Below are 48156 nucleotides of genomic sequence, written 5' to 3'. Positions count from 1 at the left end.
GTGGCGGATGTCATCCGCCACACCACACGCCTCGAAACCTCCTGACGGGTTGCCGCTCCGCTCCGGAGGAGCGGCAACCCAACGCCCGGTACCGGCTGCCGCTGTCAGGGGGCCTTGCCCACGCCGGGCGCGCCGCCCGCGTCGACCTCGGCCACGTCGGCCTCGACCACGGCTCCGGTGCCCTTCTTCGACTGCCGCAGTCGCCTCTCCATCTGGGAGGCCAGGGTGGTCAGGGCGAAGTTCACCGCGATGTAGATCACCGCGATGACGATCATGGTCGCGATGGTGTTGCTGTAGTTGGCGGAGATCTGGCGGTTCATCGACATCAGGTCGGCGAAGCCGAGGACGGCACCGCCGAGCGCCGTGTCCTTGAGGATCACCACGAGCTGGCTGACCAGGGCCGGCAGCATCGCCGTGACGGCCTGCGGGATCAGCACGTGGACCATGGTCTGGCCCTTGCGCATGCCGATGGCCTTGGCCGCGTCCGTCTGACCGCGCGGGAGGGACAGGATTCCGGCCCGGACGATCTCGGCGATGACCGAGGCGTTGTACAGGACGAGACCGGTGACCACCGCGTACAGCGGGCGCAGGTCCGAGCTGACGGTGCCGAGCAGCACGTACAGGGCGGAACTGAAGATCATCAGCATCAGTACCGGGATGGCGCGGAAGAACTCCACGACCGTGCCGACCGGGATGCGCACCCACGCGTGGTCCGAGAGCCTGGCGATGCCGAAGAGCGCACCGAGCGGCAGCGCGATCACCATGGCGATCAGGCCGGCCTTGAGGGTCTCACCGAGACCCGGCAGCAGGAACGTCGTCCAGATCTGACTGTCGTTGACGAACGGAGTCCACTTGTCGGCCTCGAGCTGGTTCTTCTCGGCCATGCGGTCGAGGATCCACCACAGGGCCAGCCCGACGAGCACCGCGAAGACGCCGGTGTAGATCCAGTTGCGGACCTTGGCCTTGGGGCCGGGGGTGTCGTACAGAACGGAGCTCATCGCTTGACCGCCACTCGCTTGGCCACCCAGCCCAGCAGCAGGCCGGTGGGCAGGGTCAGCAGGACGAAGCCGAGAGCGAAGACCGCGAAGACCGCGAAGAGCGCCTGCGCCTCGTTCTCCAGCATTTCCTTCATCAGCAGGGCCGCCTCGGCCACGCCGATGGTCGCCGCCACCGTGGTGTTCTTGGTGAGGGCGATCAGTACGTTCGTGAGCGGTGCGACGACCGCCCGGAAGGCCTGGGGGAGCACGATCAGGGTGAGCACCTGGAAGAAGCTCAGCCCCAGCGCGCGGGCCGCCTCGGCCTGGCCGACGGGCACGGTGTTGATGCCCGAGCGCAGCGCCTCGCAGACGAAGGTGCCGGTGTAGGCGATGAGGCCCAGGACCGCCAGACGGAAGCCGACCTCCTTGGAGGTCCCGCCGGCGAGGGTGATGCCCAAGGTCTGGTCCAGGCCCAGCGAACAGCCGAGGATCAGCAAGGTCAGCGGCGTGTTGCGCACGGTGTTGACGTACGCCGTCCCGAAGCTCCGCATCAGCGGGACGGGACTGACCCGCATCCCGGCCAGCATCAGGCCCCAGATCAGGGAGCCTATAGCCGAGTAGAGGGTGAGCTGCACCGTCACCCAGAAGGCTCCGAGCACGTCGTACTGCCCGGAATTAAGAAAGTCGAACACGTTGCCCTGCGCTCTCCCCAGGATGGTCGGTGAGGCGAGCCGCCGCCCGCGACAGGCGGGCGGCGGCTCCCCTCACCGATGGATCAGCTGCCTTCGGTGATCTGCGGGGCCGGATCGGCCTTGTAGCCGGCCGGGCCGAGGTTCGCGTCCACCGCCTTCTGCCAGGAGCCGTCCTCGACCATCTTCTTGAGCGCGGCGTTCACCTTGGACTGGAGGTCCTTGTCGCCCTTCTTGAGGCCGATGCCGTAGGGCTCGTCGCTGAGCTTCAGGCCGGCCAGCTTGAACTTGCCCTTGTTCTTCTCCTGCGCGGCGTAGCCGGCCAGGATCGAGCCGTCCGTGGTGAGCGCGTCCACGGCCTTGTTCTCCAGGCCGGTCAGGCACTCGGAGTAGCCCGGGTATTCCTTCAGGTCGGCCTCGGGGGCCAGCTTGGTCTTGATGTTCTGCGCGGAAGTCGATCCGGCGACCGAGCACAGCTTCTTGCTGTTCAGGTCCTCGGCCTTGGTGATCGAGGTGTCGTCGGCGCGGACCAGCAGGTCCTGGTGGGCGACGAAGTACGGGCCCGCGAAGTCGACCTTCACCTTGCGCTTGTCGTTGATCGTGTAGGTGGCGACCACGAGCTTGACGTCACCGTTCGAGATCAGGTTCTCGCGCTCGGAGCTGACGGCCTGCTTGAACTGGATCTGGTCCGGCTGGTAGCCGAGCTCCTTGGCCACGTACGTGGCGACGTCGACGTCGAAGCCCTCGAACTTGCCGTCCGGGGTCTTCAGGCCGAGGCCCGGCTGGTCGAACTTGATGCCGATGACGATCTTGTCCGACTTGGTGCCGCCGGAGGCGCCCGCGTCGCTCGCGGTGTCCTTGCCGCCGCCACAGGCGGTCGCCGTCAGGGCGAGAACGGCGGCCGTGGCCACGGCCGCGCCGGCCTTCAGAACCTTCATGGTGAACTTCCCTCGGGTGAGACGTTGTTGAACGACGAGCTGGACACGTCGTGCGCGACGGCGAGTGCCGTCGGTCGGATCACTACCAGACACGGGCGTCAGTGGTGCAGGATCTTCGACAGGAAGTCCTTGGCACGGTCGCTCCGCGGGTTGCTGAAGAACTGCTCCGGAGTGGCCTCTTCGACGATCTTCCCGTCCGCCATGAAGACGACCCGGTCGGCCGCCGAGCGGGCGAAGCCCATCTCGTGCGTGACGACCACCATCGTCATGCCCTCGCGGGCGAGCTGCTGCATGACCTCCAGCACCTCGTTGATCATCTCCGGGTCCAGCGCCGAGGTGGGCTCGTCGAAGAGCATCACCTTCGGGTCCATCGCCAGCGCCCGGGCGATCGCCACGCGCTGCTGCTGACCACCGGACAGCTGCGCCGGGTACTTGTCGGCCTGTGCGCCGACACCCACCCGGTCCAGCAGCGCCTTCGCCTTCTCCAGGGCCGTCGCCTGGTCCGCCTTCCGGACCTTGAGCTGACCCAGCATCACGTTCTGCAGCACCGTCTTGTGCGCGAACAGGTTGAAGGACTGGAAGACCATGCCCACGTCGGCGCGCAGCCGGGCCAGTTCCCTGCCCTCCGCCGGAAGCGGCTTCCCGTCCAGCGTGATGCTGCCCGAGTCGATCGTCTCCAGCCGGTTGATGGTCCGGCACAGCGTCGACTTGCCCGAGCCCGAGGGCCCGATCACCACGACGACCTCACCGCGGGCAATGCTCAGATCGATGTCCTGAAGCACGTGCAGCGCGCCGAAGTGCTTGTTGACGTTGCTCAGTACGACCAGGCCGTCCGCGGCACCGGCCGCATCCTGCACGTCCTTGGTCACTGATACTCCGCTCATCGGCTTCTTGCTCCGTCCTCCGTCGGTTGGGAGGACAGTAGTGACGAGGCGTGCACACCGTCACCACATCTGAGGGAGAATTGAGCATAACGAAACGGCCTCGCACCGATACGCTCCGTACGCTGTACCCGCGAAGGGCGCGATGTACTCGTACCGGGTGCATAACGGAAGACTCGCCGGACCGGAACCCTCTTGACGTGGGACTCTCCCATGGGCGTGGATGCATGGTGACCATGTGTACGGAAGCTGAAGCGGAAGAAGCGGGAAGGGGGACTCCATGAGGCTGCTGCTCGTCGAGGACGACGACCACGTCGCCGCCGCGCTCTCCGCGATCCTCGCCCGGCACGGCTTCCAGGTGACCCACGCCCGCAACGGCGAGGAGGCCCTCCAGGCGCTCCTGCCGGCCGGGGCCAAGCCCTTCGGCGTGGTCCTCCTCGACCTGGGTCTGCCCGACCAGGACGGCTACGAGGTCTGCGGCAAGATCCGCAAGCGCACCTCCATCCCGGTCATCATGGTGACCGCCCGCGGTGACGTGCGCTCGCGCATCCACGGCCTGAACATGGGCGCCGACGACTACGTGGTCAAGCCGTACGACACCGGGGAGCTCCTCGCCCGCATCCACGCCGTGGCCCGGCGCACCGGCGCCCCCGAGGAGGCCGCCGCCACCCCCGAGGGCGCCCCCGGAACGGTCCGCCTCGGCCCGGTCGCCGTCGAGCTGCCCACCCGCCGCGTCACCGTGAACGGGACCGACGTACCGCTGACCCGCAAGGAGTTCGACCTGCTGGCCCTGCTCGCGCAGCGGCCCGGCGTGGTCTTCCGCCGCGAGCAGATCATCAGCGAGGTGTGGCGCACCAGCTGGGAGGGCACCGGCCGCACCCTCGAGGTGCACGTCGCCTCGCTGCGCTCCAAGCTGGGCATGCCCGCGCTCATCGAGACCGTCCGCGGGGTGGGCTACCGGCTCGTCACCCCGGCCGCGCCCTAGCGGTCCGCCGTGCGCACCCGGCTCCTCCCGCTCCTGGTCGTCCTGATGGCGGGCGTGCTGATCGCGCTCGGCCTGCCGCTCGCCGTCAGCCTGGCCGCCGCCCAGCAGCAGCGGGTGGTCGTCGACCGCATCGACGACAGCGCCCGCTTCGCCGCCCTCGCCCAGTTCGTCATCGACGCCGAGGGGTCCGGGGCCACCGGCGCCCAGGAGCGCCGCGAGACGCTCCAGCTCGAACTCGCCCGCTACCAGGAGCTGTACCGCATCCGCGTCGGCATCTTCTACCGCGACGACAACGCCATGGCCCGCGCCCCCGGCTGGTGGCAGCTGCCCCAGTCCGGGGAGGGCCGACTGGCCTTCAAGGAGGCCCTGGCCGGGCGGCGCAGCCATGACCCCGGCCAGGTCTGGCCCTGGCAGACCAGCGGCAAACTCCTCGTCGTCTCCCCGGTCGTCCTCGACGGTGACGTGGTCGCCGTCGTCGCCACCGAGTCCCCCACCGACCAGATGCGCGCCCGGATCCTGCGCGGCTGGCTGATCATCGCCGCCGGGCTCGCCGCCGCCATGCTCGTCGCCTTCGGCGCCGCCCTCCGCCTGACCAGCTGGGTGCTCAAGCCCGTACGGATCCTGGACGCGGCCGCCCACGGCATCGCCACCGGGCGGATGAACTCCCGCGTCGCCGCCGCGAGCGGCCCGCCGGAACTCAGACGCCTGGCGCGTTCGTTCAACGAGATGGCCGACAACGTCGAAGAGGTACTGGAGCAGCAGCGGGCGTTCGTCGCGGACGCCTCCCACCAACTGCGCAATCCGCTCGCCGCACTGCTCCTGCGCATCGAGCTGCTCGCCCTCGAACTCCCCGAGGGCAACGAGGAGATCGCCTCCGTGCGCACCGAGGGCAAACGCCTCGCCCAGGTCCTCGACGACCTGCTGGACCTGGCCCTCGCCGAGCACGCCTCCGCCGAGATCAGCCTCACCGACATCGGCGGGCTCGCCGCCGAACGGGTCGCGGCCTGGCGGCCCTACGCCGAGGAGAAGGGCGTACGGCTCACCGAGGCGGGACGCTCCGCCGTCACCGGCTGGGCCGACCCCATCGCCCTGTCCAGCGCGCTCGACGCCGTCATCGACAACGCCCTGAAGTTCACCCCCACCGGGGAGGAGGTCGAGGTGTCCGTCTCCGCCGAGGGGCGCAGCGCGCTCGTCGTCGTCGCCGACCGGGGGCCCGGCCTGACCGAGGAGGAACTGCAGCGCGTCGGCGACCGCTTCTGGCGCAGCGGCCGCCACCAGAACGTGAAGGGCTCCGGGCTGGGCCTGTCCATCTCCCGGGCCCTGCTCGCCTCGGGCGGCGGATCCATCTCCTACGAGACGAACCCGCCGCACGGGCTGCGCGTGACGGTCGCCGTCCCGCGCACCGACCCCCACGGCGCCTAGAACGCCTACAGCGCCTGGAGCCCCTACGGCCAGGGGAGACCGGTGCGGGCCGGTGCGGAGACGGCGTACGCCTCGTCCACCGCCCGCAGCTCGAAGACGGCCGCAGGCTCCCCGCCCGCCCGGCCGACGGAGGGCAGGTGCAGGGCGGCCGCGCAGGTACCGGCCAGGAAACGGCGGGTGCCGTCGGGGAGGAGGCGGTGGAGCTCGTAGTGCCGGACGGGCCCGGCCGCCCGGTCCCAGCGCAGGCGGAGCTCGGCACGGTCGTCGCCCTGCCGGGCCACGGCCTCCACCCTCAGGTGGGCGGGCGGGGCCGGCCGCCGCCGCGCGGTGGTGTCGCGTACCGTCAGGGCCCCGAGCCGCCAGGACACCGGGGCCTTCCCGGGCGCGGTGATCCGTACGGCAAGGGCGTACGCGGTCCTCCCGGCCAGGCGCGCGAGGGGCACGCGGGAGGTCCGCCAGCCCTGGCCGGCAGCCGCCGTCCCGGCCGCCAGCCAGGTGTACGGCACGGGCGCCCCCGGCCCGGACGGCTCGCGGACGGCGACCCCGAGCTCGACCGCCACCGGCCCCGCCCCGCTCGCGTGGACCAGCTCCGCGACGGCCGAGCCGGTCAGCGGCAGCCGCGTCGCGTGCAGGCCGACGGCGGCCGGCGCGGTCAGCGGGCCCGCCACCAGCAGGCTGGAGCCCCCGCGCCAGGCGTCCGCGAAGTCCAGGGTCACCGAGGGCCGCGCCCCGGCGGTGTCCACCACCCAGCGCCGTCCCGGAAGCCGGTCCTGGAGCGCGAGGTGGCTCCAGGGCTCCTCCGAGGTGACCGCGCCCTCCTCGTACCAGCGCAGCCCGTGGCCGGTGTTGAAGGAGCAGCCGAAGGGGAGCCCGGCGACGGTGGAGCGGTCCGCGACGAAGGTGGCCGGGGCCCGCCAGCCGGACTCCGGGCCGGGCCGGGCCGGGTCCAGGGACTCGCCCGTCCAGAACCGGTCGTCGGCACGGTGGAAGGCGCCCGGGGAACGGTCCGTGAGGTGGTTGCGGGTCCACTCCGGCCGGTACAGGCCGAGGCTGACCACATGGCCGCGGTCGCGGGGGACGATCGCGTCCCAACGGACGTCGGAGTCCCAGCCCTTGGACTCGACGTCCACCGCCGCCCACAGTTCGTACCGGCTGCGGCCGAGCCGGCCGGCGCGAACGCCGGACTCGGCGAGGGAGCGCGCCGTCCAGCGGAAGTCCACGAACACGGTGTCCGCGACCCGGCCCGACCGGTGCTCGAAGAACTCCTCGTTCAGGGCGTTGAGCGCGCCCTGCCAGCCGACCCTGCCGGTGCTGTTCATGGCGTCGTACCAGGTGATGCGCAGCCCGTGCGGTGCGCCCGCCGTCCGCAGCGCCCGCAGGAACTCCCGCATCCGGGTGGCGAGGGCGCTGTCCCCGCCGTCCGTCTCGGCGTTGACGAACCAGCCGTCGAAGCCGTACGCCCGCGCCACCCGCACCAGCTGCTCCGCCATCGGGAACCGGCCGTCCGCCTCCCGCCGCACCAGGTCCCGCGTCCACTGGAGGTCGCCGCCGTAGGGGACGGGCGGCAGGAAGACGTTGCCCAGCACCCGGACGCCGTTGCGGTGGGCGGCGTCGACGACGGGCGCGTTCGGGGCCAGCACGATGCCCTCGCCGGCGGAGCCGCCCCAGAACACCAGCTCGTCGAGGTAGGCCCAGTGCGTCAGCGCGTAGGAGTCGGCGGTCGCCGACCCCTGGGAGGGGTTGCCGGAGGTCGGGCCGAAGGAGACCAGCGCCGAGATCCGCGCCTGGCCGGCCCGGGCGCCGCGGTGTGCCGGCACCGGGGTGAAGCGCGGGGCGAGCGGCACGGTCGCGGTGTTGTGGGCCAGGTCCGGGTCCGACTCCGGGGTCCAGCCGCTGAGCGAGCGCCACACGACGCCCGGCTCGGGGTCGCCGGGGGGCAGGGAGTCGGGGAACCAGTAGGAGGCGTACGGAGCCAGGCCCGGCGCGGCGCCGTCCCGCGCGGCCGGGGCGGCCGACGCCGGGACGGGCGCCCCGAGGAGCACCGCTCCGGCGCCGGCGGCGCTCACGGCCAGGACGGCGCGTCTGGTCGGCGGTAAGGGGGCGGTGGCACCGGACTCGGACATGGGAGCTCCTCACGGGACGGCTCGGGCGGGGGCGGGGCGGGGCGGGGAGGGGAGGGGAGGGGAGGGGAGGGGAGGGGAGGGGATCTGGTGACGGGGCCGGGGCGGAGACCGCGGTCGGGTGTCCTCAGGCGTCCGCGACGCGCACGGTTTCGGTGATGCCCCGGGCCTCGAGGTGGGCCGGGTCCGCCGCGCGGTCCGCGAGGACCACCGCCGGGCGCAGGCCCCGGGCCGTCAGCGCCGCCCAGGCCTCGAAGAACCTGCCGCCCGGCGCGCAGGCCGACCGGCCCGGCACCTCGTCCAGGACGAGCGCGGTGGAGCGTACAGCCGGCCGGTGTCCGCGGCCCCGCCACGCTCCGGCGATCTCGGCCACGGCGGCGCCGGCGGGCTTGGTGCGGCGGTCGTTGGTGAGCAGGCCGAGGCCGTACTCCAGCTCCGGGAAGTCCGCGAGTTCCCGGGACACGTCGTGCGAGCACCACCACGTCACCCCCCACAGCCCGGGGCAGTCCAGGGCCGCCGCCAGCGTGGCCCGGGTGAACCGCGCGGCGTGCTCCGGCGGGACCAGCGGCGCGGGCGCCCCGACCTCCTGGAGCCACACCGGGCGCAGCGGGTCCCGGGCCCAGGCCTTCGACAGCTCGATCAGGTACGCGGCGTGGTGCTCGGTCGCCGTCCCGGTGCGGCCGTGCAGCTGCGCGGTGCCGTTGAACACCCACGAGTGCACGACGGTGGCCGCGCCGAGCCGGGCCGCCTGGGCCGGGGTGAAGGGGTGCCCGTCCTGGTACCAGGCCGCGTCGTACGCGGCGTGCACGTGCGGCCGCCCCGGCGCTCCCCGCTCGCAGGCGGCGAGCATCCGCTCCAGCCAGCGGCCGGCCTGCTCGGGGGTGATGCGGTCGGGATCGGGGTGCGGGGGGCCGGAGAACTGGTTGATCTCGTTGCCCACCGTCATGCCGAGGAAGTTCGGCCGGTCCGCGAGGGCGGCGGCCAGCGTGCGCAGGTACTCCTCCTGCGCCGCGACCACCTCCGGATCGGTGAAGATGTTCCGCCGGTGCCAGGTCCGGGTCCACGCGGGCAGGAAGTCGAAGCTCGACAGGTGCCCCTGCAAGCCGTCCACGGCGACGTCGAGCCCGCGGCCGGCGGCCGCGTCGGCGAGGGCGACGAGCTGCTCGACCGCGCGCGGCCGGATCAGCGTGCGGTTGGGCTGGAAGAGCGGCCACAGCGGGAACACGCGTACGTGGTCCAGGCCGAGGGCGGCGATCGAGTCGAGATCGGCCCCGACCTCGCCGGGGTCGAAGTCCAGCCAGTGGTGGAACCAGCCGCGTGCCGGGGTGTAGTTGGCGCCGAAGCGCGGGGTGCGCAGGGAGGCACGGTGCATGGAGGGTCCCGGAGTTTTGGGGGATGCGCCGGACGCCCCCAACCTGCCGGGGCGCGCGGGACGCGGTCAACAGCGCCTCCGCGGCCGGGCGGCCGGATTCCGACGGGGTGTCACTGATGCGCTCACGCGGGGCGGCGGAAGAGCCGTGGAAGGCGCCGGGCCCTTGCGGCCATGTGGTTCCAGGGATCCCCTCCTGCGCGCCGCCGGTGAGCACCTGACGGCAAGCCGGCCCCGAACCGGCCCGTGAGCCGGCATCAACGCGCCGCTCCTTCGCGGTAGTTGCCGCGAGCGGCGCGACCCGACAAGGGGCGGACCTTCCGGGGCGGGTCGCGTACGGTCCGCCCATCGACGTCCACGTCACCGAGGGATGAGGCAGGCATGGCCCGCAGACCCACCATCAAGGACATCGCCCACCGGGCCGGAGTGTCCGAAACCGCTGTGTCCTTCGCCCTCAACGGCAGGCCGGGCGTCTCCGAGGACACCCGTGCCCGGGTCCGCCGGGTCGCCGAGGAACTGGGCTGGCAGCCCCACCACGCCGCCCGCGCCCTGTCCGGCGAGCACTGCGGCGCCGTCGGGCTGGTCCTGGCCCGGCCCGCGCACACCCTCGGCGTCGAGTCGTTCTTCCTCCAGCTCGTCTCCGGCATGCAGGAGGTGCTCTCGGCCGGCCGGACGGCCCTGCTCTTCCAGGTGGTGGAGGACCTCGACGCCGAATGCGCGGTCCACCGCCGCTGGTGGGCCGAGCGGCGCGTGGACGGCGTCCTCGTCGTCGACCCCCGTACGCGCGACCCGCGCCCGGAACTCCTGGCCCGGCTGGGGCTGCCGGCCGTGTTCGTCGGCGGAACGGGCGAACCGGTGGCGGCCCGGCCGGCGCGGGCCGGGTCCGCGCAGTCCCCGGCGCCGGCGCTGTCTCCGGCGCCACCGCCGCTGTCGTCCGTATGGGCCGACGACACCCGCGCCATGGCCGCGGTACTCGAGCACCTCCACGGCCTCGGGCACCGCCGGATCGCGCACATCGCCGGCCTGCCCGGCCTCGCCCACACGGCCCGCCGCATCGCCTCGCTGCGCGACGGGGCCCGCCGGCTCGGGCTGCCCGACGGCCGGGTGCGTTCGGTGCCCACCGACTACTCCGACTCCGAGGGCGCAGCCGCCACCCGCCGGGTCCTCGCCGAGCCGGAGCCGCCCACGGCCCTGGTCTACGACAACGACGTGATGGCGGTGGCCGGCAGGGCGGTCGCCGCCGAGCTGGGCATCCCCGTACCGGACCGCCTCTCGATCGTCGCCTGGGACGACTCGGCGCTGTGCCGGGTGACGCACCCCCGGCTGACCGCGCTGGTCCGCGACACCGTCGGATTCGGCCGGCTCGCGGCCGAAGAGCTCCTCGCCCTCCTCGCCGGAGGCCCGCCCCGGGCCCGGGAGAGCGAGCTGCCCCGGCTGGAACCCCGCGGGAGTACGGCTCCGCCGCCGGCCGCATACTGAAATCCGACCCCTTCGCAGGAGCGCCCCGTGACCACCCCCACCTCAGCCCTCCCCACGCCGCGCGCGGCGTCGGCGGCCGCCGACGCCGGCCCGACCGTCGCGATCGACATCGGCGGTACGAAGATCGCCGGGGCGCTGGTCGACCCCGACGGCGGGATGACCGCGGTCACCCGGCGGCCGACCCCGCGCGGGACGGACGCCGAGGGGGTGATGGCGGCGGTCGCGGAGGTCGTCGCCGAACTGGCGCGGGCCCCCCTGTGGGCGCGGGCCGTCCGCTGCGGCATCGGCAGCGCGGGCCCGGTGGACACCTCGCGGGGCACCGTGAGCCCGGTCAACATCGGGGCCTGGCGCGATTTCCCCGTCCAGGAGCGGGTCGCCGCCGAGCTGAGCGCGCGGGGCGCCCGGATCCCGGCCGTCCTGGCCGGCGACGGCGTGGCCATGACGGCCGCCGAACACTGGCTGGGCGCCGCCCGGGGACACGCCAACGCCCTGTGCATGGTGGTCTCCACCGGGGTCGGGGGCGGCCTGATCCTGAACAACCAGCTCCACCCCGGACCCACGGGCAACGCCGGTCACATCGGCCACATCAGCGTCGCGTTCGACGGCGAGCGGTGCGCCTGCGGAGGCCACGGCTGCGTCGAATCCCTCGCCTCGGGGACCGCCATCGCCCGCTGGGCCCTCGCCCAGGGCTGGACCGGCCCCGACCCCACGGCGGCGGGCGTCGCCGCCTCCGCGGCGGCGGGTGACCCGGTGGCGGTGGCCGCCTTCGACCGGGCCGGGCGGGCCCTGGCCGCGGCCATCGCCGCCACCGCCACCCTCGTCGAGACCGACATCGCGGTCATCGGCGGCGGGGTCGCCGCCAGCGGGGACACCCTCTTCGCGCCGATCCGGCGGCACCTGGCCTCGTACGCGGCCCTGTCCTTCGTCAGGGACCTCCAGGTCGTCCCCGCCGCCCTCGGCACCCACGCCGGACTGATCGGCGCGGCCGCCGCCGCGATGATGCTGCTGCCTACGGCTTGACCGAGCGGTAGTACCGCCCGGCGCCCTCGTGCAGGTCGAGCGGGTCCGTGTAGATCGCCGTACGCAGGTCCACCAGCTGCGCGGCGTGCACCTGGTGCCCGATCCGGTCGCGGCTCAGGATCACCGTCCGGGTGAACCGCTCCGTCAGCTCCGCACCGGTGTCCTCCCGGGTGACCAGCAGGTTCGGCACCGCCAGCGTGGCCACCGCCGAGGTGTTGCGGGCCCGTGCGTACGCGTCCTGCGGCATCACCGCCGCGCGGTAGTACCGGGCCGGGCTGCCGGTGTCCTGGAGCTGCTCGACCAGGTCGCCCAGCTGTACGAGCCGGATGTCGAAGCGCTCCGACAGCTCCCGCACGGCGTTCGTCGGGAGTCCGCCCGACCAGAAGAAGGCGTCGATCCGCCCCGCCTCGAGCTCGGCGGGCATGGTGTCGATGCCGATCCCGACGGCGGTGACGTCCTTCTTCGGGTTGAGCTTGGCCGCCGTCAGCAGCCGTTCCGACACCAGCCGGACCCCGGAGCCGTCCTGACCGACCGCGACCCGCTTGCCCCGCAGGTCACGGGCCGACTGCACCGGCGACCCCGCCGGCACCACCAGCTGGACGTAGTCGTCGTAGAGCCGCGCGCAGCCGCGCAGCCGGTCGGCGCCCGGCTTCCCGTCCGCCCGGTACTTGGCGACCGCGTCCGCCGTGGCCACCGTGAAGTCCGCCTGCCCGGCGGCCACCCGCTGGAGGTTCTGCTGCGATCCCTCGCTGGTCTCGAGCCGGACCTTCACCTCGGGCATGTCCTGGGCGAGGGCCTCCTCCAGCAGCTGCCCGTAACGGTGGTAGACGCCGTTGCGCACCCCCGTGCTGAAGGTCAGCTCGCCCTTGAGCTCCGGTTCCCAGAAGGGCCTGGGCCACCACAGCAGCCCGCCGAGCACGACCAGCACGACGACGAGGCCCAGCAGGAGGCGGCGCCGGCTGATGCGGGGAGGTACCAGGGACATGCCGGGATCCTCCCACCCACTCCGCCGTCCTGTCACGGCCGGTCCGGGGGCGGCGGCCCGGGGCGGCGCCGCGCGCCCGGGCCCGCCCGCCCGGCAGGTCGGCGCCGGCGCCGGCGTGGGCAGTGGCGGCCCCGGCCGGCCCGCACCGCCACGGGCCCGGCTCCGGGGCCCCGCCCTACCCCCGGCCAGCGCGGGCCGGCAGGGCCGAGCGCAGGCGGGCCAGGAGGCGGCGGGCCGCCGGACCGGACGGGCCGTCCGTGCGCCAGGCCAGCGCGACCCGGCCGCTCATCTCCGGGTCGCTGAGCCGCAGCGCCCGCACCCCGGGCCCGGCCGCCGATTCCGCCCCCCGGGGGACCACCGCCACCCCCAGCCCCCTCGCCGCCAGCCGGGCCAGTACGGCCGGCGCGGCCGCCTCGAAGTCAACCCGGGGGGTGAAACCGGCTTCCGCGCAAGCCCGCTCCAGCACCCCGCGCAGCCCCGTTCCGGGCGGCAGGGCGATCAGTGCCCGCCCCCGCAGCTCCGCCAGGGGGACGCGGCCGTCGACGGCGGACCGTACGAGGGGGTCGTCGGCCCGGACCACCGCGACCAGGGGCTCGTCCAGCACCACCCGCGCCGTGACCCCCTGCGGCGGCTCCCCGGCCAGCCCGACCACCGCCAGGTCCAGCTCCCCGCGCCGCAGCGCGCCCAGCATCCGCTCCGAGGTGTCCTCGGTCAGCGAGATCTCCACCTGGGGGTGCGCTTCGTGGAAGTCGCCCAGTCCCACCACGTCGAAGGCGTCCACCGCCGCCGAGGCCGCCCCCGGGATGAGACCCAGCGCCACGCGCCCCCGCAGGAGCCCCGAGAACTCGTCCGCCGTCCGCCGGATCCCCTCCACCGCCGCCAGCGCGGCCCGGGCGTACGCCAGGACCGCCACGCCGGCCTCCGTCGGAGTGACCCGCCTCCCCGAGCGGTCCAGCAGCCGCTGCCCCAGCTCCCGCTCCAGCTGCCCGACCTGCGCGCTCACCCCGGGCTGGGACACGTGCAGCCGCTCCGCGGCGCGGGTGAAGCCGCCCTCGTCCGCCACCGCCACGAAGTACCGCAACTGAGCCAGTTCCATAACCTCGCATTCTAGATCGCGGCGAAACCGGGCCGAGGGCTTATGGGCCGTGCGTCCGGTGGGGGCCGGTTCGGCCGACTCGCACCCCAGCGCCGCCGGAGGGCGTCGACCACGGGGGCCGGAGGGCTCTCCGGTACCGCCTACCCTTGTTGCATGACCAGCAGCGGCGACCGGAGCACGGCAGTGGTGGACCCCAAGGGAACTTACGAGGTGCGCACCTACGGGTGCCAGATGAACGTGCACGACTCCGAGCGGCTCTCCGGTCTGCTGGAGGACGCGGGCTACGTCCGCGCGCCCGAGGGTTCCGACGGTGACGCCGACGTCGTCGTCTTCAACACCTGCGCCGTCCGCGAGAACGCCGACAACAAGCTGTACGGCAACCTCGGCCGGCTCGCCCCGATGAAGACGAAGCGCCCCGGCATGCAGATCGCCGTCGGCGGCTGCCTCGCCCAGAAGGACCGCGACACCATCGTCAAGAAGGCCCCCTGGGTCGACGTCGTCTTCGGTACGCACAACATCGGCAAGCTGCCCGTCCTCCTGGAGCGCGCCCGCGTCCAGGAGGAGGCCCAGATCGAGATCGCCGAGTCGCTGGAGGCCTTCCCCTCCACCCTCCCGACCCGACGCGAGTCCGCGTACGCCGCCTGGGTCTCGATCTCGGTCGGCTGCAACAACACCTGCACCTTCTGCATCGTCCCGGCGCTGCGCGGCAAGGAGGAGGACCGCCGTCCCGGCGACATCCTCGCCGAGGTGGAGGCCCTGGTCGCCGAGGGCGTCTCCGAGATCACCCTGCTCGGCCAGAACGTCAACGCCTACGGCTCCGACCTGGGCGACCGTGAGGCCTTCTCCAAGCTGCTGCGCGCCTGCGGCCAGGTCGAGGGCCTGGAGCGGGTCCGCTTCACCTCCCCGCACCCGCGCGACTTCACCGACGACGTGATCGCCGCCATGGCCGAGACCCCGAACGTGATGCCGCAGCTCCACATGCCGCTGCAGTCCGGTTCGGACCCGATCCTCAAGGCGATGCGCCGGTCGTACCGGCAGGAGCGTTTCCTCGGCATCATCGAGAAGGTCCGCGCCGCGATCCCGCACGCCGCGATCTCCACCGACATCATCGTGGGCTTCCCCGGTGAGACGGAGGAGGACTTCCAGCAGACGATGCACGTCGTGCGCGAAGCCCGCTTCGCCAACGCCTTCACCTTCCAGTACTCCAAGCGTCCCGGGACCCCCGCCGCCGACATGGAGGGACAGATCCCCAAGGAGGTCGTCCAGGACCGCTACATGCGCCTGGTCGCCCTCCAGGAGGAGATCTCCTGGGAGGAGAACAAGAAGCAGGTCGGCCGCACGCTCGAGGTGATGGTCGCCGAGGGGGAGGGCCGCAAGGACGGCGCCACCGCCCGCCTGTCCGGCCGCGCCCCCGACAACCGCCTGGTGCACTTCACCAAGCCCGACGAGGACGTGCGCCCCGGCGACGTGGTGACCGTGGAGATCACCTACGCCGCCCCGCACCACCTGCTCGCCGAGGGCCCGACGCGGGCGGTGCGCCGCACCCGCGCCGGCGACGCCTGGGAGAAGCGCAACGCCGCCCCGGCCCAGCCGGCGGGCGTCATGCTGGGCATCCCGGCCATCGGCGTCCCGGCCCCGCTGCCGGTGGCCACCTCGGGCTGCGCGATCGACTGACCACGCGCCACCGGGGACGGCTAGGCTGCGGATCATGCTCGTAGCCGCCGCCGTCTGCCCCGCCCCGCCGCTCCTCGTGCCGGAGGTCGCCGCGGGCGCCGCCGCCGAACTCGACGACGCCCGCACCGCCTGCTCCGACGCGCTGGCCGTGCTCGCCGCCGCACGGCCCGACCTGCTCGTCGTGGTCGGCGCCGCCGAAGCCGACCGCCTGGAGGTCTACCCCCAGGGCTCCCGGGGCGGCTTCCGCGGCTTCGGGGTCGACACCGAGGTCCGGCTCGGGAACCGTCCCGAGGGCGCTCCCGGGGACGACGGGGCCGGGCGCCCGCTTCCCGCCTCACTGGCCGTCGGCGCCTGGCTGCTGGGCCGCGCCCGCTGGGGCGCCGCCCCCGTCGAGGGGCTCGCGGTGGGCGAGGCGCTGGCGACCGGGGACTGCCTGCCCGCCGGCCGGGAGGCCGCCGCGCGGGCCGGACGCGTCGCGCTGCTCGTCATGGGCGACGGCAGCGCCTGCCGGACCCTGAAGGCGCCCGGCTACCTGGACGAACGGGCCGCCGCCTTCGACGCCGCGGCCGGGCGCGCCCTGGGCGCCGCCGACACCGCCGCGCTCGCCGCGCTGGACCCCGCGCTCGCCGCCGAGCTGCTGGCCGCCGGCCGCGCGCCCTGGCAGGTGCTCGCGGGGGCCGCGGAGGGCGCGGGCCTGGACGGCCGGCTGCTGTACGAGGACGCCCCCTACGGGGTCGGCTACTTCGTGGCCGCCTGGTCCTAGCCGGCGCCCGGGGCTTCCGTACGCGCGTACGACGAAGGGGCGCGGGATCAGTCGATCCCGCGCCCCTCGCGGTACCGCGTCAGGAGGCGGCCGGCGGCGTCGGCCCGCCGGGGGTGTCCTTGTGCGCGATCTTGCCCAGGGCGTCCTTCGCCTTGTCCGCGCCGGTCGTGATCCTGGCGCTGTACTTGCCATGGGTCTTGGAGTCCACGACCTTGGCGACCTTGTCCAGGCCCTCGCCGATCCTGCCCTCGTGCTGCTGCGCGAGGTCACCGACCTTCTCCTTCGCGGGAGCGAGTTTGGCCTTCAGATTGTCCATGAACCCCATGGGGCACCTTCCAGTGGCGTGACTAGGTACGGGCGCCCTCGCCGGACTCGCTGTCCGCGGCAGCTTCCGCCGACTGCTGCTTGGGGATCTCCACGGCCTCCGCCGCGGGGGCCCCGGCCACCGCAGTCCCGGTGTCCTCGGCCTTCCCGGCCTCCTCGGCCGGCTCGGTCTCCGCCTCCAGCGCCTCCGCCGCCCCGGCCTCGGTGGCGGCCTGGTCGGCCACTACCTCTTCCTTGCGGCGAAAAATCCGGTCAAAAACGCCCATGTCTACTCCCATAACGTTACTCGTGCGGGTGGAGTTCCGCCCTGGCCGGACCGGCCTCCACCAGATGCGCGCCAGGCGCACGCCGGGCCGGAACCTCTTCAGGGCAACGACCCCGCCCGCACCCCGTCACCTCACCCGATCGGGTACATGCCGCCGGGTTTGCGAGACTGTTCCGGTGAGCAACGCAGCCCCCGCCCCGCGGGTCATCGCCGTCGTCGGACCCACCGCGGCCGGAAAGTCCGACCTGGGCGTCGCCCTGGCCCGCCACTTCGACGGCGAGGTCGTCAACGCCGACTCCATGCAGCTGTACCGGGGGATGGACATCGGCACCGCCAAGCTGACGCTCGAGGAACGCGGCGGGGTCCCGCACCACCTCCTCGACGTCTGGGACGTCACCGAGACCGCCAGCGTCGCCGAGTACCAGCGCCTGGCCCGCGCGGAGATCGACGCGCTGCTCGCCCAGGGCCGCACCCCCGTGCTCGTCGGCGGATCCGGCCTCTACGTGCGCGGCGCGCTCGACGCCATGGAGTTCCCCGGCACCGACCCCGAGGTCCGGGCCCGTCTGGAGGAGGAGGCCACCCTGCGCGGCCCCGGTGCCCTGCACGCCCGCCTCGCCGCCGCCGACCCGGCGGCCGCCGCCGCGATCCTGCCCAGCAACGCCCGCCGCATCGTGCGGGCCCTCGAGGTCATCGAGATCACCGGCAAGCCCTTCACCGCCAACCTGCCCGGCCACGAATCCGTCTACGACACCGTCCAGATCGGCGTCGACGTGGCCCGGCCGGAGCTCGACGAGCGGATCGCGCTGCGCGTCGACCGCATGTGGGAGGCCGGGCTGGTCGACGAGGTCCGCACCCTGGAGGCCCAGGGACTGCGCGAGGGCGTCACCGCTTCTCGCGCGCTGGGCTACCAGCAGGTGCTGGCCGCCCTCGCCGGGGAGTGCACCGAGGACGAGGCCAGGGCCGAGACCGTACGCGCCACCAAGCGCTTCGCCCGCCGCCAGGACTCCTGGTTCCGCCGGGATCCCCGCGTGCACTGGCTCAGCGGAGCCGCCGCCGACCGGGCGGAACTCCCCGGGCTCGCGCAGTCGTTGGTCGAACGAGCGGTCACAGCCTGATCACGTGATTGCATCGGGAAGCCCCGTGTGCCCGTTGCGGGCCCGGGTCCGTGCCATCATCAAACTTCTGAACAGTGGCGTACGAAGTCCGAGTGGGGAGGGCGCGTGGCTATGGAGGCCGGCCCTCGTAACACGGGGCGGGACGACACCGGGCGGGAAGCGGACCCGATGCTTCGCGGCGGGTCCGGCGAGCCGGGCGCGTCCGCCGACGCCGGCGCGCCGGACGTCCCGGCGGGCTCCGGCGGGCCCGGCACCCCCGCCGGTGCCGACTCCGGCACCGACTCCGCCCCCGACGGCCTCGGGCTGCCCGCCGAACCGGCCCTCCTGAGCCCCGACGGCCCTGACGCCCCGGAGCCGGGCACGGAGGCCGACGGCCCCGCCTTCGAGGTCGAGCTGCGACCGCAGCGCCGCCTGCGCATCTGGCAGATCGCCCCCATCGTGATGCTGGCCGCCGCCGGCTCCCTGATGTTCGCCTTCCCCCTCGCCTTCGAGTTCGGGGACGGCGGAGCCGTCGTCGCCATGCTCGGCTTCCTCATCAGCTGCTGCGCGGGCGGCTGGGGCATGATGGCCGCGCGCCGCGTCGGCTACACCTGGCCCGGGCTGCCGCCGCGCGGCAGCGGCCGCCGCCCCGACTGGCGCATGGCCGCGCTGTACGCGCTGGTCGCACTGGCCGTCGTAGCACTCGCCGTGTACCGGGTGGCCAGGCTGCGCTGACCGGCGCGGACCGGCGGCGGCAGCCCACCGGCGACGGCCCGGCCGCATGCTGATCCCGCAGGCCGGGGCGGTGACCCGCTCGGTACCATGGGCGGGTGACGCACACCAGCCTCTCCTTCCTCAAGGGCCACGGGACCGAGAACGACTTCGTGATCGTCCCGGACCCGGACAACGCCATCGAGCTGCCCGCCACCGCCGTCGCCGCCCTGTGCGACCGCCGGGCCGGCATCGGGGCCGACGGTGTGCTGCACGTGGTGCGCTCCGCCGCCCACCCCGAGGCCGCGCACATGGCCGGCGAGGCCGAATGGTTCATGGACTACCGCAACAGCGACGGCTCCGTCGCCGAGATGTGCGGCAACGGCGTCCGCGTCTTCGCCCGCTACCTCCAGCACGCCGGGCACGTCGAGCCGGGCGACCTCGCCATCGCCACCCGAGGCGGCGTCAAGCAGGTCCACCTCGACAAGACCGGCGACGTCACCGTCTCCATGGGCCGCGCACTGCTCCCCGAGGGCGATGTCACCGTCTCCGTCGGCGAACGCTCCTGGCCCGCGCGCAACGTGAACATGGGGAACCCGCACGCCGTCGCGTTCGTCGAAAGCCTCGACCACGCCGGCAACCTGTACAGCCCCCCGCCGTTCAGCCCCGCCTCCGCCTACCCCACCGGGGTCAACGTCGAGTTCGTCGTCGACCGCGGCCCCCGGCACGTCGCCATGCGCGTCCACGAGCGCGGCTCCGGCGAGACCCGCTCCTGCGGCACCGGTGCCTGCGCCGTCGCCGTGGCCGCCATCCGGCGGGACGGAGCCGACCCCGCCGAGACCGGCCGGCCCGTCTCGTACACCGTCGACCTTCCCGGCGGCACCCTCGTCATCACCGAACACCCCGACGGCCGCGTGGACATGACCGGACCGGCCGTCATCGTGGCCTCCGGCGAGTTCGAGGCCGACTGGCTGACGGAAACGGCCTTCGCCTGAAGATTCCCTCTCATGGGTGATCCGTTTCACGCTGAGCAAGAGGTGGACTGCGCCACGTGGTGGGGTCGGTAACATCAGGCACCGGCCCTGAGGGCTCACCCCATGCCCGCCACCGCCGGTCGAAGCCGCCGGAGGTGCCCATGAGTGCAGAGGCCACGAACCCAGAAGCACACGCCGAGATCCGCCCTGAGCTGCGCAGACGAGGCCGGAGCCGACTCGATCTGCGCCGCCTGGGCCGCGCGGCCCTGCTCGGACCCACGTCCCGCGACCGCCTGCCGGACGCCATCGGACACGTAGCGGAAGCCCACCGCGCCCACCATCCGGACGCCGATCTGTCCATTCTGCGGAAGGCCTATGTGCTCGCCGAGCACTCCCACCGCGGCCAGATGCGCAAGAGCGGCGAGCCCTACATCACACACCCCCTGGCCGTCACCCTCATCCTCGCGGAACTCGGCGCCGAGACCACCACCCTGACGGCCTCCCTCCTCCACGACACCGTCGAGGACACCGATGTGACCCTCGAACAGGTCCGGGCGGAGTTCGGCGACGAGGTCTGCTTCATCGTCGACGGCGTCACCAAGGTCGAGAAGATCGACTACGGGGCCGCCGCCGAACCCGAGACCTTCCGCAAGATGCTCGTGGCCACCGGCAACGACGTCCGCGTCATGTCCATCAAACTCGCCGACCGGCTCCACAACATGCGCACCCTCGGCGTGATGCGCCCCGAGAAACAGGCACGCATCGCCAAAGTCACCCGCGACGTCCTGATCCCCCTCGCCGAACGCCTCGGCGTCCAGGCCCTCAAGACCGAGCTGGAAGACCTCGTCTTCGCCATCCTGCACCCCGACGAGTACGAGCACACCCGCGCCCTCATCGCCGCCCACGCGGGCGAGGACGACCCCCTCGCCGCCATCGCCGAATCCGTACGCACCGTCCTGCGCGACGCCGGCATCGCCGCCGAGGTCCAGGTACGGCCGCGGCACTTCGTCTCCGTCCACCGCATCTCCCGGCAACGCGGCGAACTGCGCGGCTCCGACCTGGGCCGCATCCTCGTCCTCGTCGCCGAGAACGCCGACTGCTACGGGGTGCTCGGCGAACTCCACACCTGCTTCACCCCGGTCGTCTCGGAGTTCAAGGACTTCATCGCCGTCCCGAAGTTCAACCTCTACCAGTCACTGCACACCGCCGTCGCCGTCCCCGAGGGGTACGTCGCCGAAGTCATCGTCCGCACCCGCCAGATGCACCGCGTCGCCGAAGCCGGCGTCATCGCCCTCGGCAACCCCTACGCCACCGGCGGCGAGACCGCCGACTGCGACGAGGAACGCGTCGACCCCACCCGCCCCGGCTGGCTCTCCCGGCTCCTCGACTGGCAGCAGTCCGCACCCGACCCCGACACCTTCTGGAGCGTGCTGCGCGCCGAACTGGCCCAGGACCGGGAGATCACCGTCTTCCGCGCCGACGGGGGCACGCTGGGCCTGCCCCCGGGGGCCAGCTGTATCGACGCCGCCTACGCGCAGCACGGCGAGGCGGCCCACGGCTGTATCGGCGCCCGCGTCAACGGGCGCCTCACCTCCCTCTCCTCGCCGCTCTCCGACGGCGACACCGTCCAGCTGCTCCTCGCGCAGGACGCCTCCTCCGGGCCCGCCCCCGACTGGCTGGAGCACGCCAGGACCCCGGCCGCCCGGATCGCCATCAGCAGCTGGCTCCAGTCCCACCCCGACGGCCCCGGACCCGCCACCGCCGCGCCCCGCGCGCCGCTGTCGGTGCCCGGGCTGCGCGGCGGCGGGGGCAACGCCGTCGCCGACCTGCCCGACGCGCACGTCCGCCTCGCCGGATGCTGCACCCCCGTACCGCCCGACGCGGTCGCCGGGTTCCTCGTACGCGGCGGCGCCGTCACCGTCCACCGCGTCCACTGCCCGGCCGTGGCCCAGATGCGCGCCCTGGGCCGCACCTCGGTCGCCGTGCACTGGCGGGCCACCGCGGACTGCCGGGTCACGCTCAACGCCGAATCGTTCGGGCGCCCGCACCTGCTGGCAGACCTGACCGAGGCCATCGCCCGGCTGGGGGTCGAAGTGGTCTCCGCCACCGTGGAACCGCCCGTGGAACAGCGGGTCCGGCACAGCTACACGCTGCAACTGCCCGACGCGGCGGTACTGCCCGCGCTGATGCGGGCGATGCGGGACGTGCCCGGCGTGTACGACGTGAGCCGGGTGTAGGGGCCGCTCCGCGCGAGGGGCGGGGCTCGGGGGGCTGGGGAAGGCTCCGGGGGAAGACCGGGGGAGCGGCGGGGGCGTGCTGGGGGTTCGGGGGAGCGTGGGGGTGTGGGGGCATAGGCGTACCGGGGCGCGCCAGGGGTGGTTCCCGGCTCGGTGAGGGTTCGCGGAGAGGTACGTGCGCGGAAGTGCCGCGCGGGTGTACGCAGTCCTGTGCCCGGCTCCGGCGCCTCGTTCGGGTGGAGTCGTCGCGCGCCGCTCGCGGGCCCGCGAGCGGCGCTGGTAAGCGGTGGGGGATGCAGCTCACCTCCCCGCGCCTGCGCGCCTCCCTGCTCGCCGCGGCCTCGCTCACCCTCGTCGCCGCCGTGCTGCCCCCGCCGAAACCGCTGGGCATCGGCGACCGGCTCTTCCCCGAGCTGGGCAACCCCGGCTACGACGTCCTCTCCTACGACCTGTCCTTCACGTACAAGGACAACCGCAGCCCCCTCGACGCGATCACCGCCATCGAAGCCCGCACCGTGGAACCGCTGGAGCGGATCAACCTCGACTTCACGCACGGAACCGTCTCCGCCGTCGAGGTCAACGGGCAGCCCGCGCGCTTCGAGGCCGCCGGGGAGGACCTCGTACTGACCCCCGCGCACCCGGTCCCGGCGAGCGCCCCCCTGCGCATCACCGTCCGGCACACCAGCGACCCGCGCGGCAGGGCCTCCGACGGAGGGTGGGTCACCACCGAGGACGGCCTCGCCATGGCCAACCAGGCCGACGCCGCCCACCGGGTCTTCCCCTGCAACGACCACCCCGCCGACAAGGCCTACTACACCTTCCGGATCACCGCCCCCCACGGCTACACGGCCGTCGCCAACGGGCTGCCCGGCGCCCTCCCCGCCGCCCGCGCGGGAGGCGCCACCGAGTGGACGTACAGGACCCTGCACCCGATGGCCACGGAGCTGGCCCAGGTCTCCGTCGGCCGCTCCGCCGTCCTCCACCGCACCGGCCCGCACGGCCTGCCGCTGCGCGACGTGGTGCCCGCCGCGGACCGCCAGCGGCTGGAGCCCTGGCTGGCGAAGACCGCCGGGCACGTGGCGTGGATGGAGGAGCGCGTGGGCCGCTACCCCTTCGAGAACTACGGGGTGCTCATCGCCCGGGCGAAGACCGGCTTCGAGCTGGAGACCCAGACGCTCTCGCTGTTCGAGCACGGCCTGTTCGCCGGGGAGGCGGCCGGCTACCCCGAGTGGTACGTGGAGTCCATCATGGTCCACGAGCTCGCCCACCAGTGGTTCGGCGACAGCGTGACCCCGCGCACCTGGTCCGACCTGTGGCTCAACGAGGGGCACGCCACCTGGTACGAGGCCCTGTACGCCGACGGGCTCGGCAAGTACCCCCTGGAGCGGCGGATGCGCGAGGCCTACCAGCGCTCCGACCAGTGGCGGGCCCAGGGCGGCCCCCCGGCCGCCCCGAAGGCGGCCCCGCCCGGCGAGAAGATCGGCCTCTTCCGCCCCGCCGTCTACGACGGGGCCGCTCTGATCCTCTACGCCCTGCGCCAGGAGATCGGCGCCGCGGCCTTCGACCGGGTCGAGCGGCGCTGGGTGGCGGAGCACAAGGACGGGATCGCGGGCACGGAGGACTTCGTACGGCTGGCCTCGCAGGAGGCCGGACGCGACCTCACGGCCTTCCTGCGGCCGTGGCTGTACGGGGAGACCACCCCGGCGATGCCCGGACACCCGGAGTGGGGCGGCCCCGCGTCCTCCCCGGCCGCACCGGCGTCCTCCCCGGCCGCACCGGCCGGGGCCTCGGGGAAGCCGTAGCGGCGGGAAAAACGGTATGACGGGCGAGGAACGGGCATGACACCATCGACGAGTCCGACCGGGGACCCGGCGGAATCCCGCTCCGGGAACCACCCCGGGGAATCTCCGGACCGGACCACGCGTTGGAAGTGACAGTGTTATGTCACGCACAGCGGTACCTTTGGCCCTGGCTGAACCGGCCGGGCGTCGGAACCGGCCGGCGCGACACCATCGAATCGACGTAAGGATCCAATGACCTCCTCTTCTTCCCCTTCCCAGGACCCGCGGGACGCGCAGAACGTGCGGGACTCGCAGAGCTTCACCGAGAGCCTTCGGGCCGATGCCCTGATGGAAGAGGACGTCGCCTGGAGCCACGAGATCGACGGCGAGCGGGACGGCGACCAGTTCGACCGCTCCGAGCGCGCGGCCCTGCGCCGCGTGGCCGGTCTCTCGACCGAACTCGAGGACGTCACCGAGGTCGAGTACCGCCAGCTCCGCCTGGAGCGCGTGGTCCTCGTCGGTGTGTGGACCTCCGGCACGGTCAGCGACGCCGAGAACTCCCTCGCGGAGCTCGCGGCCCTCGCCGAGACGGCGGGCGCCCTCGTGCTCGACGGTGTGATGCAGCGCCGCGACAAGCCCGACCCGGCGACCTTCATCGGTTCCGGCAAGGCCCGCGAGCTGCGCGACATCGTGCTCGAGAGCGGGGCCGACACCGTCGTCTGCGACGGCGAGCTCAGCCCCGGCCAGCTCATCGCGCTCGAGGACGTGGTCAAGGTCAAGGTCGTCGACCGGACCGCCCTCATCCTCGACATCTTCGCCCAGCACGCCAAGTCCCGAGAGGGCAAGGCGCAGGTCGCACTCGCGCAGATGCAGTACATGCTGCCGCGACTGCGCGGCTGGGGTCAGTCGCTCTCCCGGCAGATGGGTGGCGGCGGCGGTGGCGGCATGGCCACCCGAGGCCCCGGTGAGACCAAGATCGAAACCGACCGGCGCCGCATCCGCGAGAAGATGGCGAAGATGCGCCGGGAGATCGCCGAGATGAAGACCGGCCGGGACATCAAGCGGCAGGAACGCCGCCGCAACAAGGTCCCCTCGGTCGCCATCGCCGGCTACACCAACGCAGGCAAGTCCTCGCTCCTCAACCGCCTCACGGGCGCGGGCGTACTGGTGGAGAACGCACTGTTCGCCACCCTCGACCCGACCGTGCGCCGGGCCGAAACCCCCTCCGGCCGCGTCTACACCCTGGCCGACACCGTGGGCTTCGTCCGGCACCTGCCCCACCACCTCGTCGAGGCGTTCCGCTCCACGATGGAGGAGGTCGGCGACTCCGACCTCATCCTGCACATCGTGGACGGCTCGCACCCGGCACCGGAGGAGCAGCTGGCGGCGGTGCGCGAGGTCATCCGCGAGGTCGGCGCGGTCGACGTGCCCGAGATCGTGGTGATCAACAAGGCGGACGCCGCCGACCCGCTCGTCCTCCAGCGGCTGCTGCGCATCGAGCGGCACTCCATCGCCGTCTCGGCCCGCACCGGCCAGGGCATCGAGGAACTCCTCGCGCTCATCGACGCCGAGCTGCCCAGGCCCGCGGTCGAGGTGGAGGCACTCGTGCCGTACACCCGCGGCGCGCTGGTCGCGCGGGCGCACGCCGAGGGCGAGGTGATCTCCGAGGAGCACACCCCGGAGGGCACCCTGCTCAAGGCGCGGGTCCACGCGGAACTGGCGGCGGAGCTGACGCCGTACGTGCCCGCCAAGCAGTAAGGGCGCGACACGCCCGCACGACGGAGGGCCCCCGCACCAGCGGGGGCCCTCCGTCACGTGCGGACCGGGTCCGCTCCGCTCCGCGCGGGTTCCTACTTGAACTTGGCGCTCACCGCGTCATAGATGCCCTTGGCCTCGGGGCCCAGCTTCGGACCGGCCAGCCAGCCGGCCTTGGCCGGACCGATCGAGGTGTTCGACACCAGCGCCGGCTTGCCGTCGGCACCCGTCGCGACCCAGCCGCCCCCGGAGGAACCGCCCGTCATCGTGCAGCCGATGCGGTACATCACCGGGTCCGCCTGCCGCAGCGCCAGCCGGCCCGGCTTGTCCGCGCACTGGAACGCCTTCTGCCCGTCGAACGGAGCCGCCGCCGGGTAGCCCGTCGCCGTCACGCCCGCGATCTTCCCCACCGCCGGCGCGTTGAACTCCACCGGCAGCGCCGTACCGACCGTCTCCTCCAGCGACTTGCCGCCGCCCTTCTCCGGCGTCACGTGCAGCACCGCGAAGTCGTACGGGGCACCCGCGCCACCCGTCGGACCGCCGGTCGCGATCCACTGGTCCGAGGTCTGCGCCCAGTCGCTCCACCACACGCCGTACGGGGCCACCTGCTCGCGCGGCGCGCCCTTGAGCGCCGCCGCCGGCTTGCCCGCGTTGTTGTAGGAGGGGACGAAGGCGATGTTGCGGTACCAACCGCCGGCCTTGCCGGCGTGCACGCAATGACCCGCCGTCCAGACCATGTTGGACTTGCCCGGGCGGGCCGGGTCCTTCACCACGGTCGCCGAGCAGACCATCGAGCCCTCGGGACCGTCGAAGAAGACCTTGCCGGACGCCGGAACGCTCGTGTGGTACGGCGCGGCGGCCGGCTTGGCGGCCACCGGAGCCGGGGTGGGGTCGGTGACGCCCTGGTCCTTGCCGGCGTCCGGGTCGACGGCCGGGCGCTGCGGCTGCTCCGCGTCACGCATCCGGTCCGGATCCCAGAGACCGTCGATGATCGGGTTGACGTAGTCGCCCGCCTCGCGGAGCCAGTCCTCCTTCTTCCAGTTCTTCCACGCGCCCCCCTTCCACTTCTCCAGGTCGAAGCCGTGCTGCTTGAGCTTGTCCTTGAGTTCGTCCGGGATCTTGAGCCCGTCCGCCGCGCCGGACGGCAGGCTCGCGGCCACGGTCGGCTTGGCGTCGGAGCCGGCCTCACCGTCGCCGGGTCCGCAGGCCGAGGCGGTCAGCGCGAGCGCGGCCGCACTGAGGAGCGCGGTGACCGGTCGGTTCGGTCGCATGTCGTGAGTCCCCCTGGAGTTTCGAGGTGTTGAGACGGAGTCGATCAGTCGATCGAGGTGGATCGCAGAACCCCCACTATGCCGCCGAGGCCTAAGACGGCCGTCCCCGGGTCGGTGGTTCCTGCCGCCGCCGCCCCGGCGTCCGGCGTCCGGCGTCCGGACCGCAAGGATCTTCGGACGAACCGTGATCCGAAGCCGCCACCGTCGTTGGTACGTACGGGGGATGGTGCAGCAGCGCGCGTGTTCGACGCGCGATCCGGAAGACCAGCCTGCGGGAGGACCGACAGTCGTGGCCGTGACCGAGCCGACCGCAGCCGCGGTACAGATGCCCCCGCAGGCCGCGACCGCCCCCGCACCGCCGACCCCCGCGCCCGCGGGGACGCGGGCCGCGCCGCAGGTCCCGGCCCAGGCCGGGCGGGGACCCGCCTCGGCGGAGGGCATCCTGCGCAGGCAGTCGCTGCGGGAATCCGCCGCCCGGACCTACGCCCGCTCGCTGCCCATCGTCCCCGTGCGCGCCCGGGGGCTGACGATCGAGGGCGCCGACGGGCGGCGCTACCTCGACTGCCTCTCCGGCGCGGGCACCCTCGCCCTCGGCCACAACCACCCCGTCGTCCTCGAAGCCATCCGGGGAGTCCTCGACTCGGGGGCTCCGCTGCACGTCCTCGATCTGGCCACCCCGGTCAAGGACGCCTTCACCACCGAGCTCTTCGAGAACCTGCCGGCCGCTCTGGCCGCCGACGCCCGCGTCCAGTTCTGCGGGCCCGCCGGGACCGACGCCGTCGAAGCCGCCCTGAAGCTGGTCCGCTCGGCCACCGGACGCACCGGGCTGCTCACCTTCACCGGCGCGTACCACGGTATGACCGCCGGGGCGCTGGAGGCGTCGGGCGGTGCCGGCGACGTACGGGTGACCCGGCTGCCCTACCCGCAGGACCACCGCTGTCCGTTCGGAGTCGGCGGGGCCGAGGGCGCGCTGCTCGGCGCCCGCTGGACCGAGAGCCTGCTCGACGACCCCAAGGGCGGGGTGCCGGCGCCCGCCGCCATGATCGTCGAGCCCGTGCAGGGCGAGGGCGGGGTCCACCCGGCCCCCGACGCCTGGCTGCGCCGGATGCGGGAGATCACCGCCGCCCGGGGCATCCCGCTGATCGCGGACGAGGTGCAGACCGGGGTGGGCCGCACCGGCGCATTCTGGGGCGTCGACCACGCCGGGGTGGTCCCCGACGTGATGGTCCTGTCCAAGGCGATCGGCGGCAGCCTGCCCCTGGCCGTGATCGTCTACCGGGCCGAACTGGACGTCTGGGCTCCGGGAGCACACGCCGGAACGTTCCGCGGGAACCAGCTCGCCATGGCCGCGGGCACCGCCACCCTCGCCTACGTCCGCCGCAACGGGCTCGCCGAGCGTGCGGCCGCCCTGGGCGAGCGGATGCTGACGGCCCTGCGCGGCCTGGCGGCGGACCAGCCCTGCATCGGCGACGTCCGGGGCCGCGGCCTGATGATCGGCGTCGAACTCGTCGACCCGGAGACCGGCGCCGCCGCACCCGCCCTCGCCGCCGCCGTGCGGGAGGAGTGCCTCGGCCGCGGCCTGATCGTCGAACTCGGAGGCCGCCACTCCAGCGTCGTCCGTCTGCTGCCGCCGCTGACCCTGACCGACGAACAGGCAGCAGCCGTCCTGGACCGGCTCGCCGACTCGATCCCCGCCGCCGCCCGCCGGCCCCACTGACCGCACGCGAAGGACCCCCGATGCCCGACCCCTCCACCAGCCCCCGCCCCGCCGGCCCGGCCACCCCACCCCCCGCCCCCCTCCCGCCGGTCTCGACTGCGACGCCGAGCGGCCCGGCCCCCGGCTCCCTCCCGCCGGGCACGGCGAACCCGGCTCCGGTGCCGGGCTGCCTCGCCCCCGCCCCGTCGGCCCCCGCCCCCCTCCCGTCCACCCCGGCCCACCCGGCTGAGGCCCGCGCCGCCGCTGCGGCGGTGCTGCCACCTGCCCCCGGTCCGGCTGAGGCGGCCTCGGCTGCCGTCGCCCCCGCAGCCGCGGCCGCTCCGGCCCACCCGGCGCCCGGTCCTGTTCACCGTCCCGGCCCGGCGCAGGCGGCACCTCCCGGCGAGCCCGGCCCGGCCCCGGCGCAGCCCGTGGCCGCCCCCGGCCACCCCGGCCCGGCGGCCGCGCCCCGCCCCGCGCAGCCCGCCGGCCCCGCGGAACCCGAGGCGCCCGCCGCCGCTCAGGCACCGACGGGCCCCCACCCGGACTCCGCACGGCCCCAGCGGCCGGCGGCACCCCCAGCGGCGGAGCCGGAGCGGGCCGACCCCGGACGGCACCGGGCCGGAGCGGTGCCCGCGCCCTCACCCGGACTCCCGGCGGCGCAGGCCACGCCCGCCCAGCCCCCGGCGGGCACCGTGCCCCGGCAGAAGGACGGCACCCTCCGCCCCCGGGTGGGCGGCCCCGGACCCGCCGGCCCCGACCCGGCGGCGCTGCCCGACCTGCTGGACCACCCCGACCCGGCCACAGCCGCCGAATCCGCCACGGTGGAGAACCTGCTGCGGTGCTGGGTACGCGAGAGCGGCATCGGCCGCCCCGACGGGCCCGCCGGAACCCTGCTCCGCATCCCCCTCCCCGCGTCCGCGGCCGCCCTGCTCGTGCCCGTCCGGTACTGGTCCCCGGCGGGCTGGCACCGCTTCGGCCCCGCCCGCCTCGAAGGTGCCCCGGCCCACGCCCCGGCCGTGGACGCCGTCACCCTCGCCGCTCTGCTCGCCCGGCAGGGCGACGGCCGCAGCGGCACCGACCTCGTCGGCCGGGTCGCCGACTCGGTGCGCCGCACCGCCGAGTTCATCGCCGACCGGCGCCGGCGCCCCACCGGTCCGGCCCCCGTCGCGGGGGACCTCTTCCTCACCGCCGAACAGTCCCTCCTCCTCGGCCACCCCCTCCAGCCGGACCCCAAGAGCCGCGAAGGACTCTCCGGAACCGAAGTACGCCTCTACTCACCCGAACTCCACGGCTCCTTCCCCCTGCACTGGATCGCGGTCGCGCCCGACGCCCTCGCCACCGACTCCTCATGGACCGAACGCGGCCGCCCGGTCTCCGCCGCCCAGCTCCTCACCCGGCTCGCCCCCGGACTCCCGCTGCCCCCCGGCACCACCGCCCTTCCCCTGCACCCGTGGCAGGCCCGCGACCTCCTCCACCGCCCCGCCGTCACCGCCCTCCGCGACGCGGGACTCATCAGCGACCTGGGCCCGCACGGCGCCCCCTGGTACCCCACCTCCTCCGTCCGCACCGTCCACCGCCCCGGCGCCCCGGCGATGCTCAAGCTCTCCCTCGGCCTGCGCATCACCAACTGCCGGCGCGAGAACCTCCGCAAGGAACTCCACCGCGGCGTCGAAGTCCACCGCCTGCTGCGCACCGGTCTCGCCGAGCAGTGGCAGACCGCCCACCCCGGCTTCGACATCGTGCGCGACCCCGCCTGGGTCGCCGTCGACGCCCTGGACGGCACCCCCGTCCGGGGATTCGACGCCGTCCTGCGCCACAACCCCTTCCACTCCGACGACGACGCCGTCTGCGTCGCCGCCCTGACCTCCCTCCGCCCGTGGCCCGGGCGGACCGCGATGCGCTCCCGGCTCGCCGACACCCTCTCCCGGCTCGCCCTCACCACCGGCCGCCCCGTCTCAGCCGTCGCCACCGAGTGGTTCCTGCGCTACCTCGACCACGTCGTCCTGCCGGTCCTCGCCTTCGACGCACTCGCCGGCATCGCCCTCGAGGCGCACCAGCAGAACACCCTGGTCCTCCTCGACCGGGCGGGCTGGCCCGTCGGCGGCCGCTTCCGCGACAACCAGGGCTACTACTTCCGCGACTCCCGGCGCGCCGAACTGGAACGACGCCTCCCCGGCATCGGCGGCGCCAGCGACACCTTCGTCCCGGACGCCGTCGCCGACGAACGCTTCGCCTACTACCTCGGCATCAACAACGTGATCGGCCTCATCGGCGCCTTCGGATCCCAACGGCTCGCCGACGAGCGCGTGCTCCTCGCCGCCTTCCGCCGCTTCCTCGGCAAGGCATCCCGCCTCGGACCGGTCCCCGCGCAACTGCTCGACTCGCCCACCCTCCGCTGCAAGGCGAACCTGCTCACCCGCCTGGGCGGCCTCGACGAGCTCGTGGGCCCCGTCGACAGCCAGTCCGTCTACGTCACCATCACCAACCCCCTCCACGACTGACGCGCTCCCACCGACACCGAGAAGAGCCCCCATGCCTCCCACGGACACCACGACGAGCCCCCTCGGCGGCCCCGCCTCCCACGAGGTCACCGCGCACCGCTTCACCGTCGGATTGCTGCCCCTGCTCGCCGAGGCGGACCTTCTCGACTCACCAGCGGGCTGGGGCGCGGCCGCGACACCGGCCGGAGCCTTCCGTCTCGAACCCGTACGGCCGGACCGGGACCTGGAACTGCTCACCGGCTGGATGAACGACCCCGAGGTGGCCGCCTACTGGGAGCTCAGCGGATCCGCCGCCGTCACCGCGTCGCACCTGCGCGCCCAGCTCGACGGCGACGGCCACAGCATCCCCTGCCTCGGCCTCCTCGACGGCAGCCCCATGAGCTACTGGGAGATCTACCGGGCCGACCTGGACCCGGTTTCCTTTCACTACCCGGCGTGCTCCCACGACACGGGTATCCACCTGCTCATCGGAGACGGCACGAACCGGGGCAGGGGCCTGGGCACCATGCTGCTGCGCGCCGTCACCGAGCTCGTCTTCGACAACCGCCCCCGCTGCACACGCGTCATCGCGGAACCGGACATTCGCAACACCCCCTCCGTTTCAGCCTTCATGAACGCCGGTTTCCGCTATTCCACGGAAATCGACCTCCCCGGGAAGCGAGCCGCCCTGATGATCCGTGAGCGGGCGCTGCGCAATCTGCTCTGATCGGCGCCCCGGTCATACGGTCATAGGGTCCTCCCGGATATCAGGCTCATCCAGCTCGTGCCCTCTATCCAGGCCCAGTTCGCGTCTTCGGTTTTCACAGCTCTCATCTCCAGAACTTCACGGCCCGCAGCAAGGTTCCCGATATTCGAGGAGTCCCGTGCCGAATTTCTCCGCAGTCCCCGGCTCCTTCGAAGACGACGTTCCCCCGTCGCCACAACATCCGTGCACGCCGCCCGAACTCAACCGGCCCACCTGGGACCTCGCGGCGCGCCGGCTACTGGCCAAGATGCTCGGCGAGTTCGCGTACGAGGAGATCATCAGCCCCGTCCCGGCGCCCTCGACGGCCGGTGACGCCTGGACCCTGACCCTCGACGACGGCAGCAGCCTGGGCTTCCGCGCCCGCCGCCGCGCCTACGGAAGCTGGCAGGTCAGCGCGGACACGATCACGCTGACGCCGCCGGGCCCCGCGACGGAGCCCCCGCTCGCGTTCGGGGACCCGTACGGCTTCCTCGTCCGGGCCCGCACCCTCCTGCGGCTCGACGGGCCGACCCTCGGCCACCTGATCCACGAGCTCGGTTCCACCCTCGCCGCCGACGCCCGGCTCGACCACCACGCGCTCACCGCGGACGTCCTCGCCGATCTGGACTACGCGGCGCTCGAAGGCCACCAGACCGGCCACCCCTGGCTCGTCCTCAACAAGGGCCGGGTCGGATGGTCCGCCGCGGACGCCGCCGCCTGGGCCCCCGAGGCGCGCACCCGGCAGCGGCTGCCGTGGCTCGCGGCCCACACCTCCCTGGCGGAGTACCGGGGCACCGCCGGACTCGAGGATCCGGCGCGGCTCTACGCGGCCGAGCTGGACCCCGTCACCCGGGCGGCGTTCGACCGGATCCTGCGCGACCGGGGCCTCGACCCGCTCCGCTACCTGTACCTGCCCGTCCACCCCTGGCAGTGGGACGAGATCGTCCTCCCCCTCTTCGCCCCCGATCTCGCCTCCGGCACCCTGGTGCCGCTCCCCGCCGACCCCGACGACAGGATCCCGCAACAGTCGATCCGCACCTTCCTCAACCTCACCCGCCCCGACCGCCTCAGCGTCAAACTCCCGCTGTCGGTCTTCAACACCACCGTCTGGCGCGGCCTGCCCAGCGACCTCAGCCTGGCCGCGCCCGCCGTCACCTCCTGGATCCACTCGCTCCGCGACTCCGACGCCTTCCTGCGCGACGAATGCCGGGTCGTCCTGCTGGGCGAGGTCGCCTCGGTCACCGTCCGCCACCCCGTGTACGACCGGCTCCCCGAGGTCCCCTACCAGTACAAGGAGCTCCTCGGAGCGATCTGGCGCGAGCCGCTGGCCGGCCGGCTCGCCCCGGGGGAGCGGGCCCGCACCCTCGCCTGCCTCCTCCACGTCGATCCGCGCGGCCGCTCCTTCACCGCCGAGCTCGTCGCCCGCTCGGGCCTCACCCCCGAAGCCTGGCTGCGCCGGCTCTTCGCCGCCCTGCTGCCGCCGCTGCTCCACTTCCTCTACCGCTACGGCACCGTGTTCTCTCCGCACGGCGAGAACACCGTCGTGATCTTCGACGAGCAGGACGTCCCGGTCCGCCTCGCGGTCAAGGACTTCGTGGACGACGTCAACATCAGCGGTACGCCCCTGCCGGAGCACGCGTCCATGCCCGACGAGGTCCGGGCGGCGCTGCTCACGGAGCCGCCCGGCTTCCTCACCCAGTTCATCCATTCGGGACTGTTCGTCGGCGTCTTCCGCTACCTGGCCGCCCTGTGCGAGGACCGGCTCGACGTGCCCGAGAGCGAGTTCTGGGCCCTCGTGCGGGCGGAGATCCTCCGCTATCAGGCCCGTTTCCCCGAGGACAAGGACCGCCACCGCCTCTTCGACCTGCTGACGGAACGGATCGACCGGCTCTGCCTCAACCGCAACCGCCTCCACGCGGACGGCTACCGCGACCGGCCGGACCGGCCGAGCGCCGTCGTCCACGGAACCGTCCCCAACCCCCTGCACGGCCCCTGAAGAGTGATCGATGCGGTCGCTGTCGGTGGCGCCCCGTAGGGTTGGCAGTGCTATGACGAAGCCCTCCCTCCCCGACCTGCTGCACGCCGCCGTCTCCGCCGTCGGCGGTACGGAGCGGCCCGGCCAGGTGGCCATGGCCGAAGCCGTCGCCGAAGCGATCGACGACAACTCCCACCGGCTGATCCAGGCCGGCACCGGCACCGGCAAGTCCCTCGGCTACCTGGTGCCGGCCCTCGCGCACGGCGAGCGCGTGGTCGTCGCCACGGCGACGCTCGCCCTCCAGCGCCAGCTCGTCGAGCGCGACCTGCCGCGCACGGTCGAGGCGCTGCATCCGCAGCTGCGCCGACGGCCGCAGTTCGCCATGCTCAAGGGCCGGTCGAACTACCTGTGCCTGCACCGCCTGCACGAGGGGGTCCCGCAGGACGAGGAGGAGGGTCTCTTCGACCAGTTCGAGGCGGCCACCGCGACCAGCAAGCTGGGCAAGGACCTGCTGCGCCTGCGCGACTGGGCGGACGAGACCGAGACGGGCGACCGCGACGACCTCACCCCCGGCGTCTCCGACAAGGCCTGGAGCCAGATCTCCGTCTCCTCCCGCGAATGCCTGGGCGCCACGAAATGCGCGTACGGCGCGGAGTGCTTCGCCGAGGCGGCCCGTGAGCGCGCCAAGCTCGCCGACGTGGTCGTCACCAACCACGCGCTGCTCGCCATCGACGCCATCGAGGGCGCCCCCGTGCTGCCGCAGCACGAGGTGCTGATCGTGGACGAGGCGCACGAGCTGGTGTCCCGCGTCACCGGCGTCGCCACCGGCGAACTCACCCCCGGCCAGGTCAACCGGGCCGTGAAGCGGGCCGCGAAGCTGGTCGACGAGAAGACCGCGGACGCCCTGCAGACCGCCTCGGAAACCTTCGAGCGGGTGATGGAGCTGGCGCTGCCCGGTCGCCTGGAGGAGGTCCCCGAAGACCTCGGCTATGCGCTGATGTCCCTGCGCGACTCCGCGCGCAACGTGATCTCCGCGATCGGCGCCACCCGCGACAAGTCCGTCCACGACGAGGACGCCGTCCGCAAGCAGGCCCTCGCCGCCGTGGAGAACGTCCACACCGTGGCGGAGCGGATCACGAACGGCTCCGAGTACGACGTCGTCTGGTACGAGCGCCACGACCGTTTCGGCGCCACCCTGCGGGTCGCCCCGCTCTCGGTGTCCGGGCTGCTCCGCGAGAAGCTCTTCGAGGACCGCTCGGTGGTCCTCACCTCCGCCACCCTCAAGCTGGGCGGCGACTTCAACGGGGTCGCGGCCTCGCTCGGCCTCTCCCCGGAAGGCGTCGAGGGCGAGGGGGCGCCGGTGTGGCGGGGGCTGGACGTCGGGTCCCCGTTCGACTATCCCAAGCAGGGCATCCTCTACGTCGCGAAGCACCTGGCCACGCCGGGCCGCGAGGGCACCCGCGGCGACATGATGGACGAGCTGGCGGAGCTGATCGAGGCGGCGGGAGGCCGCACCCTGGGCCTGTTCTCCTCCATGCGCGGCGCCAAGGCGGCCGCGGAGGAACTGCGCGGACGGCTCGACAACCCGATCCTGCTCCAGGGCGAGGAGACGCTGGGCGAGCTGATCAAGGCCTTCGCGGCGGACTCGCGGACCTGCCTGTTCGGGACGCTCTCGCTGTGGCAGGGCGTGGACGTGCCCGGCCCCAGCTGCCAACTGGTGATCATGGACAGGATCCCGTTCCCCCGCCCCGACGACCCGCTGATGAGCGCGCGGCAGAAGTCGGTGGAGGAGAACGGCGGCAACGGCTTCATGGCGGTCGCCGCCACTCACGCCGCCCTGCTCATGGCCCAGGGCGCGGGCCGGCTCGTAAGGGCCTCCGGTGACCGGGGCGTCGTCGCTGTCCTGGACCCCCGCCTGGCCACGGCCCGGTACGGGAGCTTCCTGCGGGCCTCGCTGCCCGACTTCTGGTACACCACGGACCGCAACCAGGTCCGCCGCTCGCTGGCCGCCATCGACGCGAGCGCGAAGGCCGACGGCAAATAGGGCCGCGGGGCTGCGACCCGGGGCGCCGTGGCGGCCCACGAGGAGGGTGCAGGCGCCCGACGTGCGGGAAGCCGTGCCCGGGCATGCAACAGCTCCGGGACCGGCGCAGTGGGTCCCGGAGCTGGCTGAGGGGGCGACGGGCCGGGCTCAGACCCGGCGCAGTACGGCCACGACCTTGCCGAGGATGGTGGCCTCGTCGCCGGGGATCGGCTGGTAGGCGGAGTTGTGCGGGAGCAGCCACACGTGGCCGTCCTCCCGCTTGAAGCGCTTGACGGTGGCCTCGCCGTCCAGCATCGCGGCGACGATGTCGCCGTTCTCGGCGACGGGCTGACGACGGACGGTGACCCAGTCGCCGTCGCAGATCGCGGCCTCGATCATCGAATCGCCGACGACCTTGAGGACGAACAGCTCGCCGTCGCCGACGAGCTGGCGGGGGAGCGGGAACACGTCCTCGACGGATTCCTCGGCCAGGATCGGGCCGCCGGCGGCGATCCGGCCCACCAGGGGAACATAGGAGGCCGCGGGCTTGCCGGTGGTGTCCGTCGGCTGCGAGCTGGGCTGGTCGGAGCCGCGCACCTCGTAGGCGCGGGGCCGGTGCGGGTCACGGCGCAGGAAGCCCTTGCGCTCCAGGGCCATCAGCTGGTGTGCCACGGAGGAGGTGCTGGAGAGGCCGACCGCCTGGCCGATCTCGCGCATCGACGGCGGGTAGCCGCGGCGCTGCACGGAGTCCCGGATGACCTCGATCACCCTCCGCTGCCGGTCCGTGAGTCCGGAGCTGTCGGCGCGGATGCCTGGAGGCCGCCCTGGCAGGGAGCGCGCGGGGCGTACGGCCTCCGCCTCCTGGTTCTGACTTGCGTCATTCATGGCATGCACCGGCTCGAGTCGGCTCTGGGAGCGGTTCTGGGCAGTGATGGTGGCACTGTCTGCGGTGGTGGTCACGTCGTCGGCCCCTCTCGAAATGTTCTCCCTAGCTGGACAACGGTAGTAGCTTTCGAAAGGTTGCGCCAAACACACGTTCGAGTGAAAAATCGCGGATCGTCCACCTGGGTTAGATCGGCGGGTGTATGGGTGACCGGGCCCGTGGGTCTGGGTTGCTCACCGGCGTGGGTGCCGGTCCGGGAGTCGGCCGGGAGGCGTGTGGCCGACCGGTCGGGCCGAACGCGGGTTCGGCTCCGCGTCCGCTCCTTACGGTACCCTTCCCGGTTGGATCGGCCGTGGCCGGGCGGGGCCCGGCGGTGTGCCCAGTGTGGCACCGGAAGCCCCCGCATCCGCCCATCGGGCACCGCGACACGCGGAGTGGTGTAAATCCGGCCCAACCCAAGATCTAGTGGTTGGATGGGCGCGGCCACCCAGAAGTTGTGGTCCTCGGTCCGCTGAGGTCCCTGGGATCGCATATGCTTGTGGCTGCTTCACGAGCCCCCGGCGAAGACTCGCTCTCCGTCGTTGGCGGGCTCCGTGGGGTGATTCGATCGTGCCAAGAGGAGGGTGAGGGAACCATGCACTGCCCCTTCTGCAGGCACCCCGACAGCCGCGTCGTCGACAGCCGCACCACCGACGACGGAACGTCGATCCGCCGGCGCCGTCAGTGCCCCGACTGCTCCCGTCGCTTCACGACGGTGGAGACGGCCTCGCTGATGGTGATCAAGCGCAGCGGGGTCACCGAACCCTTCAGCCGTACCAAGGTCATCTCCGGCGTGCGCAAGGCGTGCCAGGGGCGGCCGGTCACCGAGGACGCCCTCGCCAAGCTCGGCCAGCGGGTCGAAGAGGCGGTGCGCGCCACCGGGAGCGCCGAGCTGACCACCCACGACGTGGGTCTGGCCATACTCGGCCCGTTGCAGGAGCTCGACCTCGTCGCGTACCTGCGGTTCGCATCCGTTTACAGAGCGTTCGACACCCTTGAAGACTTCGAGACCGCCATCGCGGAACTGCGCGAGCCGCGGCCTCACCCCCATGAGTGCGGGCCCGGAGGGACCCCCCCGGTCGTCCCCGTGCCCGCCTCCGCCGCCGACTGACCGCTCGGCCGCAGCGCGGCCCGGCCCGTCGGCACGGCGAGATTCGTAGATAGAAGACACACAGCACTGTGCCGCGGAATATAGCTGGCACTTTAGGGCGTTTTTGCCCGCATATGGGAGGCAGGCGGCATGACAGAGACGGCGAGCAGCTCGGCACGTGGTTCCCGCGCCAAGGGGACCAAGGCCGCCAAGGGCGGCCTGCGGATCGAGCGCATCCACACCACCCCCGGCGTGCACCCCTACGACGAGGTGAACTGGGAGCTCCGTGACGTCGTCATGACGAACTGGCGCGACGGCTCGGTCAACTTCGAGCAGCGCGGCGTCGAGTTCCCCGACTTCTGGTCGGTGAACGCGGTCAACATCGTCACCAGCAAGTACTTCCGCGGAGCCGTCGGCACCCCGCAGCGCGAGACCGGTCTGAAGCAGCTCATCGACCGCATCGTGAAGACGTACACGAAGGCCGGCGAGGACTACGACTACTTCGCGTCCCCCGCCGACGCGGAGATCTTCGAGCACGAGCTGACCTACGCCCTCCTGCACCAGATCTTCAGCTTCAACTCGCCGGTGTGGTTCAACGTCGGCACGCCCCAGCCGCAGCAGGTCTCCGCCTGCTTCATCCTGGCCGTCGACGACTCCATGGAGTCGATCCTCGACTGGTACAAGGAAGAGGGCATGATCTTCAAGGGCGGCTCCGGCGCCGGCCTGAACCTCTCCCGCATCCGCTCCTCCAAGGAGCTCCTCTCCTCCGGCGGCAACGCCTCCGGCCCGGTCTCCTTCATGCGCGGCGCCGACGCCTCCGCCGGAACGATCAAGTCGGGCGGCGCCACCCGCCGTGCGGCCAAGATGGTCGTCCTGGACGTGGACCACCCGGACGTCGAGGACTTCATCGCCACCAAGGTGAAGGAGGAGGAGAAGATCCGCGCCCTGCGCGACGCGGGCTTCGACATGGACCTGGGCGGCGACGACATCACGTCCGTCCAGTACCAGAACGCCAACAACTCCGTCCGCGTGAACGACGAGTTCATGACGGCCGTCGAGAACGGCACCAAGTTCGGCCTGCGTGCCCGCATGACCGGCGAGGTCATCGAGGAGGTCGACGCCAAGGCGCTCTTCCGCAAGCTGGCCGAGGCCGCCTGGGCCTGCGCCGACCCGGGCATCCAGTACGACGGTGTGATCAACAACTGGCACACCTGCCCCGAGTCCGGCCGCATCACCGCCTCGAACCCGTGCAGCGAGTACATGCACCTGGACAACACGTCCTGCAACCTCGCCTCGCTGAACCTGATGAAGTTCCTGAACGACGACGGCAAGGGCAACCAGTCCTTCGACGCCGAGCGCTTCGCCAAGGTCGTCGAGCTCGTCATCACCGCGATGGACATCTCCATCTGCTTCGCGGACTTCCCGACCCAGAAGATCGGCGAGAACACCCGCGCCTTCCGCCAGCTCGGCATCGGCTACGCCAACCTCGGCGCCCTGCTGATGGCGACCGGCCACGCCTACGACTCGGACGGCGGCCGCACCCTCGCCGCGTCGATCACCTCGCTGATGACCGGCACCGCGTACAAGCGCTCCGCCGAGCTGGCCGCCATCGTCGGCCCGTACGACGGCTACGCCCGCAACGCCGACTCGCACAAGCGCGTCATGAAGCAGCACGCCGACGCCAACGCCGTCGCGCCGCGCACCGAGGACCTGGACAACGCGATCTGGGCCGCGGCCACCGAGACCTGGCAGGACGTCCTGCGCCTGGGCGAGAAGAACGGCTTCCGCAACGCCCAGGCCTCCGTGCTCGCGCCGACCGGCACCATCGGTCTCGCGATGTCCTGCGACACCACCGGTGTCGAGCCGGACCTGGCCCTGGTCAAGTTCAAGAAGCTCGTCGGCGGCGGCTCGATGCAGATCGTCAACGGCACCGTGCCCCAGGCCCTGCGCCGCCTCGGCTACCCGGAAGAGCAGATCGAGGTGATCGTCTCCCACATCGCCGAGCACGGCAATGTCGTCGACGCGCCCGGCCTCAAGCCCGAGCACTACGAGGTCTTCGACTGCGCCATGGGCGAGCGTTCCATCTCCCCGATGGGCCACGTCCGCATGATGGCCGCGATCCAGCCCTGGATCTCCGGCGCGATCTCCAAGACGGTCAACATGCCGGAGTCGGCGACCGTCGAGGAGATCGAGGAGATCTACTTCGAGGCGTGGAAGCTGGGCGTCAAGGCGCTCGCGATCTACCGCGACAACTGCAAGGTCGGCCAGCCCCTCTCCGCCAAGAAGAAGGAGGAGGAGAAGGCCGAGATCACCGAGAAGGCCGAGGAGACCATCCGCACGGCGGTCGAGAAGGTCATCGAGTACCGCCCGGTCCGCAAGCGCCTCCCCAAGGGCCGTCCCGGCATCACCACCTCCTTCACGGTCGGTGGCGCCGAGGGCTACATGACCGCGAACTCCTACCCGGACGACGGCCTGGGCGAGGTCTTCCTGAAGATGTCGAAGCAGGGTTCCACCCTCGCGGGCATGATGGACGCCTTCTCGATCGCCGTCTCCGTCGGTCTGCAGTACGGCGTCCCGCTGGAGACGTACGTCGCGAAGTTCACGAACATGCGCTTCGAGCCGGCCGGTATGACGGACGACCCGGACGTGCGCATGGCCCAGTCCATCGTCGACTACATCTTCCGTCGCGTGGCGCTGGACTTCCTGCCCTTCGAGACCCGCTCGGCGCTCGGCATCCACTCCGCCGAGGAGCGCCAGCGCCACCTCGACACCGGCTCCTACGAGCCGCTCGAGGACGAGGAGCTCGACACCGAGTCCCTCGCCCAGTCGGCGCCGCTCGCGTCGGTCCCGGCCGCTTCCGCCCCGAAGCCGGCCGTGACCGTCCCGGTCCCGGCCCCCAAGACGGCGCACAGCAACGCCGAACTGGTCGAGATGCAGCTCGGCGTCTCCGCCGACGCCCCGCTCTGCTTCTCCTGCGGTACGAAGATGCAGCGCGCCGGCTCCTGCTACATCTGCGAGGGCTGCGGCTCCACCAGCGGCTGCAGCTGAGACGAGCGGAACCGGCTCCGGTTCCGTGATCGAACACCCCCGCACAGGTCGTTGACCCGCGGGTGAGAGAGGGAGCCGCCCCCCGGGGGGCGGCTCCCTCTCCGCCGTTCCCGCCTCGCGGCGATGACGGCAGCGGCGTGGCCGAGGGACCACTCGCCCGCGCGGGCGAGGGCCGGCAGCGTCAGTGCGGGATCGCGCGGGAGGGGCGGGTGACCAGGTCCTCACGGAACTCCGCGATCCCGGAGTGGACCTGGCGCATCAGGTGGGTGTCCTCGATGCGGTCCAGGTAGAGGCAGCGGTCGGCCAGCCCGCGCAGCTCGAAGGCGAAGCACAGGGACATCAACGGGTTCACGAACAGCTCGCTGCCCCGCGTGCGTTCGGTGAACCGCACGTCGCCGAAGGAGCCGCGCACGGCCGCCGCGATCGAACCCGCCACGATGCTCGGACGGTCCGGCGTGTGGTCCTGGGCGTGCGCCACCGCGTCCAGGAAGAGCGCGCCCTCCCGTGTGGCCCGGGGTATCGAGAACGCGCCGAGGTAGGCCCCGTCCCGCTCCAGCGCCGCGATGTTCTCCAGGACCAGGGCGTGGCTGACCCCGTGGTACGCGTCGACCCCGAAGCCGACCGACACCACGAGCCGTTCCGGTACGTCGTCCAGCGCGGCCAGCGCCGCCACGCTGGTCAGGTCCTCCTCGGGGGTGCCCAGGCCGGCCTCGTCGCCCCGCATCAGGATGTCGGTGCCCCCGTCGACCAGCACCACCGCGTCGATCCGGTGGAGGTCGATCAGCGCCCGGTAGGCGGCGCGCAGCGGCTGCACCCCGACCTGGGGGAAGGCGTACACCGTCGAGGGGTAGCGGTGCAGCCGGAGCCACCGCGCGAGGGTCCGTTCCGGGAAGTAGGCCAGGTGGGGCGCGGAGTCCGGGGTGACGGCGGCCAGGTCGGGAGCCGTCCAGTCCTCGGCGGGCAGGCCGGCGAGGGTGCTGAAGGAGAGGTTGGCCAGGTGCACTTCCTTGCCCTGGTGCAGCAGGGAGAGCGCGATGGGCAGGCCCGAGTAGATGTCGAAGCCACCTCCGGCACCGGCGACGAGGATCCGCTGCGCCGTGGCGAGACGGTCGAAGAGCGGGTTGGTGTGCAGGGCGGTCATGGTGATCATTGTGCGGGGCCCGGGTCTGCGCGGGCACGGGGATTTCGGTGGGGGAGCGGGGAGCCATGTGGAGCGGGGACGAACTGGACCTGGACGCGTACCTGGAGCGGATCGGGCTGGGGACGGGGACGGGACGAGCGGCGCGGGAACTCCGGCCGGACCTCGAGACGTTGTACGAAGTGCACCGCGCCCACACCGCCGCCATCCCCTTCGAAAGCCTGGACGTCCTGCTCGGCCGCCCCGTCGCGCTGGAGGTCGAGGCCATCGAGGACAAGCTCGTACGCGCCCGCAGGGGTGGCTACTGCTACGAGCAGAACTCGCTGCTGGCCGCCGCCCTGGAGCGGATCGGCTACGAGGTCTCCGGGCGCGGGGCACGCAACCGTACCCGGGGCGCGTCCGTGCCGGCGGTGACGCACGCGGTGCTCGTCGTCACCGTCGAGGGCGAACCGTGGCTCTGTGACGCCGGGTTCGGCTACATGGGCCCGCGCGAGCCCGTCCCGCTCGCGCGGCCCGGCGGGGAGGTGCGCCAGGGCCCGTGGGCGTACGCCGTCCACGAGGAGGAGGACGGCGTCCTCGTGCTCCGCACCCGCCGCGGTGAGGAGTGGCGGGACCTGTACGCCTTCTCCCCGCAGCGGTACCACCCCGTCGACTACGTCGTGCTGAACCACTACAGCTCCACCCACCCCCGCTCCGCCTTCCTGGGCAAGACCCTCGTACAGCTCCCGGGCGACACCGTGCGCAAGACGCTCGTGGGCCACGAGCTCATGCGCCTGTACCCCGACGGGCGGACCGAGCGGGAGGCCGTGGCCTCCGATCGGCTGCTCGCCCTCCTCGGTCGGGAGTTCGGTCTTCGGCTGCCCGAGCGGGATGCGGCGGAACTGGTACGGATCCACCGCTCCGGGGACTGACCGGGGCCGCGCCCGGCCCGTACGATGGCGCGGTGCTGGTCAAGTGGATTCGCTGCACGGTGACGGACCGACGCGGGTTCGAGCGCGGGCAGCGCAAGTGGGCGGGGCTGCCCGGCGAACCCGGTTTCCGGGGGCAGGGCGGCGGCTGGAGCAGGGGCCGGCAGGGGGTCGCGCACGTCTTCGCCTTCTGGGAGAGCCGGTCCTTCTACGACTCCTTCATGGCCCGCTCGCACGACAGACTGGCGGCCTCGCAGAACGGCACCTACACCGACGCGAGGGTCACGCTCTTCGACCACCGCTTCGACGTGAAGACGGGCTTCGAGCCGCGCTTCAGCGACGCCGACGTGGTCCGGGTCGCCCACACCCGGGTGCGGGAAGGGCGCGTGGACCACTTCGCGCTGATGCAGGAGAAGGTGTGGAACCCGGCCATGGCGGGATCGCCCGGCATGATCCGGGGCCTCTTCGGGGAGGCGCCCGGCCGGGAGTTCCTGGTGCTGTCGATGTGGCGGGCGGCGGCGGAACACGGCAAGTACCGGCAGGAGAGGGTGGAGCGGCTGTCGCTGCGCGCCCAGACCGAGGCGGACGTCGAGGCGCTCACCGGGGACGTGGTCGACCTCGAACCCGGCTGGACGGTATGACCGTAGGACAACCGTCATCCCCGCCCGGCGTGCCCGGGTCACCCCGCGCCCCGGAGGCCGAATAGGGTCGGGGGATGGTTCGACCACGGCGCATCGTCCTTGTCCGGCACGGGGAATCGGAGGGAAACGTCGATGACACGGTGTACGAGCGGGAGCCCGACCACGCCCTGCGGCTGACCCGTGCCGGCCACGAGCAGGCCGCGGCGGCCGGGGCGCGGCTGCGCGAGCTCTTCGGGGAGGAGACCATCAGCGCGTACGTCTCCCCCTACCGCCGGACCCTGCAGACCTTCCGCGAGCTGCGGCTGGACCCGGCACGGGTACGCATGCGCGAGGAACCCCGGCTGCGCGAGCAGGACTGGGGGAACTGGCAGGACCGCGACGACGTCAAGCTCCAGAAGGCGTACCGGGACGCGTACGGCCACTTCTTCTACCGCTTCGCGCAGGGCGAGTCGGGCGCCGACGTCTACGACCGCGTCGGTTCCTTCCTGGAGAGCCTCTACCGCAGCTTCGAGGCGCCGGACCATCCCGAGAACGTCCTGCTGGTCACCCACGGGCTGACCATGCGGCTGTTCTGCATGCGCTGGTTCCACTGGTCGGTGGCCGAGTTCGAAGCCCTGTCGAACCCGGGCAACGGAGAATTCCGCGTCCTGCAGCTGGGACCCGATGGCCGGTACCGGCTGGACCGCCCGTTTGAGCGGTGGACCACACCCGAGCCTTATGACCTGGACGGCTAAAGTGACGCGCGATGACCGCTGACTCCACTCCCGAGACGCGCTACGCACGCGCCCTGTCCAGCCTCCGAGGGCTGGCGCTGGGGGACGCCCTGGGCTCCCAGTACTTCGTTCCCGTCAACTATCCGCTGCTCAAGCGGCGCGAGCTGCCGGCCGGCAGCTCGCCGTGGCAGTGGACAGACGACACCGAGATGGCCTGCTCGGTGGTGGCCGTGCTGGCCACGCACGGGCGCATCGACCAGGACGCGCTGGCGGCCTCCTTCGCCGACCACCACGACTTCGACCGCGGTTACGGGCCCGCCGTGAACCGGATGCTGCGCCTCGTCCGGGAGGGTGAGGACTGGCGCACGCTGGCCGCCGAGCTCTTCAACGGGCAGGGCTCCTGGGGCAATGGCGCCGCCATGCGGATCGCCCCGCTCGGGGCCTGGTACGCGGACGACCCCGAACAGGCGACGCACCAGGCGGAGATCTCCGCCTACACCACCCACCAGCACCGCGAGGCGGTGTGCGGGGCGATGGCCGTCGCCGCCGCGGCCGCGCTGGCGGCTTCCCCGGCCGGCGTGCCGACCGCCGAGGCCCTGCTGGACGGGGTGATCGCGCTCGTGCCGCGCAGTGCCGTGGGCGCGGGGGTGCGCAGGGCGCGGGACATGCTGGACTACGGCGACGCGACCACGGTGGCCGCGGTACTGGGCTGCGGGCGGCGCACGAGCGCCCACGACACGGTGCCCTTCGCGCTGTGGTCGGCTGCCCGGGCGCTGGACGACTACGAGCGGGCGTTCTGGACCACCGCCCAGGTGGGCGGCGATGTCGACACCACCTGCGCGATCGTCGGCGGGGTGCTGGGCGGTCGCGGGGACGCGGTGCTGCCGCAGGCGTGGCTGGACCGGACCGAGGCCCTCCCGGCGTGGCTGCCGGCCCTGCCCGGGTGACGCTCCCCGGCCAGTGACCCGTCCGCCGGACGCGCTGGGCGCGCGGTCCTTCGCGAATGCGACCGCACGCAGGCCGGCCTGTTCCGCGAGGTGGTCCGGAAAGGGCCTGCGAGCCGGAGCGCGAGGTGATCCGCGAGCGGTTCCGGCGCGGAATCGAGCGGGGGGACGTGCGCCCGATGCCCCGGGTCCCATGGTCTCGACGAGGTGAGTACGGCGATGCTCAGGGGCCGCGCCGGGGTGTGCGGGAGCGAATGGCGCGCCGTCGATATCGCGGAGACGACCGGCGGGCCGAAGGTGCCGGTGCTCCGCGTGCGAACCGCGGCCAAGCTCCGCGGCTGCCTCCGTACGGGCTCGGCGGCGCCCGCTCACGTCCCCGCGCGGGCACCTCGCGAAGCCGGCCGAGGGGCCCGGGGCGCAGCCGCGTGCGCGCGCCACGCCGACCCGCGGACGCCCCCGGACGCCGCTTGCCCCGGGCCGGGGTGTGCAGGCGGCGCGGGGCGGCGTAACCTTGCTGGCGCCATGCCGTACGAAGCACCCACCCACACCGTCGAGCGCTCCCTCCGCGCAACCACCGGCGCCAAGGTCATCGCCGGGGTCGACGAGGTCGGACGAGGGGCCTGGGCCGGCCCCGTCACCGTCTGCGCGGCGATCACCGGCCTGCGCCGGCCGCCCGAGGGCCTCACCGACTCCAAACTGCTCACCTCGAAGCGGCGCGACGTGCTGCTCGAGGTCCTGGAGGACTGGGTCACCGCACACGCCCTCGGCCATGCCTCCCCGGAGGAGATCGACGAACTCGGCATGACGGCGGCCCTGCGGCTCGCAGCGGTGCGCGCGCTGGAGGCTCTCCCGGTCCGGCCCGACGCGGTGATCCTCGACGGCAAGCACGATTACCTCGGCCCGCCCTGGCGGGTCCGTACGGTCATCAAGGGTGACCAGTCCTGCGTCGCCGTGGCCGCGGCCTCGGTGATCGCCAAGGTCCGGCGCGACCGGATGATGGCCGAACTCGGCGTACCGGGCGACGGAATCGAGGACTTCGCCTTCGCCGCCAACGCCGGCTACCCCTCGCCCGTGCACCGGGCCGCACTGGAGGTACGCGGGCCCACCGCGTACCACCGGCTCTCGTGGTCCTACCTCGACGCGCTGCCCCAGTGGCGGCACTTGAAGAAGGTGCGCCGCAGCGAGGAAGCGATGGAGCTGGAAAACGGAGGCCAACTCGGCTTCGATTTCTGATCGCACCCACGTGCCACCGACCGGTACGTTTCGTACCGGTGTTTGATAGATATCAACTCCCGCCTCTCACCCCCGCCATCGAGGAGCCTCAGATTCACGAGAGTGCCCAGGGTCCCCGCGTCACGCCGGCCGCGAGCCGCACCGCGCAGACCCCCCGCCCTGTACCTGGTCCGCGTCCCGTAGCCGTTCCCCGGCCCGGGCGCCCCGGTCCCTCTCCCGCGGCGGCGAGCCCCGCGGGTGTCGCCCCCCGGCCCGGTCCGCCCGCGCCCCGCGCGACACAGGCCGCCCCCGGACCCGTTCCCGCAGCCCCCGCCGCGCCGTCCGTCTCGGCGGCGGTCCCGCAGGTCCAGCTGATCCCGGCCTCCGCCGAGGGTGCGCTGGACGCGGCCGAGGAGGCAGTGGACCTGCTGCTCGACACCGGGCGCGCGCCCGGCGAGATCCTGGTGATCACCACCGGCGACCCGCACCCGTGGGCCGCACACGAGCTGTCCTTCGGCGAGGCCTCCTACTGGGCCCAGCACGACGCCGGGGACGACGTCTTCTACGCGGACGCGGCGCACGTGCAGCGCGCCTCCGGCCGCCCCGTCGTGGTCTTCGCGGCCAACGGCGGACCGGCCGGGGCGACCTCCACCGCACTGCCGGTGGCGCTCGCCCGGGCGGGTGCGCTGCTGATCGTGTGCGGCGACGTCGCGCAGATCAACTCCGTGCTGAACGCGAGCGTCTGACGCTCCGTATCCCGTACGGGCGAGGGGCGGGGCGGGCCATGGGGCCGGCCCCGCTGAAGGCCGGCGCCCGGCCGGCCGCTGCCGGCGGTGCCGAGCGGTTTCCGGGGCGCCGCCGCGCCCGAGCCCGCCGACGCGGGCCTCAGCGCGCGGCGGTCCGGCGCAGGGCCTCCGCGGCGCCGCCCACGGTGCTCAGGGTGAGCGGTGCGAGATCGGGGGTCACGGAGCCCAGCGGCTCCGGACGCGAGTCCGAGCCGGGCCGCCGCCCGCCCCGGCCGTCACCCAGCACCTGCCAGCCGCCGCGGGTCAGCGTGATGTACGCGCCGCAGCGCAGCCCGTGCAGAGTGCAGGCGTCACGCAGCCCCCACATCCAGGCACCGTCCTCCTCGGTCCAGCGCTCGTCACCCTCACGGCAGTACATCAGCACCGCCGTCCGGACCGGGGTCCGTCGCCGCAGGTCGTGCGGGATGATCCGGCGCAGCCGCGAGAGCAGCGCGTTGCGGTACTCCCAGCCGTCCGCCGAAACGGACTTCTGCACGAACGAGGCGCTCGCGACGAGCTCTTCCTCGGGGCCCAGCACGGCTATGACGGCCGTGGCCGGAACCGGGCTGTGCCGGGAGTGCAGCCCGCTGACCACCTCGCGCGGATTGCGCAGCAGGGGAACCCCCGCCGCCGTCCACTCGGAGGGCTCGAGCAGTCTGCCGTGCCGGCTCGTGCCACCGGCCGCCGCTGCCAGTGACGTGGTCGAGGACGGGGCGAATCCGAAGGTCACGGTCCTCCCTTCGGGTACACGCCCGCGTACGGGCACGGCTGAGGTGTGGGCGCGCCGCGGCGCGGCCCAGGAGAGTGCCGACGAGCCGAGCGGGAGCACTCCGATTCTCGCGCGGCCCGCGAGGATGGGGCAATGAGCATTTGCGGCCGCGGACCGGAATTCGCCGGTATGCCGCTCATATCCTTGCCCCGCCACACCGGAGATGACGCATTCCGCTACGGCTGGAGGGCGAGCACCAGCGGAAACACCCCTTCGACCCCTGCCCGCCGCAGCAGCCGGGCGGCCACCGCGAG

40 protein-coding genes (1 of these 40 cut by a window edge) are annotated in these 48156 nt (G+C 73.1%); 25 read left to right on the top strand and 15 right to left on the bottom strand.

Features of this window, described 5'->3' with window-relative positions; all coding sequences use genetic code 11:
- Nucleotides 1-104: 104 nt before the first annotated feature.
- From ACZ4WZ_RS22765 to ACZ4WZ_RS22750, 4 genes are all read right to left on the bottom strand, one after another.
- Nucleotides 105-998 carry an amino acid ABC transporter permease gene (locus ACZ4WZ_RS22765; RefSeq protein WP_388938190.1) on the bottom strand — a complete coding sequence of 298 codons (894 nt, stop codon included), beginning with the start codon at nt 996-998 and terminating at the stop codon, nt 105-107.
- Nucleotides 995-1669, bottom strand: a complete 675-nt coding sequence (locus tag ACZ4WZ_RS22760) for an amino acid ABC transporter permease (RefSeq protein ID WP_388938193.1) — start codon at nt 1667-1669, stop codon at nt 995-997. The genes ACZ4WZ_RS22765 and ACZ4WZ_RS22760 overlap by 4 nt, the downstream gene beginning before the upstream one ends.
- Before the next feature lie 83 nt (nt 1670-1752).
- Nucleotides 1753-2604 (bottom strand): glutamate ABC transporter substrate-binding protein, encoded by an 852-nt coding sequence (locus ACZ4WZ_RS22755; RefSeq protein WP_467892921.1) that lies wholly within the window; start codon nt 2602-2604, stop codon nt 1753-1755.
- 98 nt (nt 2605-2702) lie between these two features.
- On the bottom strand, nt 2703-3488 hold the full coding sequence (locus ACZ4WZ_RS22750; RefSeq protein WP_388938198.1) for an amino acid ABC transporter ATP-binding protein: 786 nt from the start codon (nt 3486-3488) through the stop codon (nt 2703-2705).
- A 277-nt stretch (nt 3489-3765) separates the two neighbouring features.
- Between ACZ4WZ_RS22750 and ACZ4WZ_RS22745 the strand changes: the two genes are divergently transcribed.
- Nucleotides 3766-4470, top strand: coding sequence for a response regulator transcription factor (locus ACZ4WZ_RS22745; protein ID WP_467892919.1), 705 nt, complete (start codon nt 3766-3768; stop codon nt 4468-4470).
- Between the two features lie 9 nt (nt 4471-4479).
- Nucleotides 4480-5892, top strand: coding sequence for a sensor histidine kinase (locus ACZ4WZ_RS22740; RefSeq protein ID WP_467892917.1), 1413 nt, complete (start codon nt 4480-4482; stop codon nt 5890-5892).
- A gap of 23 nt (nt 5893-5915) precedes the next feature.
- Here ACZ4WZ_RS22740 and ACZ4WZ_RS22735 read toward each other — a convergent pair whose 3' ends face one another.
- The gene (locus ACZ4WZ_RS22735) at nt 5916-8015 is read right to left on the bottom strand and encodes an endo-beta-N-acetylglucosaminidase (RefSeq protein ID WP_467892915.1); all 2100 of its coding nucleotides are present in this window, start codon (nt 8013-8015) and stop codon (nt 5916-5918) included.
- A gap of 124 nt (nt 8016-8139) precedes the next feature.
- On the bottom strand, nt 8140-9384 hold the full coding sequence (locus ACZ4WZ_RS22730; protein WP_467892913.1) for a glycoside hydrolase 5 family protein: 1245 nt from the start codon (nt 9382-9384) through the stop codon (nt 8140-8142).
- 378 nt (nt 9385-9762) lie between these two features.
- Here ACZ4WZ_RS22730 and ACZ4WZ_RS22725 point away from each other — a divergent pair, with 378 nt between their 5' ends.
- Entirely contained in the window at nt 9763-10860 is a 1098-nt protein-coding gene (locus tag ACZ4WZ_RS22725; protein ID WP_467892912.1) for a LacI family DNA-binding transcriptional regulator, read from the top strand.
- A 102-nt stretch (nt 10861-10962) separates the two neighbouring features.
- Entirely contained in the window at nt 10963-11880 is a 918-nt protein-coding gene (locus ACZ4WZ_RS22720) for an ROK family protein (RefSeq protein ID WP_467892967.1), read from the top strand.
- Here ACZ4WZ_RS22720 and ACZ4WZ_RS22715 read toward each other — a convergent pair.
- Nucleotides 11870-12865 (bottom strand): TAXI family TRAP transporter solute-binding subunit, encoded by a 996-nt coding sequence (locus tag ACZ4WZ_RS22715; protein ID WP_467892910.1) that lies wholly within the window; start codon nt 12863-12865, stop codon nt 11870-11872. The two genes, ACZ4WZ_RS22720 and ACZ4WZ_RS22715, sit on opposite strands and share 11 nt — an antisense overlap.
- Before the next feature lie 175 nt (nt 12866-13040).
- The gene (locus ACZ4WZ_RS22710) at nt 13041-13961 is read right to left on the bottom strand and encodes a LysR family transcriptional regulator (protein WP_467892908.1); all 921 of its coding nucleotides are present in this window, start codon (nt 13959-13961) and stop codon (nt 13041-13043) included.
- 153 nt (nt 13962-14114) lie between these two features.
- Here ACZ4WZ_RS22710 and miaB point away from each other — a divergent pair, with 153 nt between their 5' ends.
- Nucleotides 14115-15635, top strand: a complete 1521-nt coding sequence (miaB, locus tag ACZ4WZ_RS22705) for a tRNA (N6-isopentenyl adenosine(37)-C2)-methylthiotransferase MiaB (protein WP_467892906.1) — start codon at nt 14115-14117, stop codon at nt 15633-15635.
- A 34-nt stretch (nt 15636-15669) separates the two neighbouring features.
- Complete coding sequence (locus ACZ4WZ_RS22700; RefSeq protein ID WP_467892904.1) at nt 15670-16398, top strand: class III extradiol ring-cleavage dioxygenase family protein; 729 nt, start codon at nt 15670-15672, stop codon at nt 16396-16398.
- A gap of 79 nt (nt 16399-16477) precedes the next feature.
- Here the strand turns inward: ACZ4WZ_RS22700 and ACZ4WZ_RS22695 are convergent, their stop codons facing one another.
- On the bottom strand, nt 16478-16723 hold the full coding sequence (locus ACZ4WZ_RS22695; protein WP_125602842.1) for an antitoxin: 246 nt from the start codon (nt 16721-16723) through the stop codon (nt 16478-16480).
- Between the two features lie 22 nt (nt 16724-16745).
- Nucleotides 16746-16988: a hypothetical protein gene (locus tag ACZ4WZ_RS22690; RefSeq protein ID WP_467892901.1), complete on the bottom strand. Its 243-nt coding sequence runs from the start codon at nt 16986-16988 to the stop codon at nt 16746-16748.
- A gap of 175 nt (nt 16989-17163) precedes the next feature.
- Here ACZ4WZ_RS22690 and miaA point away from each other — a divergent pair, with 175 nt between their 5' ends.
- From miaA to hflX, 6 genes are all read left to right on the top strand, one after another.
- The gene (gene miaA, locus ACZ4WZ_RS22685) at nt 17164-18102 is read left to right on the top strand and encodes a tRNA (adenosine(37)-N6)-dimethylallyltransferase MiaA (protein WP_467892900.1); all 939 of its coding nucleotides are present in this window, start codon (nt 17164-17166) and stop codon (nt 18100-18102) included.
- Between the two features lie 105 nt (nt 18103-18207).
- Complete coding sequence (locus ACZ4WZ_RS22680; protein ID WP_467892898.1) at nt 18208-18816, top strand: hypothetical protein; 609 nt, start codon at nt 18208-18210, stop codon at nt 18814-18816.
- A gap of 95 nt (nt 18817-18911) precedes the next feature.
- Nucleotides 18912-19787 carry a diaminopimelate epimerase gene (dapF, locus tag ACZ4WZ_RS22675; RefSeq protein WP_467892896.1) on the top strand — a complete coding sequence of 292 codons (876 nt, stop codon included), beginning with the start codon at nt 18912-18914 and terminating at the stop codon, nt 19785-19787.
- A gap of 140 nt (nt 19788-19927) precedes the next feature.
- Nucleotides 19928-22003 carry a RelA/SpoT family protein gene (locus ACZ4WZ_RS22670; RefSeq protein WP_467892894.1) on the top strand — a complete coding sequence of 692 codons (2076 nt, stop codon included), beginning with the start codon at nt 19928-19930 and terminating at the stop codon, nt 22001-22003.
- Nucleotides 22004-22296: 293 nt separating this feature from the next.
- Nucleotides 22297-23805, top strand: a complete 1509-nt coding sequence (locus tag ACZ4WZ_RS22665; RefSeq protein ID WP_467892893.1) for a M1 family metallopeptidase — start codon at nt 22297-22299, stop codon at nt 23803-23805.
- A gap of 231 nt (nt 23806-24036) precedes the next feature.
- A complete protein-coding gene (gene hflX, locus ACZ4WZ_RS22660; RefSeq protein WP_388938231.1) occupies nt 24037-25542 on the top strand; it encodes a GTPase HflX in 1506 nt (501 codons plus the stop codon).
- 92 nt (nt 25543-25634) lie between these two features.
- On the opposite strand, the gene ACZ4WZ_RS22655 is transcribed toward hflX, so the two are convergent.
- Nucleotides 25635-26810, bottom strand: coding sequence for a trypsin-like serine peptidase (locus tag ACZ4WZ_RS22655; protein ID WP_388938233.1), 1176 nt, complete (start codon nt 26808-26810; stop codon nt 25635-25637).
- A 325-nt stretch (nt 26811-27135) separates the two neighbouring features.
- On the opposite strand from ACZ4WZ_RS22655, the gene ACZ4WZ_RS22650 reads away from it, so the two are divergent.
- The 5 genes from ACZ4WZ_RS22650 (at nt 27136) to ACZ4WZ_RS22630 (ending at nt 35753) form a co-directional block, all read left to right on the top strand.
- Complete coding sequence (locus tag ACZ4WZ_RS22650) at nt 27136-28527, top strand: diaminobutyrate--2-oxoglutarate transaminase family protein (RefSeq protein ID WP_467892965.1); 1392 nt, start codon at nt 27136-27138, stop codon at nt 28525-28527.
- A 608-nt stretch (nt 28528-29135) separates the two neighbouring features.
- Entirely contained in the window at nt 29136-31010 is a 1875-nt protein-coding gene (locus tag ACZ4WZ_RS22645) for an IucA/IucC family protein (RefSeq protein WP_467892890.1), read from the top strand.
- 31 nt (nt 31011-31041) lie between these two features.
- Complete coding sequence (locus ACZ4WZ_RS22640; protein WP_467892888.1) at nt 31042-31716, top strand: GNAT family N-acetyltransferase; 675 nt, start codon at nt 31042-31044, stop codon at nt 31714-31716.
- Nucleotides 31717-31873: 157 nt separating this feature from the next.
- Complete coding sequence (locus ACZ4WZ_RS22635) at nt 31874-33730, top strand: IucA/IucC family protein (protein ID WP_467892887.1); 1857 nt, start codon at nt 31874-31876, stop codon at nt 33728-33730.
- A 52-nt stretch (nt 33731-33782) separates the two neighbouring features.
- Nucleotides 33783-35753, top strand: coding sequence for an ATP-dependent DNA helicase (locus ACZ4WZ_RS22630; protein WP_467892885.1), 1971 nt, complete (start codon nt 33783-33785; stop codon nt 35751-35753).
- A 147-nt stretch (nt 35754-35900) separates the two neighbouring features.
- On the opposite strand, the gene lexA is transcribed toward ACZ4WZ_RS22630, so the two are convergent.
- Nucleotides 35901-36692 (bottom strand): transcriptional repressor LexA, encoded by a 792-nt coding sequence (lexA, locus tag ACZ4WZ_RS22625; protein WP_467892883.1) that lies wholly within the window; start codon nt 36690-36692, stop codon nt 35901-35903.
- A 557-nt stretch (nt 36693-37249) separates the two neighbouring features.
- Between lexA and nrdR the strand changes: the two genes are divergently transcribed.
- Both nrdR and ACZ4WZ_RS22615 read left to right on the top strand, forming a co-directional pair.
- Entirely contained in the window at nt 37250-37765 is a 516-nt protein-coding gene (nrdR, locus tag ACZ4WZ_RS22620) for a transcriptional regulator NrdR (protein ID WP_467892882.1), read from the top strand.
- A gap of 129 nt (nt 37766-37894) precedes the next feature.
- Nucleotides 37895-40792, top strand: a complete 2898-nt coding sequence (locus ACZ4WZ_RS22615) for a vitamin B12-dependent ribonucleotide reductase (RefSeq protein ID WP_467892881.1) — start codon at nt 37895-37897, stop codon at nt 40790-40792.
- A gap of 181 nt (nt 40793-40973) precedes the next feature.
- On the opposite strand, the gene ACZ4WZ_RS22610 is transcribed toward ACZ4WZ_RS22615, so the two are convergent.
- Nucleotides 40974-41933 (bottom strand): DUF1152 domain-containing protein, encoded by a 960-nt coding sequence (locus tag ACZ4WZ_RS22610; protein WP_467892880.1) that lies wholly within the window; start codon nt 41931-41933, stop codon nt 40974-40976.
- 65 nt (nt 41934-41998) lie between these two features.
- Here ACZ4WZ_RS22610 and ACZ4WZ_RS22605 point away from each other — a divergent pair, with 65 nt between their 5' ends.
- The 6 genes from ACZ4WZ_RS22605 (at nt 41999) to ACZ4WZ_RS22580 (ending at nt 47094) form a co-directional block, all read left to right on the top strand.
- A complete protein-coding gene (locus tag ACZ4WZ_RS22605) occupies nt 41999-42841 on the top strand; it encodes an arylamine N-acetyltransferase family protein (RefSeq protein WP_467892878.1) in 843 nt (280 codons plus the stop codon).
- A gap of 32 nt (nt 42842-42873) precedes the next feature.
- Complete coding sequence (locus ACZ4WZ_RS22600) at nt 42874-43479, top strand: YdbC family protein (RefSeq protein WP_007266991.1); 606 nt, start codon at nt 42874-42876, stop codon at nt 43477-43479.
- 74 nt (nt 43480-43553) lie between these two features.
- Nucleotides 43554-44213 carry a histidine phosphatase family protein gene (locus ACZ4WZ_RS22595; RefSeq protein ID WP_467892876.1) on the top strand — a complete coding sequence of 220 codons (660 nt, stop codon included), beginning with the start codon at nt 43554-43556 and terminating at the stop codon, nt 44211-44213.
- 11 nt (nt 44214-44224) lie between these two features.
- The gene (locus tag ACZ4WZ_RS22590; RefSeq protein WP_467892874.1) at nt 44225-45139 is read left to right on the top strand and encodes an ADP-ribosylglycohydrolase family protein; all 915 of its coding nucleotides are present in this window, start codon (nt 44225-44227) and stop codon (nt 45137-45139) included.
- 519 nt (nt 45140-45658) lie between these two features.
- A complete protein-coding gene (locus ACZ4WZ_RS22585; protein ID WP_467892873.1) occupies nt 45659-46369 on the top strand; it encodes a ribonuclease HII in 711 nt (236 codons plus the stop codon).
- A gap of 38 nt (nt 46370-46407) precedes the next feature.
- Nucleotides 46408-47094 carry a hypothetical protein gene (locus tag ACZ4WZ_RS22580; protein ID WP_467892872.1) on the top strand — a complete coding sequence of 229 codons (687 nt, stop codon included), beginning with the start codon at nt 46408-46410 and terminating at the stop codon, nt 47092-47094.
- 139 nt (nt 47095-47233) lie between these two features.
- On the opposite strand, the gene ACZ4WZ_RS22575 is transcribed toward ACZ4WZ_RS22580, so the two are convergent.
- Both ACZ4WZ_RS22575 and ACZ4WZ_RS22570 read right to left on the bottom strand, forming a co-directional pair.
- Complete coding sequence (locus ACZ4WZ_RS22575; RefSeq protein ID WP_467892871.1) at nt 47234-47863, bottom strand: hypothetical protein; 630 nt, start codon at nt 47861-47863, stop codon at nt 47234-47236.
- Nucleotides 47864-48078: 215 nt separating this feature from the next.
- Nucleotides 48079-48156, bottom strand: partial view of a RecQ family ATP-dependent DNA helicase gene (locus ACZ4WZ_RS22570; protein ID WP_467892869.1) — the 3' portion only. Its footprint extends 2082 nt past the window's final position; 78 of the gene's 2160 nt are visible here — the last part of the coding sequence; its start codon lies off the right edge, out of view; its stop codon occupies nt 48079-48081.

This window comes from Streptomyces sp. NPDC029122, assembly GCF_055569445.1.
The sequence above is the reverse complement of the archived record's forward strand: the minus strand, read 5'-3'. Positions and strand labels throughout refer to the sequence as shown.

Bases quoted from the DNA above. Each gene is read 5' to 3' on its own strand.
- ACZ4WZ_RS22690 (WP_467892901.1), bottom strand. From the start codon at position 16,988: ATGGGCGTTTTTGACCGGATTTTTCGCCGCAAGGAAGAGGTAGTGGCC.
- ACZ4WZ_RS22590 (WP_467892874.1), top strand. From the start codon at position 44,225: ATGACCGCTGACTCCACTCCCGAGACGCGCTACGCACGCGCCCTGTCC.
- ACZ4WZ_RS22715 (WP_467892910.1), bottom strand. From the start codon at position 12,865: ATGTCCCTGGTACCTCCCCGCATCAGCCGGCGCCGCCTCCTGCTGGGC.
- ACZ4WZ_RS22765 (WP_388938190.1), bottom strand. From the start codon at position 998: ATGAGCTCCGTTCTGTACGACACCCCCGGCCCCAAGGCCAAGGTCCGC.
- ACZ4WZ_RS22735 (WP_467892915.1), bottom strand. From the start codon at position 8,015: ATGTCCGAGTCCGGTGCCACCGCCCCCTTACCGCCGACCAGACGCGCC.
- ACZ4WZ_RS22745 (WP_467892919.1), top strand. From the start codon at position 3,766: ATGAGGCTGCTGCTCGTCGAGGACGACGACCACGTCGCCGCCGCGCTC.
- ACZ4WZ_RS22655 (WP_388938233.1), bottom strand. From the start codon at position 26,810: ATGCGACCGAACCGACCGGTCACCGCGCTCCTCAGTGCGGCCGCGCTC.
- ACZ4WZ_RS22710 (WP_467892908.1), bottom strand. From the start codon at position 13,961: ATGGAACTGGCTCAGTTGCGGTACTTCGTGGCGGTGGCGGACGAGGGC.
- ACZ4WZ_RS22730 (WP_467892913.1), bottom strand. From the start codon at position 9,384: ATGCACCGTGCCTCCCTGCGCACCCCGCGCTTCGGCGCCAACTACACC.
- ACZ4WZ_RS22610 (WP_467892880.1), bottom strand. From the start codon at position 41,933: ATGACCGCCCTGCACACCAACCCGCTCTTCGACCGTCTCGCCACGGCG.
- ACZ4WZ_RS22640 (WP_467892888.1), top strand. From the start codon at position 31,042: ATGCCTCCCACGGACACCACGACGAGCCCCCTCGGCGGCCCCGCCTCC.
- nrdR (WP_467892882.1), top strand. From the start codon at position 37,250: ATGCACTGCCCCTTCTGCAGGCACCCCGACAGCCGCGTCGTCGACAGC.
- ACZ4WZ_RS22595 (WP_467892876.1), top strand. From the start codon at position 43,554: ATGGTTCGACCACGGCGCATCGTCCTTGTCCGGCACGGGGAATCGGAG.
- ACZ4WZ_RS22755 (WP_467892921.1), bottom strand. From the start codon at position 2,604: ATGAAGGTTCTGAAGGCCGGCGCGGCCGTGGCCACGGCCGCCGTTCTC.
- ACZ4WZ_RS22605 (WP_467892878.1), top strand. From the start codon at position 41,999: ATGTGGAGCGGGGACGAACTGGACCTGGACGCGTACCTGGAGCGGATC.
- ACZ4WZ_RS22665 (WP_467892893.1), top strand. From the start codon at position 22,297: ATGCAGCTCACCTCCCCGCGCCTGCGCGCCTCCCTGCTCGCCGCGGCC.
- ACZ4WZ_RS22650 (WP_467892965.1), top strand. From the start codon at position 27,136: ATGCCCCCGCAGGCCGCGACCGCCCCCGCACCGCCGACCCCCGCGCCC.
- miaB (WP_467892906.1), top strand. From the start codon at position 14,115: ATGACCAGCAGCGGCGACCGGAGCACGGCAGTGGTGGACCCCAAGGGA.
- ACZ4WZ_RS22725 (WP_467892912.1), top strand. From the start codon at position 9,763: ATGGCCCGCAGACCCACCATCAAGGACATCGCCCACCGGGCCGGAGTG.
- ACZ4WZ_RS22630 (WP_467892885.1), top strand. From the start codon at position 33,783: ATGACGAAGCCCTCCCTCCCCGACCTGCTGCACGCCGCCGTCTCCGCC.
- ACZ4WZ_RS22695 (WP_125602842.1), bottom strand. From the start codon at position 16,723: ATGGGGTTCATGGACAATCTGAAGGCCAAACTCGCTCCCGCGAAGGAG.
- ACZ4WZ_RS22750 (WP_388938198.1), bottom strand. From the start codon at position 3,488: ATGAGCGGAGTATCAGTGACCAAGGACGTGCAGGATGCGGCCGGTGCC.
- ACZ4WZ_RS22700 (WP_467892904.1), top strand. From the start codon at position 15,670: ATGCTCGTAGCCGCCGCCGTCTGCCCCGCCCCGCCGCTCCTCGTGCCG.
- ACZ4WZ_RS22615 (WP_467892881.1), top strand. From the start codon at position 37,895: ATGACAGAGACGGCGAGCAGCTCGGCACGTGGTTCCCGCGCCAAGGGG.
- hflX (WP_388938231.1), top strand. From the start codon at position 24,037: ATGACCTCCTCTTCTTCCCCTTCCCAGGACCCGCGGGACGCGCAGAAC.
- ACZ4WZ_RS22585 (WP_467892873.1), top strand. From the start codon at position 45,659: ATGCCGTACGAAGCACCCACCCACACCGTCGAGCGCTCCCTCCGCGCA.
- ACZ4WZ_RS22670 (WP_467892894.1), top strand. From the start codon at position 19,928: ATGAGTGCAGAGGCCACGAACCCAGAAGCACACGCCGAGATCCGCCCT.